Source organism: Bradyrhizobium diazoefficiens, assembly GCF_016616885.1.
GTDB lineage: Bacteria > Pseudomonadota > Alphaproteobacteria > Rhizobiales > Xanthobacteraceae > Bradyrhizobium > Bradyrhizobium diazoefficiens_F.
The window spans coordinates 3,807,306-3,862,305 of the sequence record NZ_CP067102.1 but is presented as its reverse complement, the minus strand read 5'-3'; the positions used below and the strand labels follow the sequence as shown (position 1 = coordinate 3,862,305).

The 55,000-nt window shown below is 64.4% G+C and carries 57 protein-coding genes (2 of these 57 only partly in view); 32 read left to right on the top strand and 25 right to left on the bottom strand.

Annotated elements, in window-relative coordinates:
* The 11 genes from JJC00_RS17815 to JJC00_RS17770 form a co-directional block, all read left to right on the top strand.
* Window positions 1–384, top strand: partial view of a DUF983 domain-containing protein gene (locus JJC00_RS17815; RefSeq protein WP_200473779.1) — the 3' portion only. It extends 57 nt beyond the left edge of the window; only the last 384 of its 441 coding nucleotides appear in the window; its start codon lies off the left edge, out of view; its stop codon occupies window positions 382–384.
* Window positions 385–416: 32 nt separating this feature from the next.
* Window positions 417–1,166, top strand: coding sequence for an NUDIX hydrolase (locus tag JJC00_RS17810; RefSeq protein ID WP_200473778.1), 750 nt, complete (start codon window positions 417–419; stop codon window positions 1,164–1,166).
* A gap of 159 nt (window positions 1,167–1,325) precedes the next feature.
* Entirely contained in the window at window positions 1,326–2,651 is a 1,326-nt protein-coding gene (locus JJC00_RS17805; protein WP_200473777.1) for an LLM class flavin-dependent oxidoreductase, read from the top strand.
* Between the two features lie 124 nt (window positions 2,652–2,775).
* Window positions 2,776–2,943: a 50S ribosomal protein L33 gene (rpmG, locus tag JJC00_RS17800; RefSeq protein WP_057756569.1), complete on the top strand. Its 168-nt coding sequence runs from the start codon at window positions 2,776–2,778 to the stop codon at window positions 2,941–2,943.
* Window positions 2,944–3,176: 233 nt separating this feature from the next.
* Entirely contained in the window at window positions 3,177–5,030 is a 1,854-nt protein-coding gene (locus JJC00_RS17795; protein WP_200473776.1) for a tetratricopeptide repeat protein, read from the top strand.
* A gap of 108 nt (window positions 5,031–5,138) precedes the next feature.
* Window positions 5,139–5,627, top strand: coding sequence for a hypothetical protein (locus JJC00_RS17790; RefSeq protein WP_200473775.1), 489 nt, complete (start codon window positions 5,139–5,141; stop codon window positions 5,625–5,627).
* Window positions 5,628–5,701: 74 nt separating this feature from the next.
* Window positions 5,702–6,109 (top strand): FixH family protein, encoded by a 408-nt coding sequence (locus JJC00_RS17785; RefSeq protein ID WP_200473774.1) that lies wholly within the window; start codon window positions 5,702–5,704, stop codon window positions 6,107–6,109.
* Window positions 6,106–7,539, top strand: a complete 1,434-nt coding sequence (locus JJC00_RS17780) for an efflux RND transporter periplasmic adaptor subunit (RefSeq protein WP_200473773.1) — start codon at window positions 6,106–6,108, stop codon at window positions 7,537–7,539. Before JJC00_RS17785 ends, JJC00_RS17780 begins: the two co-directional genes overlap by 4 nt.
* On the top strand, window positions 7,536–10,721 hold the full coding sequence (locus JJC00_RS17775; RefSeq protein ID WP_200473772.1) for an efflux RND transporter permease subunit: 3,186 nt from the start codon (window positions 7,536–7,538) through the stop codon (window positions 10,719–10,721). Before JJC00_RS17780 ends, JJC00_RS17775 begins: the two co-directional genes overlap by 4 nt.
* Window positions 10,722–10,729: 8 nt before the next feature.
* A complete protein-coding gene (locus tag JJC00_RS38605) occupies window positions 10,730–10,858 on the top strand; it encodes a hypothetical protein (protein WP_283816820.1) in 129 nt (42 codons plus the stop codon).
* Between the two features lie 2 nt (window positions 10,859–10,860).
* Complete coding sequence (locus JJC00_RS17770; RefSeq protein WP_200473771.1) at window positions 10,861–11,574, top strand: c-type cytochrome; 714 nt, start codon at window positions 10,861–10,863, stop codon at window positions 11,572–11,574.
* Window positions 11,575–11,708: 134 nt separating this feature from the next.
* Here JJC00_RS17770 and JJC00_RS17765 read toward each other — a convergent pair whose 3' ends face one another.
* Window positions 11,709–12,947: an MFS transporter gene (locus tag JJC00_RS17765; protein ID WP_200473770.1), complete on the bottom strand. Its 1,239-nt coding sequence runs from the start codon at window positions 12,945–12,947 to the stop codon at window positions 11,709–11,711.
* Window positions 12,948–13,077: 130 nt separating this feature from the next.
* Between JJC00_RS17765 and JJC00_RS17760 the strand changes: the two genes are divergently transcribed.
* Window positions 13,078–13,683: a TetR/AcrR family transcriptional regulator gene (locus JJC00_RS17760; RefSeq protein WP_200473769.1), complete on the top strand. Its 606-nt coding sequence runs from the start codon at window positions 13,078–13,080 to the stop codon at window positions 13,681–13,683.
* A gap of 197 nt (window positions 13,684–13,880) precedes the next feature.
* Here JJC00_RS17760 and JJC00_RS17755 read toward each other — a convergent pair whose 3' ends face one another.
* Window positions 13,881–15,254 carry a PleD family two-component system response regulator gene (locus JJC00_RS17755; RefSeq protein WP_200473768.1) on the bottom strand — a complete coding sequence of 458 codons (1,374 nt, stop codon included), beginning with the start codon at window positions 15,252–15,254 and terminating at the stop codon, window positions 13,881–13,883.
* A 14-nt stretch (window positions 15,255–15,268) separates the two neighbouring features.
* Complete coding sequence (locus tag JJC00_RS17750) at window positions 15,269–15,634, bottom strand: response regulator (protein WP_008566616.1); 366 nt, start codon at window positions 15,632–15,634, stop codon at window positions 15,269–15,271.
* Between the two features lie 251 nt (window positions 15,635–15,885).
* On the opposite strand from JJC00_RS17750, the gene JJC00_RS17745 reads away from it, so the two are divergent.
* The 3 genes from JJC00_RS17745 to JJC00_RS17735 are packed head-to-tail and all read left to right on the top strand — an operon-like array spanning window position 15,886 to window position 17,890.
* On the top strand, window positions 15,886–16,197 hold the full coding sequence (locus tag JJC00_RS17745) for a DUF3572 domain-containing protein (RefSeq protein WP_027530048.1): 312 nt from the start codon (window positions 15,886–15,888) through the stop codon (window positions 16,195–16,197).
* A gap of 59 nt (window positions 16,198–16,256) precedes the next feature.
* Complete coding sequence (locus JJC00_RS17740; RefSeq protein WP_433996511.1) at window positions 16,257–17,483, top strand: DNA polymerase IV; 1,227 nt, start codon at window positions 16,257–16,259, stop codon at window positions 17,481–17,483.
* Window positions 17,483–17,890, top strand: coding sequence for an ACT domain-containing protein (locus tag JJC00_RS17735; protein ID WP_200473766.1), 408 nt, complete (start codon window positions 17,483–17,485; stop codon window positions 17,888–17,890). Before JJC00_RS17740 ends, JJC00_RS17735 begins: the two co-directional genes overlap by 1 nt.
* An 8-nt stretch (window positions 17,891–17,898) precedes the next feature.
* Here JJC00_RS17735 and JJC00_RS17730 read toward each other — a convergent pair whose 3' ends face one another.
* Window positions 17,899–18,300, bottom strand: a complete 402-nt coding sequence (locus JJC00_RS17730; RefSeq protein ID WP_200473765.1) for a RidA family protein — start codon at window positions 18,298–18,300, stop codon at window positions 17,899–17,901.
* A gap of 71 nt (window positions 18,301–18,371) precedes the next feature.
* Window positions 18,372–19,217 (bottom strand): cell envelope integrity EipB family protein, encoded by an 846-nt coding sequence (locus JJC00_RS17725; protein WP_200473764.1) that lies wholly within the window; start codon window positions 19,215–19,217, stop codon window positions 18,372–18,374.
* A gap of 254 nt (window positions 19,218–19,471) precedes the next feature.
* On the opposite strand from JJC00_RS17725, the gene JJC00_RS17720 reads away from it, so the two are divergent.
* The 4 genes from JJC00_RS17720 (at window position 19,472) to JJC00_RS17705 (ending at window position 22,511) form a co-directional block, all read left to right on the top strand.
* Window positions 19,472–19,939, top strand: a complete 468-nt coding sequence (locus JJC00_RS17720; RefSeq protein WP_200473763.1) for a RidA family protein — start codon at window positions 19,472–19,474, stop codon at window positions 19,937–19,939.
* A gap of 9 nt (window positions 19,940–19,948) precedes the next feature.
* On the top strand, window positions 19,949–20,701 hold the full coding sequence (locus tag JJC00_RS17715; protein WP_200473762.1) for a glycerophosphodiester phosphodiesterase: 753 nt from the start codon (window positions 19,949–19,951) through the stop codon (window positions 20,699–20,701).
* A gap of 49 nt (window positions 20,702–20,750) precedes the next feature.
* Entirely contained in the window at window positions 20,751–22,016 is a 1,266-nt protein-coding gene (locus tag JJC00_RS17710) for a GNAT family N-acetyltransferase (protein ID WP_200473761.1), read from the top strand.
* Window positions 22,017–22,082: 66 nt separating this feature from the next.
* The gene (locus JJC00_RS17705) at window positions 22,083–22,511 is read left to right on the top strand and encodes an HIT family protein (RefSeq protein ID WP_200473760.1); all 429 of its coding nucleotides are present in this window, start codon (window positions 22,083–22,085) and stop codon (window positions 22,509–22,511) included.
* A 112-nt stretch (window positions 22,512–22,623) separates the two neighbouring features.
* On the opposite strand, the gene tsaA is transcribed toward JJC00_RS17705, so the two are convergent.
* The gene (tsaA, locus tag JJC00_RS17700) at window positions 22,624–23,115 is read right to left on the bottom strand and encodes a tRNA (N6-threonylcarbamoyladenosine(37)-N6)-methyltransferase TrmO (RefSeq protein ID WP_200473759.1); all 492 of its coding nucleotides are present in this window, start codon (window positions 23,113–23,115) and stop codon (window positions 22,624–22,626) included.
* A gap of 154 nt (window positions 23,116–23,269) precedes the next feature.
* Window positions 23,270–24,292 carry a lytic transglycosylase domain-containing protein gene (locus tag JJC00_RS17695; protein ID WP_246774248.1) on the bottom strand — a complete coding sequence of 341 codons (1,023 nt, stop codon included), beginning with the start codon at window positions 24,290–24,292 and terminating at the stop codon, window positions 23,270–23,272.
* A 39-nt stretch (window positions 24,293–24,331) separates the two neighbouring features.
* Between JJC00_RS17695 and JJC00_RS17690 the strand changes: the two genes are divergently transcribed.
* Together JJC00_RS17690 and JJC00_RS17685 are read left to right on the top strand one after the other, a co-directional pair.
* A complete protein-coding gene (locus JJC00_RS17690) occupies window positions 24,332–25,348 on the top strand; it encodes a TRAP transporter substrate-binding protein (RefSeq protein ID WP_200473758.1) in 1,017 nt (338 codons plus the stop codon).
* 72 nt (window positions 25,349–25,420) lie between these two features.
* Entirely contained in the window at window positions 25,421–26,059 is a 639-nt protein-coding gene (locus JJC00_RS17685) for an HAD family hydrolase (RefSeq protein WP_200473757.1), read from the top strand.
* Here the strand turns inward: JJC00_RS17685 and JJC00_RS17680 are convergent.
* Complete coding sequence (locus JJC00_RS17680) at window positions 26,056–27,096, bottom strand: phenylacetaldoxime dehydratase family protein (protein WP_200473756.1); 1,041 nt, start codon at window positions 27,094–27,096, stop codon at window positions 26,056–26,058. The genes JJC00_RS17685 and JJC00_RS17680 overlap by 4 nt on opposite strands.
* A 28-nt stretch (window positions 27,097–27,124) precedes the next feature.
* Window positions 27,125–28,141, bottom strand: a complete 1,017-nt coding sequence (locus JJC00_RS17675) for a carbon-nitrogen hydrolase family protein (protein WP_200473755.1) — start codon at window positions 28,139–28,141, stop codon at window positions 27,125–27,127.
* Window positions 28,142–28,339: 198 nt separating this feature from the next.
* Here JJC00_RS17675 and JJC00_RS17670 point away from each other — a divergent pair, with 198 nt between their 5' ends.
* The 4 genes from JJC00_RS17670 to JJC00_RS17655 all read left to right on the top strand — a co-directional run bounded on the left by JJC00_RS17670 (window position 28,340) and on the right by JJC00_RS17655 (window position 32,382).
* Window positions 28,340–29,296 (top strand): helix-turn-helix domain-containing protein, encoded by a 957-nt coding sequence (locus JJC00_RS17670; protein WP_200473754.1) that lies wholly within the window; start codon window positions 28,340–28,342, stop codon window positions 29,294–29,296.
* A gap of 50 nt (window positions 29,297–29,346) precedes the next feature.
* Complete coding sequence (locus JJC00_RS17665) at window positions 29,347–29,637, top strand: hypothetical protein (RefSeq protein ID WP_246774247.1); 291 nt, start codon at window positions 29,347–29,349, stop codon at window positions 29,635–29,637.
* 115 nt (window positions 29,638–29,752) lie between these two features.
* Window positions 29,753–30,778 carry an aldo/keto reductase gene (locus JJC00_RS17660; protein ID WP_200473753.1) on the top strand — a complete coding sequence of 342 codons (1,026 nt, stop codon included), beginning with the start codon at window positions 29,753–29,755 and terminating at the stop codon, window positions 30,776–30,778.
* 182 nt (window positions 30,779–30,960) lie between these two features.
* The gene (locus tag JJC00_RS17655; protein WP_200473752.1) at window positions 30,961–32,382 is read left to right on the top strand and encodes an MFS transporter; all 1,422 of its coding nucleotides are present in this window, start codon (window positions 30,961–30,963) and stop codon (window positions 32,380–32,382) included.
* A gap of 74 nt (window positions 32,383–32,456) precedes the next feature.
* Here JJC00_RS17655 and clpA read toward each other — a convergent pair whose 3' ends face one another.
* Both clpA and clpS read right to left on the bottom strand, forming a co-directional pair.
* Window positions 32,457–34,868, bottom strand: coding sequence for an ATP-dependent Clp protease ATP-binding subunit ClpA (gene clpA / locus JJC00_RS17650; RefSeq protein ID WP_200473751.1), 2,412 nt, complete (start codon window positions 34,866–34,868; stop codon window positions 32,457–32,459).
* Window positions 34,869–35,162: 294 nt separating this feature from the next.
* Window positions 35,163–35,495: an ATP-dependent Clp protease adapter ClpS gene (gene clpS / locus JJC00_RS17645; protein ID WP_200473750.1), complete on the bottom strand. Its 333-nt coding sequence runs from the start codon at window positions 35,493–35,495 to the stop codon at window positions 35,163–35,165.
* Between the two features lie 482 nt (window positions 35,496–35,977).
* Here clpS and JJC00_RS17640 point away from each other — a divergent pair, with 482 nt between their 5' ends.
* From JJC00_RS17640 to JJC00_RS17630, 3 genes are read left to right on the top strand one after another with little or no spacing between them, the layout of a single operon-like run.
* Window positions 35,978–37,384: a TadE/TadG family type IV pilus assembly protein gene (locus tag JJC00_RS17640; protein WP_200474146.1), complete on the top strand. Its 1,407-nt coding sequence runs from the start codon at window positions 35,978–35,980 to the stop codon at window positions 37,382–37,384.
* A gap of 9 nt (window positions 37,385–37,393) precedes the next feature.
* Window positions 37,394–37,954, top strand: a complete 561-nt coding sequence (locus JJC00_RS17635) for a TadE/TadG family type IV pilus assembly protein (protein WP_200473749.1) — start codon at window positions 37,394–37,396, stop codon at window positions 37,952–37,954.
* A complete protein-coding gene (locus tag JJC00_RS17630; RefSeq protein WP_200473748.1) occupies window positions 37,951–38,544 on the top strand; it encodes a TadE/TadG family type IV pilus assembly protein in 594 nt (197 codons plus the stop codon). Before JJC00_RS17635 ends, JJC00_RS17630 begins: the two co-directional genes overlap by 4 nt.
* 70 nt (window positions 38,545–38,614) lie before the next feature.
* Here the strand turns inward: JJC00_RS17630 and JJC00_RS17625 are convergent, their stop codons facing one another.
* Window positions 38,615–38,953 carry a phasin family protein gene (locus JJC00_RS17625; protein ID WP_148754857.1) on the bottom strand — a complete coding sequence of 113 codons (339 nt, stop codon included), beginning with the start codon at window positions 38,951–38,953 and terminating at the stop codon, window positions 38,615–38,617.
* A gap of 389 nt (window positions 38,954–39,342) precedes the next feature.
* Between JJC00_RS17625 and JJC00_RS17620 the strand changes: the two genes are divergently transcribed.
* Window positions 39,343–41,166 (top strand): D-alanyl-D-alanine carboxypeptidase, encoded by a 1,824-nt coding sequence (locus JJC00_RS17620; RefSeq protein WP_200473747.1) that lies wholly within the window; start codon window positions 39,343–39,345, stop codon window positions 41,164–41,166.
* A 221-nt stretch (window positions 41,167–41,387) separates the two neighbouring features.
* Here the strand turns inward: JJC00_RS17620 and JJC00_RS17615 are convergent, their stop codons facing one another.
* The 4 genes from JJC00_RS17615 to JJC00_RS17600 all read right to left on the bottom strand — a co-directional run bounded on the left by JJC00_RS17615 (window position 41,388) and on the right by JJC00_RS17600 (window position 45,227).
* Window positions 41,388–42,113: a DnaJ domain-containing protein gene (locus JJC00_RS17615; RefSeq protein WP_200473746.1), complete on the bottom strand. Its 726-nt coding sequence runs from the start codon at window positions 42,111–42,113 to the stop codon at window positions 41,388–41,390.
* Window positions 42,114–42,187: 74 nt separating this feature from the next.
* Window positions 42,188–42,943, bottom strand: coding sequence for a VWA domain-containing protein (locus tag JJC00_RS17610; RefSeq protein WP_200473745.1), 756 nt, complete (start codon window positions 42,941–42,943; stop codon window positions 42,188–42,190).
* A gap of 159 nt (window positions 42,944–43,102) precedes the next feature.
* The gene (locus tag JJC00_RS17605; RefSeq protein WP_200473744.1) at window positions 43,103–43,963 is read right to left on the bottom strand and encodes an alpha/beta fold hydrolase; all 861 of its coding nucleotides are present in this window, start codon (window positions 43,961–43,963) and stop codon (window positions 43,103–43,105) included.
* A 340-nt stretch (window positions 43,964–44,303) separates the two neighbouring features.
* Complete coding sequence (locus JJC00_RS17600; protein ID WP_200473743.1) at window positions 44,304–45,227, bottom strand: division plane positioning ATPase MipZ; 924 nt, start codon at window positions 45,225–45,227, stop codon at window positions 44,304–44,306.
* Between the two features lie 270 nt (window positions 45,228–45,497).
* Here JJC00_RS17600 and panC point away from each other — a divergent pair, with 270 nt between their 5' ends.
* The gene (gene panC, locus JJC00_RS17595) at window positions 45,498–46,349 is read left to right on the top strand and encodes a pantoate--beta-alanine ligase (RefSeq protein ID WP_200473742.1); all 852 of its coding nucleotides are present in this window, start codon (window positions 45,498–45,500) and stop codon (window positions 46,347–46,349) included.
* Here panC and JJC00_RS17590 read toward each other — a convergent pair.
* The 5 genes from JJC00_RS17590 to JJC00_RS17570 form a co-directional block, all read right to left on the bottom strand.
* Complete coding sequence (locus tag JJC00_RS17590) at window positions 46,346–46,786, bottom strand: DUF1489 family protein (RefSeq protein ID WP_200473741.1); 441 nt, start codon at window positions 46,784–46,786, stop codon at window positions 46,346–46,348. The genes panC and JJC00_RS17590 overlap by 4 nt on opposite strands.
* 42 nt (window positions 46,787–46,828) lie before the next feature.
* Window positions 46,829–47,812 carry a hypothetical protein gene (locus tag JJC00_RS17585; protein WP_200473740.1) on the bottom strand — a complete coding sequence of 328 codons (984 nt, stop codon included), beginning with the start codon at window positions 47,810–47,812 and terminating at the stop codon, window positions 46,829–46,831.
* Window positions 47,813–47,967: 155 nt separating this feature from the next.
* Window positions 47,968–48,171 carry a hypothetical protein gene (locus JJC00_RS17580; RefSeq protein ID WP_084292202.1) on the bottom strand — a complete coding sequence of 68 codons (204 nt, stop codon included), beginning with the start codon at window positions 48,169–48,171 and terminating at the stop codon, window positions 47,968–47,970.
* Window positions 48,172–48,355: 184 nt separating this feature from the next.
* Window positions 48,356–48,724, bottom strand: coding sequence for a YidB family protein (locus JJC00_RS17575; protein ID WP_027530082.1), 369 nt, complete (start codon window positions 48,722–48,724; stop codon window positions 48,356–48,358).
* An 87-nt stretch (window positions 48,725–48,811) separates the two neighbouring features.
* Window positions 48,812–49,474, bottom strand: coding sequence for a glutathione S-transferase family protein (locus JJC00_RS17570; RefSeq protein ID WP_200473739.1), 663 nt, complete (start codon window positions 49,472–49,474; stop codon window positions 48,812–48,814).
* Between the two features lie 124 nt (window positions 49,475–49,598).
* On the opposite strand from JJC00_RS17570, the gene JJC00_RS17565 reads away from it, so the two are divergent.
* The gene (locus tag JJC00_RS17565) at window positions 49,599–50,264 is read left to right on the top strand and encodes a DUF599 domain-containing protein (protein WP_200473738.1); all 666 of its coding nucleotides are present in this window, start codon (window positions 49,599–49,601) and stop codon (window positions 50,262–50,264) included.
* Between the two features lie 899 nt (window positions 50,265–51,163).
* Here JJC00_RS17565 and JJC00_RS17560 read toward each other — a convergent pair.
* The 4 genes from JJC00_RS17560 to mgtE all read right to left on the bottom strand — a co-directional run bounded on the left by JJC00_RS17560 (window position 51,164) and on the right by mgtE (window position 54,907).
* Window positions 51,164–52,099, bottom strand: a complete 936-nt coding sequence (locus JJC00_RS17560) for a hypothetical protein (protein WP_200473737.1) — start codon at window positions 52,097–52,099, stop codon at window positions 51,164–51,166.
* A 49-nt stretch (window positions 52,100–52,148) separates the two neighbouring features.
* On the bottom strand, window positions 52,149–52,967 hold the full coding sequence (locus tag JJC00_RS17555; RefSeq protein ID WP_200473736.1) for an aldo/keto reductase: 819 nt from the start codon (window positions 52,965–52,967) through the stop codon (window positions 52,149–52,151).
* A gap of 141 nt (window positions 52,968–53,108) precedes the next feature.
* Entirely contained in the window at window positions 53,109–53,420 is a 312-nt protein-coding gene (locus tag JJC00_RS17550) for a helix-turn-helix domain-containing protein (protein WP_200473735.1), read from the bottom strand.
* A gap of 65 nt (window positions 53,421–53,485) precedes the next feature.
* Window positions 53,486–54,907 (bottom strand): magnesium transporter, encoded by a 1,422-nt coding sequence (gene mgtE / locus JJC00_RS17545; RefSeq protein ID WP_200473734.1) that lies wholly within the window; start codon window positions 54,905–54,907, stop codon window positions 53,486–53,488.
* 76 nt (window positions 54,908–54,983) lie between these two features.
* Between mgtE and JJC00_RS17540 the strand changes: the two genes are divergently transcribed.
* Window positions 54,984–55,000 carry the 5' portion of a polysaccharide deacetylase family protein gene (locus JJC00_RS17540; RefSeq protein ID WP_200473733.1) on the top strand. 790 nt of this gene lie beyond the right edge of the window, so 17 of the gene's 807 nt are visible here — the first part of the coding sequence; its start codon is at window positions 54,984–54,986; its stop codon lies off the right edge, out of view.

Here is a 55,000-nt window from a genome sequence, read left to right as displayed (position 1 = left end):
AAGCGCGATGTCTGGGCGGCAATGAAGCGCGGCTTTCGCGGCCGCTGCCCGCGCTGCGGCCAGGGAAAACTGTTCCGCGCCTTCCTGAAGACGGCGGACAATTGCGCAAAATGCGGCCTCGATTTCACGCCGCATCGCGCCGACGATCTGCCTGCCTATCTCGTGATCGTCATCGTCGGCCACATCGTGGTGCCCACGATCCTCTGGATCGAAACCAACTACACCACGCCAGTCTGGTTCAGCTTTGCCACCTACCTGCCCTTCACCTTCTTCGCCTCGCTCGGGCTGTTGCAGCCGGTCAAGGGAGCTGTGGTCGGCCTGCAATGGGCTCTGCGCATGCACGGGTTTGACGAGAACCCGCCGGATGGTATTCCGCCTGTATAAGCAAAATAAGCAAGAACAGCTTGGGTGAGGATATGACGGATACGGCGCAGACGGCTGAGAAAGCCAAGGTGCACGAGGAGAAGGAAGCCGATCACCATCCCTACTTCCGTCCCCGGGATGCAGCCACACTGATCCTGGTCGATCGCAGCGGCGCCGTTCCAAAGGTCCTGGTCGGCAAGCGCCACGACAAGGTGGTGTTCATGCCCGGCAAGTTCGTCTTCCCCGGCGGCCGCGTCGACAAGGACGATTATCGCGTGCCGGTCGCGGCCCCCATCACGACTGAGCTAGAAGCTAATCTCGCCAAGGGCAGCCCGAAGACGCCGACCTCGCGCGCAAAATCGCTGGCGATTGCCGCGATCCGCGAGGCCTGCGAGGAGACCGGTCTTTGCCTCGGGCGCAAGAGCGAGGGCAAGGCCAGGCTCGAAGGCCCCTGGAAGCCATTCGCGGACGCAGGCCTCCTGCCCGATCCCTCCAGCCTGTACCTCATCGCCCGCGCGATCACGCCGCCCGGCCGCGTCAAGCGCTTCGATACGCGCTTCTTCACGGCGGATGCGTCCGCGATCACCCACCATGTCGAGGGCGTGATCCATGCGGATGCGGAGCTGGTCGAGCTGGTCTGGGTCGAGCTCGGTTCAAAACCGCTCGCCGATCTGCATCCCATGACACGGAATGTGCTCAACGAGCTCCACACCCGCCTTGCCACCGGCCCGCTGCGCCACGACGCGCCAGTGCCGTTCTTCCATTTCTACGGCGGCAAGATGCAGAAGGATATTTTGAGCTAAGGCGACATTCCGGGCTCGCGCGACGCGCGCCCCGGAATGACGAGATTGTGCTGAGCGGGCACCGAAAAACAAAAGAATCTTCCCGTCTGCCCCAATGGCGGAGTTCCCCGGCGTGCCTATGTCTTCCCCCAACGACACCAGAACGGGATTTTGGGCGCGATGGCACAACGGCAACTCAAGCTTGGCGCGTTCATGCGCCCGGTCAGCATCCACACCGGCGCCTGGCGCTATCCCGGGGCCTGGCCCGACGCCAATTTCAACTTTGGCCACATCAAGCAGCTGATCAGGAAGCTCGAGGCCGGCAAGTTCGACGCCTTCTTCATGGCCGATCATCTGGCCGTGCTGAACATGCCGGTCAACGCGCTCAAGCGCAGCCACACCGTGACCTCGTTCGAGCCGTTCACGCTGCTGTCGGCGCTCTCGGCCGTCACCGAGCGCATCGGCCTGATCGCCACGGGATCGACCACCTTCGACGAGCCCTATCATGTGGCGCGCCGCTTCGCCTCGCTCGACCATCTCAGCGGCGGGCGGGCGGGCTGGAACATCGTCACCACCTCGAACCCGGATGCCGCGCTGAATTTCGGCCTCGACGATCACATGGAGCATGCCGAGCGCTACAAGCGCGCCCGCGAATTCTACGACGTCGTCACGGGCTTGTGGGACTCCTTCGCCGATGACGCCTTCGTGCGCGACGTCGACAGCGGCCTTTTCTTCGATCCCTCGAAAATGCATGTGCTCGACCACAACGGCAAATATCTGAAGGTGCGCGGCCCCCTCAACATCGCCCGCCCCGTGCAGGGCTGGCCGGTGATCGTGCAGGCCGGCGCATCGGAAGACGGCAAGCAGCTCGCGGCCGAAACCGCGGAAGCCGTGTTCACCGGCGGCGGCAGCCTCGCCGACGGGCAAAAGCTCTATGCCGACATCAAGGGCCGCATGGAAAAGATCGGCCGCGATCCCGAGCACCTGAAAATCCTGCCCGGCGCCTTCGTCGTGGTCGGCGACAGCGTCGATGAGGCCAAGGAGAAGCGCGCTCTGCTCGACAGCCGCGTGCATTACGACAGCGCCATCGCCTCGCTCTCGGTCATCCTCGGCACCGATGCCTCCGGCTTCGATCCGGATGAGCAATTGCCTGATATCCCGGAGACCAACGCCAGCAAGAGCGGCCGCCAGCGCATGGTCGACCTCGCCAAGCGCGACAAGCTCACCGTGCGCCAGCTCGCCCAGCGCGTCGGCGGCTATGGCGGCCTGTCCTTCGTCGGCACCGCGAAAACCATCGCCGACCAGATGGAGGAATGGCTGGTCGGGCGCGGCTCCGACGGCTTCAACATCATGTTCCCATTCCTGCCGGCAGGCCTCGACGATTTCGTCGACAAGGTCGTCCCGGAGCTGCAGCGGCGCGGGATTTTCCGGAAAGAGTACGAAGGCGCTACTTTGAGGGAGAATCTGGGCCTCCCCCGGCCGAAAAACCGGTTCTTCGAGGCCTGATCGGGCCGATTTGAGTGGTTTTGGGCCGCTAAAACCTTGACATCAGGCGGTTTCTGGCTAGGTTGCCGGCCAACGCGGGCCGTTTGGCCGGCTCCAGATTCCCCAATATTCTGAGGTTCAGAACATGGCCAAAGCGGTCACCATCAAGGTCAAGCTCGTGTCCTCGGCTGACACCGGCTTCTACTACGTCGCCAAGAAGAATTCGCGCACCATGACCGACAAGCTGGTCAAGAAGAAGTACGATCCGGTCGCGCGCAAGCACGTCGAATTCAAGGAAGCCAAGATTAAGTAAGATCGGCGAAGCGTTAAAGCGTTTTACGGGGCCCTTTCGGGCCCCGTTCTATTTTGTGGTGCCCGTCTCGTCCGGGGCACGAGAGCGGGGTGACCCGCGGCGATTGGCGACGCGCCGCCAGCCTCGCGAAATCCTGGCATGGTTAGAAGGAGTAGCCTCGCTGCCTTGCGAGGCTGCAACGACTTCCACCGCTCCAAGTCATCAGCCCGGAGCGCGACAATTTCCAGCCGTTCATGAATCGCAGAGAGCGCCGGATCGCGGCCAAACAATCCGGACAAGTCACGCCGGCGGCGCTTTGTCAGGCGGGCTTCACGCATCTTCAATCGGGACGACTTGCCGAGGCCGAGCTGTGTTGCCAGCAAGCGCTGACGCTGGACGAGCAGCACCCGGATGCCCTCCATTTGCTGGGCGTGCTTTGTTTTCACGCGCAGCAGCCTGACGCGGCCGTGGAATGGATCGGGCGCGCGGTCCGCCAAGCCCCGAAGGCCGAATATCTCCTGAGCCTCGCCACGGTGCTGGAGCGGCAGGGCCGGCTCGAGGACGCACGGCAACACTACAGCCAGGCCCTGAGCCTTAGACCTGATGATGCGGGCCTCTGGAATCATCTCGGCAATCTGCTCTGGCAACTCGGGCGCAAGGACGAGGCTGTGCTGCATTTGCAGCAGGCCTTGAAGCTCAATCCGCGATATTGGGAGGCCGCGCACAATTGCGGCATGCTGCTGCTCGAACTCGGCCGGCACGCGGAAGCGGTAAAGTGCTTCGACGCCGCCGAGAAGCTGAACTCAAATTCCGCAGCCCTGTATCAAATGCGCGCCGTGTGCCTCTCGGCGGTGAGCCGCTTCGACGATGCGGAGGCCGACTACGAAAAGTCCATTGCGCTGGATCCGAGCCTCGCAGAGACGCACAACAACCTCGGCCTGCTGCATTGGCGGTTTGACCGACTGGAGCAGGCCTTTGCCTGCTTCGATCGGGCGCTCGCCCTTCGACCGGATTTTCATGCCGTGCTCAACAACAAGGCCGTGGTCTTGCTGCATCTGCAATTGCTGGATGAGGCGTTCGCGACCCTGCAGAGATCGCTGGCGGCCGCTCCCAACGATGCGCAGACGCTGTTCTATCTGGCGACGCTTCAACTTCTGACCGGCGACTTCGAGCGCGGCTGGCGCGCGCGCGAAGCGCGCTGGCAGCTTCCGTCTGTCGGTCTGGTCGATCGCGGCTTTTCGCAAGCCCTTTGGCGCGGTGACCAGCCGCTCGAAGGCAAGACCATCTTGCTGCACTCCGACGAGGGACTAGGCGATGCGATTCAGTTCGCCCGCTATGTGCCGATGGTGGCCGCGCTCGGAGCCAAGGTCATCCTGGAGGTCGAACCGCCGATCCAGCAGCTTCTGGGCGGCATCACCGGGGTCGCAGAGTGTGTCGGCCGATCGTCTCCGCCGGCATTCGACCTGCACTGCCCATTGGGAACGCTGCCATTGGCGTTCGGGACACGGCTCGATACGATCCCGTTCGCGCAAGGATACATCCCTGCGCCCCCCGCGGCGCGCATGAAGGCGTGGCAAGACCGACTTGAAGGCGGGCTTGGTCCTCACAATCGCTTCCGCGTCGGTCTTGTCTGGTCAGGCAATCCGGATCACAAGAACGATCACAATCGATCGATGTCCCTGCGCACGCTTGCGCCGCTGCTCGGTTGCGACGTCCAGTTCGTCTCCTTGCAAAAAGGCGTCCGGGATCAAGACCGGGCGTTCCTGAACGCGCGCTCAGACATCGTCGATCTGACGGAGCAACTGACGGATTTCAGCGAGACAGCGGCGCTGATGTCCTGCCTCGATCTGGTCATCTCCGTCGACACCAGCGTCGTTCACCTCGCCGGCGCGCTCGGCACTCCGGTCTGGACGATGGTGCCCTTCAACCCGGATTGGCGCTGGCTGCTCAATCGCAGCGACAGTCCATGGTATCAATCGATGCGGCTGTTCAGGCAGCCCAAGCGAGGCGACTGGGCAAGCGTGGTGGGCGACGTTCGCCGCGAGTTGGAAAGCCTGGTTGCAGCATGGCGGTCAAGGCAGGATCAGGCTTCACTCCTCCCTGCTTGATTTTTCGTTTTGGCTCCGCTCGCGCTACGCAGCCTTGAGTACCGGCGTGTCCTTCTGGAATTGTCGCGCCCGTCATGCGCGAAGACGACGTTGAGGCCGGGTCGCTCGATGTCGGCGATGGGCCCAAAAGGCCATCCACACCGGAGAATCTGGCGCGATCGTGATCATCAAACGATTTGCACGGTCGCTCTTGCCGTGGGAAAAGGCGTCATGGATCCGAGGAAGGTCTTCAACTGGCTGATTGCTCTCGCCGTGGCGGCGGCGCTCGTCGCGACGCCTTTGTCGGCACCGGCGATGGCGGCGTCGCAAATGGCGGCTGTCGACGGCGAGATGCAGGCGATGGCCGGCGACATGCCGTGCTGTCCCCAACAGGACCAGAAAGCCGGGGATTGCGGATCCTGTCCCTTCGTTGCCCTGTGCATGCTGACCATCACCATGCCTCCGCGCAATAGCGGCAGCGCGCTGGTCGATCGCATCGTCTCGCTTAACGCCTTCGCTCTGCCCGACGATCTGCTGATCGACGGGGCTGGGCGCGCACCCGCCGGACTACCCACCTCGAACGATCGTCTGACCGGCGTGCTGCCGCCGGAACGTTGACGCGCGCTGCGCAAGGGCGGGCGTCCTTTCGCATGCCGTTTTCGGCCAGATCAGACGTTTCGAGGACTACAATCATGAAGACCGCTATACGTGCGCGTGCCGCTGCGGCCGCGCTGATCGGACTCTCGCTGGTGGGAGCGCCGAGGTTCGCCTTCGCCGACATCAAGGACTACGAATTCCAGCTCATGGACCCCTCCGTCCAGGCCGGCGCCGACAAGATCGTCACCGTCAAGCTGATGAACAAGAAGACGGGCAAGCCGGTATCGGACGCCGTCATCTTCGCTTCCCGGCTCGACATGGCACCGGACGGTATGCAGGAGATGGTCACGAAGGTGACACCTCTGCCGGGGACGGAGCCCGGCACGTATCGGTTCAAGGCCAATTTCAGCATGGCGGGCCGCTGGCAGTTATCTCTCGGTGCCAAGGTGCAGGGCGAGACCGGTACCGTCGAAAGCAAGCTCGTCGTCACGGCGCAGAAATGAACCGCGCCCTCGCCCTGGGCGCGGCGGCTGCGATGATCGCAGCGGCCGGCGCCGCCTTTTCCGCAGGAGAGATTCTGCGCGTGAATCCACCCGCCGGCGCCACCACCTCAGTCGCTGCCGCCGAGGTCGGCGCCACGATCTATTTTCAGGATCCGGACGGAAGGCCGTTCTACTCGCTCGCGCCGAAGAAGACGCCGGATGGGCGCGACTGGCGCGGCGTGCCGGCGAGCGCCGACATCAGTTTCGATGCCCCCGAGGAGGCGCCGACCGAAGCAAAGCCGGCTGAGGCGAAGGCCGAACGCAAGATCAAATACTACCGCAATCCGATGGGGCTTCCGGATACCTCGCCGGCGCCGAAGAAGGATTCGATGGGGATGGACTACATCCCCGTCTACGAAGGCGAGGACACCGACGACGGCTCCGTGAAGCTCTCGCCGGGCAAGATTCAGCGTACCGGCGCAAAATCCGCGCCGGTGGTGCGGCAAGCGATCAGATCGATCATCCGGGCCCCCGGGGTCGTCAAGGAGGATGAGCGGCGCGTTTCTGTCGTCGCGCTGCGGTTCGAGGGATTCGTCGAGAGCGTCGCGAACGTGACGACCGGTGATCACGTCCACAAGGGACAAGCCCTCATGAACGTGTACAGCCCGGCGCTTTCCAGCGCCGCCGCCGAGTATCTCTCCGCGATCAACGCGGGCGCGACTGGAAAGGATCTGAAGGGCGCCCGGCGCCGGCTGAAGAATCTGGCAACGCCTGAAACGGCGATCAAGGAGCTTGAACGCACGCGCGAGATCTCGCTTTCGATTCCGTGGCTCTCACCGCAGGACGGCGAGATCCTCGAGCGCAACGCCGTGAACGGCATGCGGGCGGGACCCGGCGACGTGCTGTTCCGAATCGCGGATCATCAACTCGTCTGGGTGCTCATCGACGTGGCCGAGCGCGATCTGCCTCAGATCACAGTCGGAACGAAGGTGACGATCCGGCCGCGCGGCCTGGCCGGCCGGACCTTCACGGGTGACGTGTCGCTGATCTATCCGCATCTGATGACGCAGACCCGCACCGCCCGCATCCGCGTCGAACTGCCTAATCCCGACGAGGCGCTGCGGCCGGAAATGTACGTCGATGCGGAGATCGAAACCGGCACACCGGACCCGGTGCTCGCGGTGCCCGAAAGCGCCGTCCTCGACAGCGGCACACGCCAGGCGGTCCTGATCGACAAGGGCGACGGCCGCTTCGAACCGCGCGAGGTCAAGCTTGGCCGGCGCGGTGGCGGCTACGTCGAAGTCACGGACGGGGTCGCCGAAAGCGACGCGGTCGTGACTTCCGCTAATTTCCTGATCGACGCCGAGAGCAACCTGAAGGCCGCGCTCAAGGGCTTCACGGAGACCAGCAGTCAATCCAACCAGCCGTCAGGCAAGGAGGCGCGCCCATGATCGCCCGCATCATCGTCTGGTCGGCGCGCAACCTTCTGCTGGTCCTGTTCGGGACCGGCTTCGCCGCCGCGGCCGGCGTCTACGCGCTCGTCCATCTGCCGCTCGACGCCATACCTGACCTCTCCGATACCCAGGTGATCGTCTACACGGAATATCCGGGTCAGGCGCCTCAGGTGATCGAGGATCAGGTCACTTATCCGCTCGCCACCGCGATGTTGACGGTCCCGAAATCGAAGGTCGTGCGCGGCTTCTCCTTCTTCGGCGTCTCGTTCGTCTACGTGATCTTCGAGGACGGCACCGACATCTACTGGGCCCGCTCCCGGGTCCTCGAATTCCTGAACTCGGCGACCTCGAGGTTGCCGCCGGGAGTGGCGCCGACCATCGGCCCGGATGCGACCGGCGTAGGTTGGGTCTACCAGTACGCCGTGATGTCCAAAGAGCTCAATCTCGCCGACACGCGAACGATCCAGGATTGGAATCTCAAATTCGCTTTGGCAAAGGCCGAAGGCGTCGCCGAAGTCGCGGGCATCGGCGGATTCGTCAAGCAGTACAACGTGGTCCTCGACGCGCAGCGGATGCGCGATCTCGGCATCACCATGCAGAAGGTCCGTGACGCGATCCGCGCCAGCAACGCCGATGTCGGCGGACGTACTGTGGAGCTATCCGAGTTCGAGTACGTCATCCGAGGCAAGGGCTATCTCAAGAGCATCGATGATCTCGGCAACATCGTGCTCAAGAACGACGGTGGGACGCCCGTCCTGCTGCGGGACGTCTCCCGGGTCGAACTCGGTCCGGACGAGCGGCGAGGTATCGCGGAACTGAACGGCGAGGGAGAGGTCGCCGGCGGCATCGTGCTGCAGCGCTTCGGCATGAACGCGCTCGACGTCATCGAAAACGTCAAGAAGCGGTTCAAGGAGATCGCGACCAGCCTGCCCAAATCCGTCGAGATCGTGCCGGTCTACGACAGGTCGAACCTCATCTACGCGGCCGTCGACACGCTCAGGCATACGCTGTTCGAGGAAAGTCTCGTCGTCGCGCTCGTCTGCATCGTCTTCCTGCTGCATGTCCGCAGCGCGCTGGTCGCGATCCTGATGCTGCCGGTCGGTGTCCTTATGGCGTTCGGAGCGATGAAGCTGCTCGGAATCGGCTCCAACATCATGAGCCTGGGCGGCATCGCCATCGCCATCGGCGCCATGATCGACGCCGCAATCGTCATGATCGAAAACGCCCACAAGCACCTGGAGCGCGCCGAGCCCGGCAAGTCCCGCGTCGCGATCCTCGTCGAGGCCGCCTCCGAGGTGGGACCGGCGTTGTTCTTCAGCCTGTTGATCATCACCGTTTCGTTCCTGCCAATCTTCACGCTGGAATCGCAGGAAGGACGGCTGTTCAGCCCGCTTGCCTTCACCAAGACATTCTCGATGGCGGCGGCGGCGCTGCTGTCGATCACCCTGGTGCCGGCGCTGATGGTGATCTTCGTCCGCGGGCGCATCGTTCCGGAGCACAGAAATCCGATCAACCGCTTCCTGATCTGGATCTACCGCCCGGTCATCAAGGGCGTGCTGCAGGCGAAAACTCTCGTCGTCATGCTCGCGCTCGCGGCGCTCGCCGTCACGATCTGGCCGGCGCGCCAGCTCGGCACCGAGTTCATGCCCAACCTCAACGAAGGCACGCTGCTCTACATGCCGACCACGCTGCCCGGAATCTCGGTCACGAAGGCCGCCGAACTGATGCAGACTCAGGATCGAATTATCCGTTCCTTTCCCGAGGTCGCTTCGGTCTACGGCAAGGCCGGTCGCGCTTCGACGTCGACCGATCCGGCGCCGACCGAGATGTTCGAGACGATCGTCAATCTGAAGCCGAAGGAGCAGTGGCGCGCCGGCGTCACCATCGACGGACTGGTCGCCGAGATGGACAAGGCGCTGCAGTTCCCCGGCGTGTCGAATGCCTGGACCATGCCGATCAAGGCGCGCATCGACATGCTCTCGACCGGCATCCGGACGCCGGTCGGCGTCAAGGTTATGGGCACCGATCTCGTCGAGATCGACAAGCTCGCCAAGCAGATCGAGCAGGTGCTGAAGGCGGTGCAGGGCACGTCCTCGGCCTATGCCGAGCGCAGCCTCGGCGGCTACTACCTGGAGATCACGCCCGACCGGTCGGCGCTCGCGCGCTATGGCATCATGATTCAGGACGTCCAGGACACGATCGCAACCGCGCTTGGCGGGCAGGCGGTCACGACCACAGTCGAGGGCCGGCAGCGCTTCACGGTGAATATGCGCTATCCCCGCGATCTCCGCGACGACCCGAAGAAGATCTCAAGCGATATCCTCGTCCCAATGCCGGCCGGAGGGGCGGTGCCGCTGGGGGAAATCGCCAGCGTCCGACTCGCGCGCGGCCCGAGCTCGATCCGGACGGAGAACGCCCAACTCGCGACCTACATCTATGTCGACATCCGCGATCGCGACCTCGGCGGCTATGTCGCAGACGCGCAGCGCGCCGTCCAGGCGAGCGTTCAGTTTCCGCCGGGCTATTACGTGGTCTGGAGCGGACAGTACGAATACCTTGAACGGGCCACGGCTCGTCTGAAGATCGTCGTGCCGGCGACCCTGCTCATCATCTTCCTGCTGCTCTATTTGAATTTCAGGTCGGTCACCGAGACGATGATCGTCATGCTCTCGCTGCCGTTCGCACTGGTCGGCGGGCTGTGGCTGATGTGGTGGCTCGGGTTCAATCTGTCGGTCGCGGTCGCGGTCGGCTTCATCGCGCTTGCGGGCGTCGCCGCCGAGACCGGGGTCGTGATGCTGATCTACCTCAACCAGGCGCTCGCGGAGATCAGCGAGCGCCGTGTCGTCGAGGGACAGACGTTGAGCCGTAGCGATCTCCGCGATGCCATCATGGAGGGCGCGGTCGAGCGTGTCCGGCCGAAGATGATGACGGTGGTGGCCATCATGGCGGGACTGCTGCCGATCATGTGGAGTACCGGCACCGGCTCCGAGATCATGCAGCGGATCGCCGTGCCGATGATCGGAGGCACGATTTCCTCGACCCTGCTCACGCTGATCGTGATCCCGGCGATCTTCGGGCTGGTCAAGGGCTTCCGGTTGCCTCCCGCCGGCAAGCCGCAACCGCGGACCAAGCCGAAGGCCACCACAAGGAAAATACGGATCCCGGAGCCAGCTGAATGAGGTGAACCATGATGCACGACATGATGCCAGGAATGATGGGCGGCATGGGACTGATCGCAGTCCTGGTCGTCATCGTGCTCGCGCTGGGGGCGGCCGCCCTGATCAAATACCTGTTCTTCCCGAACAGAGGAGGTTGAACATGCGTCGCCCTCTCTTCGTCGCACTCGCGATTGCCATTGCCTCTTGGCCAGCTCGCGCGCAGCAGGACAGCGCCGCCCGCGGGGAGCGGGATTTTCGGGCCTGCGCGCCCTGTCACTTGCTCAGCCCGGATCGCAATATGACCGGACCGAGCTTGGCGAATCTCTGGGGACGGAAAGCAGGAAGTCTGCCGAGCTTCGATCGCTATTCAGATGCCCTGAAAGCTTCGGGGATCATCTGGGACGACCGCTCGCTCGACGCCTGGCTGACCGATCCGGAGCGCACGGTGCCCGACAACGAGATGCCCTTCGAAGGCATCAAGGACGCACGCGTCCGCGCGGATCTGTTGGCTTTTCTCAAGGAGGCCACCAAACCGGGGGCCGCGCCGGAGCGAACCGCCGAAAACCGCATGAACGGGATGGGCGGCATGATGGGTGGAATGATGGGCGGCACCGCCCCCAATCTGAAGAACCTGGCCCCCGCGCGGCACGTGACGGGAATCACCCACTGCCGGGACACCTATCGCGTCACCACGGGCGACGGCAAAACCCGCCACTTCTGGGACCGCAATCTGCGCCTGAAGACGGATTCCAGCGAAGACGGACCGCAGAGCGGTGCGCCCGCCATCGTGCCCGCCGGAATGCTGGGAGATCGCGCGGACGTGATTTTCGCCGCGCCCGAGGAGATCAGCAAGGCGATCGAGGCGCGATGCTGAGTACCGCTTCGGGCGCAGAGCGGATTGTCGAGCCACAGCGAGGTGAGCTAGGGCTCGCCAGCGGCCCATTACTACCGAGCAGCGCGGCATCCACTCAAATCTCGCTAGCTGACGATAGCGACCACATGCACCGCCTACGCCGTCCGCAACACCGGCGCCGGCGGCTGCGAGGGCCGGATCAGCGCGAATGCGACCTGGATGATGCCGCCGGCCAGCCCGAGCGCGACGCCGATGCGCCAGGCCATATTGTAGGAGCCGAGGGCGTCGTAGATCAGCCCTCCTCCGTAGGCACCGAGGAAGCTGCCGATCTGGTGGCTCATGAAGGCGAGGCCCTGGATAATGGCCTGCCAGCGCAGGCCGAACATCTCGGCGACGGCGCCCGCGACCAGCGGGCCGACGCCCATCCAGAGGAAGCCCATGATCGCGCCGAACAGCAGCGTCGAGGCCGGCGTCGCCGGCAGCATGAAGTACCAGGCAAGCGCGAGCGAGCGCAGGATGTAGATGCCGCCGAGCAGCGCCAGCTTGTTCCAGCGCTGGCCGGCCCAGCCAAAGAACAGCGAGCCCAGCACGTTGAAGCCGCCGATCATGCCGAGCGTCTGCGCGCTCAGCATCGGATCGAGGCCGCAGATCGCCAGATATGACGGCAGGTGTGTGGTCAGGAACACGAGCTGCATGCCGCATACAAGATAGGCGCAGGTCATCACCACGAAGGAGGCATTGCCGAACGCCGACTTCGCAACGGAGGCCGCCGTGGCATCGCCGATGTCGTCGGCAGCCGGCTTCGGCAGCGGGATGGCGTCGACACGGCCGGCATACCAGGCGGCGGGGATCATCAGCACCGACATGACGACGAAGCCGGCAAGCCCGATGCGCCAGCCAAAGCCCTCATTGAGCATCTGCCCGATCGGCGCCGACAGCAGCGCACCGAGCGAGCCCGCGCCGGAGACGATGCCGAGCACGGTCGAGCGCACCGTCGCCGGCACCGCGCGCGCCGCCACCGACATCGCGATCGCCGCCGCGGTGCACGCGAGCGAGGTGCCGATCAGCACGCCGGCGCCGATCATGATGCTGACGAGCCCGTTGGCGGTCGCCATCAGGATGAGGCCGACGATGTACATCAGCGCGCCCACGATCATGATGGAGCGAAAGCCATAGCGCACGGTCATCGCGCCGGCGAGCGGCTGGAGGAAGCCCCAGGCGAGGTTCTGCACCGCCAGCGCCAGCGTGAAGTCCGACACCGAGAGGTGGATGTCGTGCGTCAGCGGCTGCGTGAAGATGCCGAGCGACTGCCGCAGCCCCATGCTCAGCGTCAGCATGATCGAGGCGCCGATCAGGATGGGAAGCGTGGGACGCAGGACCTGCAACAGGGGCATTGTTGTTCTCCCTCGTGGGCACGGCACGCGTGCCGGCGCCTGCAATTGGCGCTGATTTTGGTTACACAGACCTGTGTAATTAGTCTATAGGTAGCGGGCGCTGTCAAGCGAAGAGGATGTTCGTCACCGCATGGCTCGCCCGCCCGCCCCACAGAGGATGAAAGAGCGGATTCTCGAGACCGCCGACAAGCTGTTCTATCTGCAAGGCATTCGCGCCATCGGCGTCGACACCATCGCAGCCGAGATCGGCATCTCCAAGCGCACGCTCTACAACCATTTCCCGTCCAAGGACGCGCTGATTGCCGCCTACCTGGAGCGCCGTTTCGTGGCTCAGCGCCCCTCCGACAAGCCGCCGGCCGAGCAGATTCTCGGCACCTTCGATTCGCTGGAGCGGCGCTTTGCGGCCAAGGATTTTCGCGGCTGCCCGTTCGTGAATGCGGTCGCCGAGCTCGGGCCGACGGACCGCGCGGTGAAGAAGATCGCCATCGCCTTCAAGGAAAGCCGCCGCGTCTGGTTTCGCGAACGGCTGACCGAGCTCGGTGTTGCGGATGCCGATGCGCTCGCAACGCAGCTGGTACTCCTGGTCGACGGCTCGATCGCGCAAGATTTGGTGCGTGACGACCCCGCGATGGCGCGCGCGGCCAAGGAAGCGGCGAAGGTGCTGTTGCGGAATGCAGGGGTGGATGTGGGTAGCGATGCGGCGAAGGCAGCGGTGAAGAGCAAGCGCACGCCGTAATAACCGTCGTCACCGTAAACTCACGGTGTCATCACCCGCGAAAGCGGGTGATCCCGTATCCCAGAGACTGTAGTGCTTGAGCCGAGCAGCCGCGGCGTACTGGATTCCCCGCCTTCGCGGGGATTGACAGCGGAGCTTGGAGGACCGCCGCCATCCTGCCAACGAGCCCGACGTGGCAAATGCGCGCGCCACCGGCCTTACGCCGCTTGCGATACCACGCGATTACGCCCGTCGTGTTTGGCGCGGTAAAGCGCGGTGTCGGCGCGCTTGAGGACGTCGGCGACCGCCTCGCCCTTCTGCTCCAGCGTGGTGAGCCCGATCGAGATCGTGACCTCGATGCGCTTGGTGCCCTTGTGGACGGCAAAGGGCTCGCCCGCGATCGAGCGGCGCAGACGCTCGGCGACCATGCCGGCGACGTGGAGATCGGTCTCCGGCATCACGATGACGAACTCCTCACCGCCATAGCGGCAGGCGAGATCGATGCCGCGGATCGATTTGCGGACACGCACGGCGAATTCGCGCAGCACATCGTCGCCGGCGTCGTGGCCGTAATTGTCGTTGATCGACTTGAAATAGTCGATGTCCAGGATCATCAGCGCCAGCGGCTTGCCGCGGGTCGAGGCCTGCTCCGCCAGCGTCGCCAGATGGCTCTCCATGTAGCGGCGATTGTGCAGGCCGGTGAGCGCATCGGTGATCGCCATTTCGATCGAGTTCTGGACGTTGTCGCGTAAGTGATCGGTGTAGCGGCGGCGACGGATCTGGGTACGGGCGCGCGCCAACAGCTCGGTCTTGTCGATCGGGCGCAGCAGATAATCGTTGACGCCGATCTCGAGGCCGCGGAGCAGCCGCGTGGCATTTTCCGCTTCCGCAATCGCCAGGATCGGCACGTGGCGCGTGCGCTCCAGCGAGCGGGCCTGGCTGCATAGCCGCAGGCCGTCGAAATTGTTCAGGTCGAGCGAGACGATCAAGAGATCGTAATTGCCCTCGGCGGCGTGGAACAGCGCTTCGGGCGGATTCGGCTCGACGTCGATGGTGTGCTCGGCGGCGAGGATCGTCGCCAGCCGCTCATAGGACGACTGCCGGTCGTCGACCAGCAGGATGCGGCCGCCCTTGCCTGCATCGGCGATGGCGCTGCGCTCGGGCGCCTGCATGCCTATCTCGAGCGAGGTGATGGCGCGCATGCGCAGCTCGTCCGTCATCATCTTCAGCCGCGTCAGCGAACGCACGCGCGCGATCAGCACGACGTCGGAGACGGGCTTTGTCAGAAAATCGTCGGCGCCGGCCTCGAGCCCGCGGTTGCGGTCGGACGGGCTGTCGAGCGCAGTGACCATCACGACGGGAATGTGGTGCGTGGCCGGATCGGTCTTGAGGCGGCGGCAGACTTCAAAGCCGTCCATGTCCGGCATCATCACGTCGAGCAGGATGATGTCGCATTCGGCGCGGCGGGCCAGCGCCAGCGCCTCGGTGCCGTTCGAGGCGGTCATCACGTCGAAATATTCGGCGGAGAGACGGGCCTCTAACAGCTTGACGTTGGCAGGAACGTCATCGACGACGAGGATACGCGCGGACACTTTGAACTCACTTCCTATCCGATAAAACGCCGGACCGTCTCAATGAATTTGCCGACCGAGATCGGCTTGGACAAATAGGCTTCGCAGCCGCCCTCGCGGATGCGCTCTTCGTCGCCCTTCATCGCGAAGGCCGTGACCGCGACGACGGGAATGGCGCGCAGCTCCGGATCGTCCTTGATCCAGCGCGTCACCTCGAGCCCCGAGACCTGCGGCAATTGGATATCCATCAGCACGAGGTCGGGCCGCATCTTGCGCACGAGGTCGAGCGCCTCGTAGCCGTTGCTGGTGCCCGAGGTCTGGTAGCCGTGCGCCTCCAACAGGTCGCGGAAGAGCTTCATGTTGAGCTCGTTGTCTTCCACGATCAGGACGGTCTTAGCCATCCTGCCCTCCTGTTTGGTCCCAAAGACCGATGCATGTGACGCCTCAGGCGCCGCTTTCCGGCGCTTCGAAAACTGGATTCAAACTAGCCTCAGATTCGCTTGAGTTTCGTTAAACCCGAGGGGCCACTTTCTGCGACGTGGTTTCCAGTTGCTTGTCCGGGCTCGCAAGACTCAAGGCCAAGACTCGTTCCCAAGACTCGGGCATATTCCAAAGTAGACACTGAAAGTTAACGGAAAGGCAAACCGGGCCCGTGAAAAAGCCTGTTCACAACCCTCGCGAAGTCGCTGAAATCGTTGCGATTCAGGCGCTGTCCTTTGTGGCCGGCGACCCTGAGCGGCTGGGCCTGTTCCTGGCCGAGACAGGGGTCGGCCCGGAGACGCTCCGGAACGCCGCCTCGGACCCCCATTTCCTGCTCAGCGTGCTCGATTTCGTGCTGCGCGATGACGACACCGTGAAGGCCTTTGCCAAGGCCTCGGAACTGCATCCGACCAACGTAGCCGCAGCGCGGCAGGTGCTTGGCGATGCGCTCGGCGACCGGACCTGGGAGCGCGACGTGCCGTGAGCAGCTCCGATCCGGCCGGGCCCCGCTGCTTCTGCCGGGATTGTCTGGCCGATTTGGATATGGCCGTGCGGCGCTGTTCCGCCTGCGGCTCCCCTCGCCTCATCCGGCACCGCGCGCTCGCGAACCTGACCATCGCCCATATCGACTGCGACGCCTTCTATGCCACGGTCGAGAAGCGCGACAATCCTGACATCGCCGACAAGCCCGTCGTCATCGGCGGTGGCAAGCGCGGCGTGGTGTCGGCCGCCTGCTATATCGCGCGCACCTATGGCGTGCGCTCGGCGATGCCGATGTATAGGGCGTTGGAAGCCTGTCCGCATGCGATCGTGATCCGGCCGGACATGGCGAAGTATGTCCGCATCGGCCGCGAAGTGCGTCAGGCCATGCAGGCGCTGACGCCGCTGGTCGAGCCGCTGTCGATCGACGAGGCCTTTCTCGATCTCTCCGGCACCGAGCGGGTGCACGGTATGATCCCGGCCAAGGTGCTGGCGCGCTTTGCCCGCGACGTCGAGCGCGACGTCGGCATCTCTGTCTCGGTCGGCCTGTCCTGCAACAAGTTCTTAGCCAAGATCGCCTCCGATCTCGACAAGCCGCGCGGCTTTGCCGCGCTCGATCAAGAGGAAGCGCGTTTGATGCTGGCTTCGAGGCCGGTCGGCTTCATTTTTGGCGTCGGACCTGCGACGCAGGAGCGCCTCGTGCAGCGCGGCTTCCGCAGCATCGCCGATCTCCAGAAGGCGGACGAGATCGAGCTAATGCGGCAATTTCCGAGCGACGGCCGCAGGCTGTGGCGGCTCGCGCGCGGCATCGACGACCGCCGCGTCGAGGCCGACCGCGGCGCCAAGACGATTTCGAGCGAAACCACGTTCGAAACCGACATCCGCGATTTCGCGTCGCTGGAGAAGATCCTGTGGCGGCTGTGCGAGAAGACGTCGTCGCGGCTCAAAAGCAGCGAGCTTGCCGGCTCGACTGTCACGCTGAAACTGAAGACCGCCGACTTCCGTCAACGCACGCGCTCGCAGTCCATCGCAGCGCCGACGCAGCTTGCTGCAAAGATGTTCTCGATCTGCCGCGAGATGCTGGCGAAAGAAATCGACGGCACCGCCTTCCGCCTAATGGGCGCCGGCGTCAGCGCGCTGCGCGACGGCTCCCCCGCCGACGACACCGACATGCTCGACCGCCGCGCCGCGCATGCCGAGCGGGCCGTCGACAGTCTGCGCAAGAAGTTCGGCAGCGCCGCCGTCATTCGGGGCATCGCGTATGACGGGCCGGAGAAGGCGCAGGAGTGATGGCAGCCGAACGCGATCTTGCTGCGCTGCTGAGACACATGAAGCCGGAGCTGCGGCCGGGCATCTTCGTGTTCTGCACCATCGCTCCAAACGAGCGCATTCCCGCAGCGCTCGATCCGCTGCTGATGTTCCGTGAGCGGGAAGGGACGACGCTGGTCATCCTGCGTGAGGAAGCCGAAGCGGCAGGATTACGCTACGCATTCGCCTCGCGCCTGATCACGCTGACGGTTCACTCCGCGCTCGATGCGGTCGGCTTCCTGGCTGCCATCACGGCCCGGCTCGCCGAAACCGGCATCTGCGTGAATGCGGTTTCGGCCTACCATCACGACCACCTCTTCGTGCCTGCTGACAGGGCCGACGAGGCGCTGATGCTCCTGGGCGACATGTCCGTAGCCAAGCGTCCGTAGCCCGGCCTTCAATCCGCGACCGCGATCGCCTCGATCTCTATCAGCCACTCCGGCGCGGCAAGCGCGGAGACTCCAACGAGCGTGCTGGCGGGCGGCTCCATGCCTTCGAAGAACGCCGAGCGGGCCTTGCCGATGATCGGGCGCAGCTCCGGCTTGTAGCCGACGACGAAAGTCGTGATCTTCACGATGTTCGAGTAGCTCGCGCCGGCTGCCTTCAATGCATGGCCGAGATTTTGCATCACCTGTGTGGTCTGCGCGGCGAGATCGCCTTCGCCGACGATCCGTCCCTCCTCGTCCACCGACACCTGGCCGGAGATGTAGATCGTGCGCGCGCCGGAGGCGGTGACAACGTGTGAATAAGCGGGATTGTGGTGCAGGCCGCTGGGGCGGAGATGGTCGAGCTTGGGCATGGAGCTGCTCCCGGAGGTTGTGATCGCGGGAGAGCGTAGCCGGAGACGGCGTTGAGGGCTAGCCTCACCCCTCAATTACAAGGCTTGCTGTCCTTGACGTCGAACTTGCCCATCGCACCGGAGATGACGAAGTCGTTGTAGTCGAGCACGAGCTGGCGGGAGACGCCGTTCTCATAGAGCTCGAACGACATCGCATAGACCGGCGTCTGCTCGCCTTCTTTCTGCTGGACGTCGCGGTCGAAGTAACTGACTGTCACCGGCCAGCGCTTCAGCGATTTCATGTGCTCGTCCGCCGTCGACGGATCGGGCGAAGCTGTGCGCTCGGCGGGGATCGGCTGACCGATCACGGTCAACGTGTTGTAGACCTTCTGGCCATCGTCGGAGCCGTCATAGACGGAGAGCTCCAGGAGCGATTTGCCGTCCTTGGCCGCCGCAATGATGTGCTGGATCTGCTCGGTCGGAAACACGATCTTGCCGTCGAGGGTGAAATTCTTCGGCGCCGGCAACTTGAGCTTGACGTTGATGTGGTCGCCGTCGCGCTCCGCCGAGCCGTCGACCAGGCCGGCCTCGGTCTCGTTCATCCGCGTCTCGATCTTGAAGCGGTAGCTTTTCCCTGCGGCGTCCTCCCAGGAATTGGAGCGGAGATCGCTGAGCGTGACCTTGCCCTCGCCGCTGTCGAGCTCGGAGACCTGGCGGAATTCGGACGTGTAGCCTTCGCAAGCACTGCCGGCGAAATTGTAGAGGATGCGGCCACGCGCGCTGTTGATGGAATTGGAGCGCGATTTGACCAGGCTCAGATCATAAAGCGCCTGGTGCGCGAGGAACGGACCGTTCGCGGCCTGGACGCCGCCACCGGCACCGACAGCGGCCGCCGCGAGCGCCATCACACCGAGTGAAGTCCGGAAAAGGTGCACCATGTCTGTTCCTTGGGGGACGCGCAGATTCGACACTTTAATGACCGTTCCATTGCGTCGCAACTGCGGCGGTTTCACGTAAAGTTGCGCCTCTTCGTTGAACCTCCTGACCGGCCTCGGAAAAATGCAGTCCACCCCAGCGTCCGACCGTCCGATCGGCTTACTTGCATGCGGCAGCATGATGGGCGAAACAGGGCACGCCCGGCGGTCACCAGACGCGCCGGAGCGGATGATTTTCCAGACATCGAGGTCGAGACATGGCGGGCACGGTCGAGCAGAAACTGGCGGAACAGGGCATCAAGCTGCACGACGCCCCCACCCCCGTCGCCAATTACGTGCCGTTCGTGCGCACCGGCAATCTGCTGTTCGTCTCCGGCCAGGTCTGCTTCGACCCCGCCGGCAAGCTGATCGCCAAGGGCAAGCTCGGCGCAGACGTCTCGATCGAGGAAGGTGCTGCGGCAGCGCGCGGCTGTGCCGTCAACCTGCTCGCACAGGTCAAGGCGGCGCTTGGCGACCTCGACAAGGTTGTGCGCGTGGTGCGCCTCGGCGGCTTCATCAACTCGGCACCGGATTTCCTGGACGGGCCGAAGGTTCTCAACGGCGCCTCCGACCTGATGGTCGCGGCCTTCGGTGACAAGGGCCGCCACGCCCGCACCACCGTCGGTGTCGCCTCGCTGCCCGCGGATGCCGCGGTCGAGGTCGATGCCGTGTTCGAGGTCGCCTGAGGCGGTATCGTGCGTGCTCCCGATTGGCTGACAGCGCGGCCGGTCGCCCATCGCGGCCTGCATGACATTACGCGCGGCATCGTCGAAAACATGCCGGGCGCGGTGCAGGCGGCAATCGCGGGCAATTTCTCGATCGAGGTCGACATCCAGCTCTCCGCCGACGGCGAGGCCATGGTGCACCACGACCATGCGCTCGGCCGTCTCACCGAGGCCACCGGCCCGGTGGTCGCAAAGACCGCAGCCGAGCTGAAGGCCATCAAGTTCAGGGATACGCCTGAGCGGATGATGTCGCTCAGCGACCTCTGCAGCATGGTCGCTGGCCGCGTGCCGCTGGTGATCGAGGTGAAGAGCCATTTTGACGGCGACCGCAAGCTGGTGAAGCGGATGGCCGAGGTGCTGGCGTCGTATCAGGGGCAAGCGGTCGGGATGTCCTTCGACCCCGACCAGGTGGTGGCGCTGCGCGAGTTGCTGCCCTCTCGCCCGCGCGGCATCGTCGCGCAGCGGAGCTATGAGGACAAGTACTGGGCCTATCTGACGCCGCAGCAGCGCGACAGCATGCTGTACCTGCGCCACGGGTTCCAGACCCAGCCGCATTTCGTCGCCTTCAAGGTCGACCACCTGCCGGCGCCGGCTCCCTGGATCGCCCGCAACGTCTTCGGCTGCGCCCTGCTCGGCTGGACCGTGCGCACGCCGGAGCAGCGGACGCGGGTTGGGCAATATGCCGATCAGATGATCTTTGAGGGGTTCGTGCCGCAGGCTTGATGTTCCCGCCCTCTTGAAGTCGCTGCTGCGATGCACGATCTTGGGCGCAATGGCATCATCCGACATCACGCTCGAGGCCGTACCGTCGATTGGCGAAGTGTCGCCGGAGGATTGGGACGCCTGCGCAAGTCCTGGCAGAGATCTTGGCAAGTATCCCGGCAAGGCCTGCAATGGGCATGGCGCGGGAACCTCATCCTGGCTCCCAGGTGATTCTCTCGACCTTTTAAGACCCGCCTATAACCCGTTCGTCTCGCACGCGTTTCTTTCCGCGCTTGAGAAATCGGGTTCAGCCACGATCCGCACCGGCTGGGGCCCGCGGCATCTGGTGGCCAAGATCGACGGCCGTGTCGCCGGTGTCGTGCCCTGCTATCTGAAATCGCACAGCCAGGGCGAGTACGTCTTCGACCGCGGCTGGGCCGACGCCTATGAGCGCGCCGGCGGTCGCTATTACCCGAAGCTGCAAGTCTCTGTTCCCTTCACGCCGGCGACGGGGCCGCGGCTCCTGGTCCGCGACGGCGTCGACCGCGAGCGGATCACCGAGGCACTGGCGAGCGGGCTGGTGGCGCTGTGCGGTGTCAGCAAGGCCTCCTCAGTCCACGTCACCTTCGCCCGCGAGGCCGAGTGGAAGCTGCTGGCCCAGCACGGCTTCCTCCAGCGCACCGACCAGCAGTTCCACTGGCGCAACGAGGGCTTTGGAAGCTTCGACGATTTTTTGGCGACCCTGAATTCGCGCCACCGCAAATCGATCAAGCGCGAGCGGCGCGATGCGCTCGGCGCCGGCATCACCATCCACTGGCTCACAGGCAAGGACATCACCGAGGACGCCTGGGACGCCTTCTTCGCGTTCTACATGGAGACCGGTTCGCGCAAATGGGGCCGGCCGTACCTCACGCGCGAATTCTTCTCGCTGATCGGCGAGACCATGAGCGATGACGTGCTGCTGGTGATGGCCCGCCGCAACGACCGCTGGATCGCGGGCGCGATCAACTTCATCGGCTCGGACACGCTGTTCGGCCGCAACTGGGGCGCGGTCGAGCATCATCCCTTTCTGCATTTCGAAGTCTGTTACTATCAGGCGATCGATTTCGCGATCAAACGTGGCCTCGCGAATGTCGAGGCCGGCGCGCAGGGCGAGCACAAGATCGCGCGCGGCTACCTGCCGCGGACCACCCACTCCGCCCATTTCATCGCGGACCCTGGCTTACGCCGCGCCATCGACGATTACCTCAAGCGCGAGCGCGCCTATGTCGCGGAGGCCGGACGCGAGCTGGCCGGGCTCGGCCCGTTCCGGAAAGGCATCGACGAGGCGCCTTGACGGTTTGCCGACGCTGGTGACAGTAAGCGCAAAACTCTAACTGTAAAGTTCTCGGGAGCCGCCGCCATGACCGCCTACGACCCCAACAACATCTTCGCAAAGATCCTGCGCGGCGAGTTTCCGTGCTACAAGATCTACGAGGACGAGCATGTCTTCGCCTTCCTCGACATCATGCCGCGGGTCACAGGCCACACGCTGGTGATCCCGAAGGCCCCCGCCCGCAACATCCTCGACGTCAACCCTGACGATTACGCCCACGTTGCCCGCGGCACGCACAGAATCGCGGCCGCCGCGATGAAGGCCTTCAACGCCGATGGCATCACCGTGCAGCAGTTCAATGAGCCGGCCGGCGGACAGGTGGTGTTTCATCTCCACATGCACGTGATGCCCCGCCACGACGGCGTCGCGATGCTGCCGCCCGCGAGCCGCAAGGAAGACGTCAAGGTGCTGGAGGAGAATGCCGCCAAGCTGATTGCCGCCTTGAAGGCGGGCTGAACTCTCTCTACCGTCATTGCGAGCGAAGCGAAGCAATCCAGACTATGTCCGCGGCAACAGTCTGGATTGCTTCGTCGCAATGGCTCCTCGCAATGACGAGGAGAGAATGTGTCTACTCCGTCTGAAAATCCCCCGGCTGCGGCGCAGCCAACGGGGTGAACTCGCAACGATCCGGCTTGATATCGATCAGCGGTGTGTTGTCGATGCAATCAAGCCCGCGCACCAGGATGGCGTTTCCCTCGATGCCGACGAGCTTCACGATCGAGGTGCCGATCGGATTGGGCCGCACCGGTGAGCGCAGCGAAAATGCGCCGCGGGTCTTTTCGTTGCTCTTCGGGCTCTGCAGCACAATGTCGCGGCGCGACTTGTCGAGCCAGTAGAGCACTTCGAGATTGCTGTAGAAATCGACGCCCTTGATCGCGGGCAAAAAGGGCTCGAAGATCTCGAGCCGACACACCGGGCCATCGGCGCGCCCCTGCCGCGGCGTCTCCAGCCGCGAGGTCCAGGGCGTTCGGATGCGGCCGATGAAGACGAGGCCGGCATCCTCCGTCGACGGCAGCTCGATGGCGACCTCGCCCTCGCGGAGTTCGTTTTCGCGAACCATATTTCCTCTTCCTTGGCTGTTCGCGGACGTTTTAGCTCAACCACCACTGGCCGGCCAGCATGAAGACTGCGCCCGTCGCCACGCCTGCAAAACTCGAGTGAGGGATCGGCGGAACCACCATTAGAGCCGCGGGGTGACCGGCGTGAGATGCGCCCTACCCGCTTACGCCCCGGTTCTTCAGCACGAAGCAGGCGCCGCCCGCTTTGCGGATACGATTGCAGAGATCGTCCGCCTCGGGGCGCGTGTCGGTGCCGATGCGCACCTGGTAGAAAGCGTGCGAACCGCGGCTGCGCACCACCGAACTCAACAGGCTGGGATCGCGCTCGCCGATCACGGCGCTAAGGCGCGTGACGGCGCGGGAGTACATCGCCAGCGCCTTGTTGCGGTCGAAGCCGGCGGCAAGTTGAACGCCCCAGATCTTGGCGGCGGCGAGCTCGACATGCTGTTCGAGCTCGGCGACGAACGGGTTCGGCGCGCGCTTCAACAGCGCCATCAGGTCGCGGCAGCTCGTCGGTGGCGAACTCGGCGGCCCCTTGCCGGTGCTGCCGGCCTTGGCCCATGCGTCAACCGTCGCGCCGGTGATGGCATAGACGTAATTGCGGGTCTGCTCCGGCATGCCGCCGGTGCCGGCGAGCCATTCCTGCACCCGTCGCGGGCCGGCATTGTAGGCGGCCGCGGCGAGGCCCAGATTGCCGAACTGGTTGCGCAGTTCATTCAAGAACTCGGCCGATTTCGGCAGGGCCTGCACCGGATTGAAGGGATTGAGAAGCCCGCGCTCGCTCGCGGTGCCCGGCATGAACTGCGCGATCCCCTGCGCATGCTCGCCGCTACGCGTCATCGGGCCCACCGCATCGGCCTGAAAGCGGCTCTCCTGCCAGATCACGCGGGCGAAGAATTCCAGCGGCAGCTTGGCATCGCGTGCCGCCGCCTCAACGATCAGGCAGATCGATTCCCGCGTATCGCTTTCGCGCGCATCCGCCGGCTTCTCCGGCGGCATCGCAAGCTCTTCGACGCTGGGGACGGCGACATTGGTCTTTGCCGGCGAACTGTCCCAGGCCGCCACCTCTGTCGCCGAGACCAGCGACGCGGCAACGATGAGTGATGCAATTCGCGTCAACCGTACCCAAGCATCGCGGTGGCGCGCGCCGGCGCGGCGTGCAACAAGATGATCTGCCATATCGTGGCATCGTGCCATTGTTCGTCGAGTTGCCAGTCTATGCTGTCTGACCTGCTTTTCCCAATGCGTTTCCCCGCCCAACGGATCCGTACGATCCTCGTCCTCGCCACGCTCATCCTGTCTGCCGCGCCTGCCATGGCGCAAGTCAGCTGGCGGATGACCACCGAATATCCGGAAAACAATATTTCCGGCATCGGGCTCACAACGTTCGCCGGTCGCGTGGCCGCGCGCACCAACGGTTTCGTGACCGTAACCAATGCCTTCGACAATCAGCTGAAGATCAGCTCGGGCGAGATGCCGCGCGCGGCGCTGGAGGGCCGGATCGCCGGCGGCGATGCGTTTGCGGGCGCACTTTCGGGCCTCGATCCCGTGCTCGGTTTTTCGACCCTGCCCTTCCTGGTGCAATCGGTCGATATCGCCCGCGCCGCCAATGCGCGCGCACGGCCGCTCTACGAAAAGGCGCTCGCCGCGCACGGCCTCAAGCTGCTCTATCTGACGATCTGGCCGGCCACGGGCGTGTGGTCGGACCGACCGCTCGCAGGTGCCGACGACCTGCCGAAACTCAACCTGCGAGCTTACGATGCCAATTCCAGCGAGGTGATGAAGGCGGCCGGAGCCAATGCGCAGTTCCTGCCGATGGACAAAGCGCTTGCCGGCCTGAAGGAGCATCAACTGAACGCGTTCCTCACCTCCGGCGATGGCGGCGCAGGACGCAAGCTGTGGGACTTCCTGCCCTATTTCACGGCCATCAACTACGCGATGCCGGTCTCGATCGCCTTCGCCCGCACCGAGGCATTTGCCGCGCTACCAGAGCCGATGCAGCGCGAGGTGCTGGCCGCCGCAGCCGAGACCGAGCAAAGCCAGCTCGCGCTGCTGGCCCACCGCGCGACCGAGAATTACGCGCGCATGCGCGACAACGGCGTCAAGATCGCCGAGCCCGCGCCGCCATCCCTCGTCGCGGCGCTCCGAACGGCTGCAACGGGTACGATCACCGCCTGGGAGGCCCAGGCCGGCGCAGATGCCGCCGCGATCGTCGAATGGGCGAAGCGGCAATGATGCAACGGGTCTTGACTCGAGACCCGATCCGGCTAGCAACGGACCAGCAGTTTCAACGCGAGCCGGCTCCTGATGGCGACTATTTTTTTCGATCTCGACGGCACGCTAACCAATCCGAAACCCGGGATCACCCGCTCGATCCAGTACGCGCTGGAGCGGCTGAGCCTCGCGGTGCCGAGTGAGGACGAGCTGACCTGGTGCATCGGGCCGCCGCTGCATGCGAGCCTGAAGAAGCTCACCGGAACCGATGCGCTGGCCGACCAGGCACTGCTGCTCTATCGCGAGCGCTTTAGCGACATCGGCCTGTTCGAGAACGAGGCCTATGCCGGTATTGTCGACACGCTGACGACGATTGCCGCGACCGACCAGCGCATGTTCGTTGCGACCAGCAAGCCCGCCGTCTACGCCAGCCGCATCGTCGATCATTTCGGCCTAAAGCCCTATTTCGAGCGCGTGTTCGGCTCCGAGCTCGACGGCACGCGCGTCGACAAGCGCGAGCTGCTCCGCTACGCGCTCGATGAGACCAGGGTCGATGCGGGCAGCGCCATCATGATCGGCGACCGCAGCCATGACGTGGTCGGCGCCCGAACCAACGGCATGACGGCGATCGGCGTGCTCTATGGCTATGGCAGCGAGGCCGAGCTGCGGCACGCCGGCGCGCATCACATCTGCGCCGCACATCCGGAGCTGCTCGGCCACTGCGCCGCTTAGGCGGCAACAGTTTCGACCGCCGCAAGCATCCCCGTCTTCGGATGGCAGCTCAGATATTCGAAGAACTGCTCGTCGGCGGCGGCCACCGTGACCTCGTGATAAAGCCGCAGCTTTGCTGACGGCCCCAGCGTCGAGAGATATTTCATCGCCGCACCGAAGATCTTTACGTGGGTCGGATGCGATTCCGCCCAGCGCTCCAGTGCGGCGAGACTTTTCCACCAGCTCTGACCGTAGGACTTTTCGCTCACCCGACCGTCGGCTGAAAGCACCTGCATGTAGCGGTTGGCATAGCAGCCGATACTGAGCCCGTCGTCGCGCAGAAAATCCATGCCCTCGCGGAGCACCGGCTCGACGTCGTCGAGATAGAGCTTGCGCTCGGACGCCTCGGTATCGCTCCAGTCCTGCCCGGAGCGGATCAGGCAGAGATTGTCATGCGCGTTCACGCGCAGCCGTGCGCCGTCGCGGATCAGCTCGGGATTGCCGCCCGGCGACATCGGATCGGTCTGCGACAACGGAATGCGGTCGCGCATGCCACCCCAATAAGCATGCTCCTGCACTTCGCCGCTCATGCCGTCGGCGATCACCGCGACACCTTCGGGCCTGCCGAGCGAGGAGAACAGTGTCTCGTGCCGCGCCACAGTGGGACGCAGCACCTCGATGAAGGTGCCGATCCCGTCGCGGTGCTTTCCGGTCCACGCCTCGCGTGTCGGCGCGAACCAGCCGTCGAAGCGCGCGATGTCGTCCCAATAAGCGACCGAGACAATGTTCGCATAACCGGCCTGGTCAACATAGTGCGCACGGTCCCAATGCGAGGGACCACCCTCGCCGGCGAACAGCCCGGCGATCTCGGTGAGCGCTTCCGTCGCAGATGGCGGCGTCGGCCCATGATACTGCACACCGAAATAGGCCATCACGACACGGCCGACCACGGGCTTATAGCGCGCCACGAAGGACGGATATGGCGGCTGGTAGTCGTCCGGCACGCGCTTGTGGCGCGTGCGCTGGGCTTCGAGATGTAGCGGAATTGCGGATTCCATGATCGTGCGCTCCCCTTGATTTCAGCTATCAGCTCGCCGCTGCCCCGACCTCCGTGGGCTCGACAGTGTCGACCGGAAGCGCAAACTGCTCGACGCGCTGGTATCGCTTCTTGTTGAGCAGCAGCCGCGTGACGTCGGGCCGCGAATAGTGCCCGGCGGGATCGGCCGCGTTCTTGGCGACACCGATGGCGCCGAGGTCGATCTCGGCGATCAGCAGCCCCTCCTGGTCCGGCGCCAGCTTGTCGCCGATCTGGCTGCCGTCTGGCCCGTAGATCGCGGCAAAGCCGCCGCCGACATGCAGCAGCGCGTTCTTGTCCGGCCGGTCGCAGAGCTCGTCGATCATCGCCTGCGAGACCGTCGCACAAGGTGCGAGCACGAAGCAGGAGCCCTCGACCGCATAGACCCGCGAAGCGGCGTTATTGACCTCGGCGCCGAGCGCCGGCGCAAAGGGGTCGTACAGCGAAAAGCTCGGCCAGGCCGCAACGTGCACCTGCTCGTTCTGGGCGTACATGGCGTATTTCGACAGAGGCTGGAGATGCTCCCAGCAGCACAGCGCGCCGATACGGCCGATGTCGGGGCGGGCATGGACCGCAAGATCGCTGCCGTCGCCCTCGCCATAGACGGTGCGCTCGGCATGGGTCGGCCGCAACTTGCGGCGCTTGGCGATGGTCTCGCCGTCCGGCCCGATCAGCCATTGCGCCAGATAAAGGCTGCCGCCGTCGCGCTCGGACAGGCCGATCACGGCGGTGAGCTTCGCCTTGCGGACGGCGTCGCGCAGCCGCTCGGCCTGCGGGCTGTCATAGGACAGCGAATTGTCGAAATAGCGCTGCACGAAGCCGCGGCCGATCGCCCAGGCCGGCGAGTCCATCCAGATATGCCAGGGGTAACCGGGGATGAAGGCCTCCGGAAAGGCGATCAGCTTGGCGCCTTTCTCCGCGGCGTCCCTGATCAGCGCGATCGACTTGTCGATCGAGGCGTCGAGGTCGAGCCAGGCGGGCGCCGCCTGCACCACCGCGACCTTGTATTTCGGATGTTCGATGCCCATTGCCGCCTCCATTGCCGGTTGATCGGAGACCACGTCCGATGCAGTCTATTGGGCCAAGCCGGGCGGCCGCGCGCTCGACCGCGGCGGAACAAAAACTCGACTGGAAGGAATCCCCGCCCCGGTACGGAACTTGCCTGCGGCCAGGCTGGATCTGCGCCACCATGCGGTTTTGCTGGATGTGAAAGGGAGGCCTGTGAGATGCCAATCCAGTTCACGACAGACGGCAGCCCCGGCTACCGCCGGCTCGCCCTCTGGCAGGACATCGTCTGCGACGTCTTCGTCGGGCTCGACTGCAAGTCGGACCTCGGCAGTGCTTTTCACGGCTCGGTCACGCAAGTCGCGCTCGGCAAGGCCGTTTGCTCCGAGGTCTGCTCGGACCGTCAGCACGTTTTCCGCACGCCCTCGCGCATCGCGCGCTCGGATCAGGATTATGTTCTCGTTGCGCTCGGCCATCGCGGCGACGGCGGCGTAGTGCAGGATGGTCGAGAGACCGTGATCCATCCCGGCGAGTTCGCGCTCTACGACACCACGCGTCCCTATGAGCTGAAGTTCAGGGACACGTTCTCCCAGACCATCTTCAAAGTGCCCCGCGAGATGTTGCAGCGCCGGCTCGGCGGCACCGAAACACTCACCGCGATCACATTCGCGGCCGATGTGCCGCTCGAGCGGCTCGCCTATGATTTCATCTTCCGCCTCTGCCAGAGCGCGGACCGGCTCGCGCCCAATAGCGCCGCTGCCCTGTCCGAGCAAGCCGTCGACCTGCTCGCCATGGCGCTGAGCGAACGGCTCGGTGCGACGTCGCTGCCGTCCTCGACCCATCGCTCCGCTCTGCTCTACCGGCTCAAGGCGCATATCCGCACACGCCTCGCCGACCCCGACCTTTCGCTCGCCGAGACCGCCGCCGCGCTCGGCATCTCCTCGCGCTACGTCAACGATCTCCTCGCCGACGAGGACACCTCGTTCCAGCGCCATGTGCTCGCCGAGCGGCTCGCCCAGTGCAAACGCGACCTCGCCTCGCCCGTGCTCAGCCGCCGCCATATCAGTGAGATTGCGTTTGCCTGGGGCTTCAACGACCTCTCGCATTTCGGCCGCGTCTTCCGCGAGCATTTCGGCATGTCACCGCGTGACTTCCGGCAGAGTCAGCTGCGGCACTGAGATCCGTTCCGGTCAGCCATCATTGCGAGCCTTCGTCTCGGGCGAAGGCAATGCTCGCCAATTCCAGATTGCCAGGCCTTGCGGCCTGGATCAGGCTGGCGTGCATGAGGACTCGTGCGACGATAAGCGGCCCGGAGCTGCTGCTGGGCGTGATCGCGATTCGGCTCGCGGCGCTGGTCCTGGTGGGCTGGGGCTTGACGCTCCTGCCGCGGCAGGCGCGTGACAGCGAACCTGCCTGCGTCCCCTCGTCCGCCACGAGGATCGAAGCGCAACATGCTGCAACGATGGTCGGTGCGCGCGTCGCAAATGCAGCATTCGATGACATGCGTCTGCACGACTAGGCCATTTTCCAAGCAAGGCGGGTATGCCGGTGCACGATAGGACAACGCGCCTGCTTGCATTACGATCTACTTCCAAGGCCGCGCCGATCAATCAGCGGTCGCGAGGAGCAGTTCGATGGAATACCGACGCTTGGGCCGGTCCGGCCTCATGGTGCCTGCTTTGAGCCTTGGCACGGGCACGTTCGGCGGCGTCGGCCGCCTCGCAGCTTGGGGAACGACCGACGCCACGGAAGCGCGGCGCCTTCTGGACATTTGTCTCGAGGCCGGCGTGTCGATGTTCGACACCGCCGATGTCTATTCGCTCGGTGAATCCGAACGGGTCCTCGGCGAGGCCATCAAGGGCCGCCGCGACAAGGTGCTGGTCTCCACCAAGGCCACGTTCCGCTTCGGCGACGGTCACAACGACATCGGCTCGTCACGGCAGCATCTGCTCACCGCCATCGACGCCTCACTGAGCCGGCTCGGCACCGACTATATCGATCTGTTCCAGCTCCACGGCTTCGATGCCTTCACCCCGCCGGAAGAGGTGCTGAGCACCCTCGACGTGCTCGTGCGCGCCGGCAAGATCCGTTATGTCGGCGTCTCGAATTTCTCGGGCTGGCATCTGATGAAGTCGCTTGGCGTTGCCGACAAGCACGGTTTCCCCCGCTACGTCGCCAACCAGACCTACTATTCGCTGGTCGGGCGCGACTATGAGTGGGAGCTGATGCCGCTCGGTCTCGATCAGGGGCTCGGCGCCGTGGTCTGGTCGCCGCTCGGATGGGGCCGCCTCACCGGAAAGATCCGCCGTGGCCAGCCGAAGCCTGAAGTGAGCCGCTTGCCCCAGACTGCAGATTTCGGGCCGCCGGTGCCGGACGAGCATGTCTATCGCGTCGTCGAGGCCATCGACGAGGTCGCAAAGGAGACCGGCAAGAGCGTCTCCCAGATCGCGCTGAACTGGCTGCTGGAGCGTCCGACTGTCTCGACGCTGATCATCGGCGCCCGCAACGAAACGCAGCTGCGCGAAAACCTCAGCGCGGTCGGATGGTCGTTGACCAAAGACCAGATCGCAAAGCTCAATGCCGCAAGCAACGTGACGCTGCCCTACCCATACTGGCACCAGCGGGGGACCTTCTCCGACCGCAACCCGCCGCCGGTGTAAGAAAGCGAACGTTGAGCGCGGCCCGGCCTGGATTGCATCAAGCGGGGCCGCGCTACTCATGTCCGTGACGCCGGGAGACCTGCATCCGGCACAGGAACCGTCCGTGTCCTGCCGGGTTGCGATGCATCGCGCAATTTCCTAATCCGGAGATCATCACGGCTCGAATCAAGCACGCCTCCACCATGTCGTCCGTTCCGATCGAGCATTCCGACGGCCTGCCCCAGCCCGAGCGCAATCAGGCGATCCTGACCATTGCGCTCGGCATCCTCATGGCCGTCGTCGACAGCGCGATCGCCAATGTCGCGCTGCCGACGATCGCAACCGACCTGAACGCAAGCCCGGCCTTCTCGATCTGGATCGTCAACGGCTACCAGCTCGCGATCACCATCTCGCTGTTGCCGCTGGCCTCGCTCGGCGAGATCGTCGGATATCGCCGCGTCTATCTGGTCGGGCTCGCGCTGTTCACGCTCGCATCCGCATTCTGCGCACTGGCGCATACGCTGCCGTTGCTCACGACCGCGCGCATCATCCAGGGGTTTGGCGCAGCCGGCATCATGAGCGTCAACTCGGCGCTGGTTCGCTTCACCTATCCTCGCAACCTGCTCGGCCGCGGCATCGGGCTCAACGCGCTCGTCGTCGCCTTCTCCGCCGCGGTCGGACCGACGCTCGCCGCCGGCATCCTCGCAGTCGGCAGCTGGCCCTGGCTGTTCGCCATCAACGTTCCGCTCGGCGTGGTCACGCTCGTGCTCGGCCTGCGCAGCCTGCCGCATACGACGCCGGCGAGCCATTCCTTCGACTGGCAGAGCGCGGGACTCTCGGCGATCACCTTCGGCGTCGGCATCGCCGCGATCGACAGCGTCGGTCACGGCGAGGCGACAATCACCTGCCTTGTCCAGTTCGCCGTCGCAATCGTCGCTGGCGCATTGCTCATCTATCGCGAAACGCACATGAAGTCGCCGCTGCTGCCGGTCGACCTGTTGCGCATCCCGGTATTCGGGCTGTCGATTGCGACCTCGATTGCCTCGTTCTGCGGGCAGATGCTGGCCTTCGTTGCGATCCCCTTCTACCTGCAGAGCCGCTTCGGTTATTCGGCCGTGCATATGGGCCTCTTGATCACGCCGTGGCCGATCGCAGTGGCGTTCGCAGCCCCCCTCGCCGGCCGCCTGGTCGAGCACTATCCGGCCGGCCTGCTCGGCGGCATCGGGCTGACGCTGTTCGCCTGTGGCCTCGCCGCGCTCGCCTTCCTGCCCGTAAGCCCGACGCCGCTCGACGTGGTCTGGCGGATGGCGCTGGCGGGCGCCGGCTTCGGCCTGTTCCAGACGCCCAACAACCGCACCATGATCGCGGCCGCCCCGCGCGAGCGCTCCGGCGGCGCTAGCGGCATGCTCGGCACGGCGCGCCTTCTGGGCCAGACCACCGGAGCTGCGCTGGTCGCGCTGTTCCTCGGCCGCTATCCGGTCGAGGGAACCCGGATCGCGCTTCTCACCGGCGTCGGATTTGCCATGTGCGGCGCGATGCTGAGCATGCTGCGGCTATCGCCCACGGGTGCGCGCGGCGCTGAACACGTTCGGGTGCAGGACGACCAGCGCCTGCGCGGTGAATAATCTCCGAGACGCACGATGCAGGTAAATAAAAAGGCCGGTTTTTCAGCCGGCCTTTTCGATTCATGATGCGCCGATCAAGCCTTGACCAGCGGGCCCTTCGAGGTCGGCCCCTTGGAGCCGCCGGGGCCGCCCGGCTTGTTGGGCTTGCCTGGCGGGCGCTTGCGAGCGCCGGGCAGCTTTTCCTGCTTCGGCGTGACCGGGCCCTCGACGAACTCGAAACCGATCTTCTCCTTGGTCTCGTCGGCCTCGTCCTTGACCAGGACGACGCGGACGTGGCCGCCACCCTTGAGCTTGCCGAACAGCACCTCGTCAGCCAGCGGCTTCTTGATGTGCTCCTGGATGACGCGGGCCATCGGCCGCGCACCCATCTGCTCGTCATAGCCGTGCTGGACCAGCCAGGTCTTGGCAGGCTCGGACAGCTCGATGGTGACGTCGCGGTCGCCGAGCTGCGCTTCGAGCTGAAGCACGAACTTCTCGACCACCGTGCCGATCACCTCGACGCTGAGATGGCTGAACGAGACGATGGCATCGAGACGGTTGCGGAATTCCGGCGCGAACTGCCGGTTGATTGCCTCGTGGTCGTCGCCTTCCCGCTTGGAGCGCGTGAAGCCGAACGCCTGCTTGGCGAGATCCGAAGCACCTGCATTCGTGGTCATGATCAGGATCACGTTGCGGAAGTTGACCTGCTTGCCGTTGTGGTCGGTGAGCCGGCCGTGATCCATGATCTGCAAGAGCACGTTGTAGAGGTCGGGATGCGCCTTCTCGATTTCATCGAGCAGCACCACGCAATGCGGGTGCTGGTCGACGCCGTCGGTCAGGAGGCCGCCCTGGTCGAAGCCGACATAGCCGGGAGGCGCGCCGATCAGGCGCGACACGGTGTGCCGCTCCATGTATTCGGACATGTCGAAACGCAGCAGCTCGACGCCGAGCGACGCCGCCAGCTGCTTTGCGACTTCGGTCTTGCCGACGCCGGTCGGACCCGAGAACAAATAGCAGCCGATCGGCTTCTCCGGCTCGCGCAGACCCGCGCGTGCGAGCTTGATCGAAGCGGCAAGCGACTCGATTGCCTTGTCCTGGCCGAACACGGTGCGCTTCAGGGTCTGCTCGAGATGCTTGAGCACCTCGGCGTCGTCCTTCGACACGCTCTTCGGCGGAATCCGCGCCATCGAGGCGATCGTGGTTTCGATCTCCTTGATGCCGATGGTCTTCTTGCGCTTGTTCTCGGCGACCAGCATCTGCGCCGCGCCGGACTCGTCGATCACGTCGATCGCCTTGTCGGGCAGCTTGCGGTCGTGAATGTAGCGCGAGGAGAGCTGCACCGCCGCCTCGATCGCCTCATTGGTGTACTTCAGCCGGTGATAGTCCTCGAAGTACGGCTTGAGGCCCTTGAGGATGGCGATGGCATCCTCGACCGTCGGCTCGTTGATGTCGATCTTCTGGAAGCGCCGCACCAGCGCGCGGTCCTTCTCGAAGTGCTGACGGTATTCCTTGTAGGTGGTCGAGCCCATGCAGCGGATCGTGCCCGAGGCGAGCGCAGGCTTGAGCAGGTTCGATGCGTCCATTGCGCCGCCCGACGTCGCGCCGGCACCGATCACGGTGTGGATCTCGTCGATGAACAGGATGGCGTTGGGATGCGCCTCGAGCTCCTTCAGCACCTGCTTGAGGCGTTCCTCGAAGTCGCCGCGATAGCGCGTGCCCGCGAGCAGCGTGCCCATGTCGAGCGAGAACACGGTCGCAGCCGCCAGCACCTCCGGCACCTCGCTGTCGACGATGCGCTTGGCCAGCCCCTCCGCGATCGCGGTCTTGCCGACGCCGGCCTCGCCCACGAACAGCGGATTGTTCTTCTGGCGGCGGCACAGCACCTGGATCGCGCGGTTGATCTCGGAATTGCGCCCGATCACCGGATCGATCTTGCCGTCACGCGCCTTCTTGTTGAGGTTGACGCAATAGGTCTCGAGCGCCTCGCCCTTCTTCTTGGCGTCCTCGGCACCCTTGGTCTCGGTCTCCTCGTCGACGCCGCGCACCGGCCGCGCCTCGGAGACGCCCGGCCGCTTGGCAATGCCGTGGCTGATGTAGTTGACGGCATCGTAGCGCGTCATGTCCTGCTCCTGCAGGAAGTACGCGGCATGACTCTCGCGCTCGGCAAAGATCGCGATCAGCACGTTCGCGCCGGTCACCTCTTCGCGGCCGGACGATTGCACGTGGATCACCGCGCGCTGGATCACGCGCTGGAAACCGGCGGTCGGCTTGGCGTCGTCGGCACCATCCGTCACCAGATTTTCGAATTCAGTCTCAAGATAATTGACGAGGCTCGTGCGGAGCTTGTCGAGATCGACGCTGCAGGCACGCATGACGGCGGCTGCATCGGAGTCATCGATCAAGGAGAGCAGGAGATGCTCGAGCGTCGCGTATTGGTGATGACGCTCATTGGCGATCGCCAGCGCACGATGCAGGGATTGTTCAAGGCTTTGGGAAAAAGTCGGCATTCGCGTCCTCTATGGCCCCCACCATCATGATCGCCATCGCCCGGTCAGGCAACAACAACCTTTGTCACATATAGTTATACAAGACCGCGGCAAAAGACCGGTTCCGCGACTCGATGAGCATTACGCGCCCACCGCATTCTCGATGCAAAACCCGTTCCGATTTGGGCAAAACTGCCCATTTGGGCAGGATTGGCGTCGGCGCTGATTTTCGCCCGATCGTGCAGCGGTATCCGCTGACGTCACACACCGCACGAACAGAACCGATCTGAAGACCTCGGGGATTCGAACGCGCGGTTACTTCTTTTCCATCACGCATTGCAGCGGGTGCTGGTGCTTGCGGGCAAAATCCATCACCTGCGTCACCTTGGTCTCGGCAATCTCGTAGGTGAACACGCCGCACTCACCGATCCCGTGATGATGGACATGCAGCATGATCTTGGTCGCGGCCTCGACGTCCTTCTGGAAGAACTTCTCCAGCACATGGACGACGAACTCCATCGGCGTGTAGTCGTCGTTGAGGATCAGCACGCGATAGAGGTTGGGCCGCTTGGTCTTTGGTTTGGCCTTGGTGATGACGGATGTGTTCGGACCCGCCGGGCCGCCGGAACGGTTCTCATCGTTGCTCATCCGGGGAGCGTGGGCGGCGGCGGCCGCGGTCAGGTCTAGTCTGGAAGACAGTTGCGGCATGGCTCAGGCGTTCAAGTTCCCCACGGAAGCGTATGACGGTTTGCGGCGCGGCCCCGCAGTCGGGAGCCTGGCGCTGGCGCACCGCCTTGTCGGATCGCCGCTTCCAACCGGTCCGGTCGGAGCCGGATCGATTGCCGGGAATATGGGCCCGCCCCCGGCTCGCCGCAAGCATGCAAAGGCCAGCCGATGCGGCCGCGACGGTCCCGATTCCCGGTCCGGGCGATCCGGGCCAAGGTTAACCAATCCGGACCGATTTGCCAAAATAATCCGTCCTCGGTTTCACCGACGTTAACCAGAAACCGTTTCGGCGGCGGCGGCGCGACCATTTGCGCGCAATCGGCCCCGGTTTTGTACGGGCGAGTTTACCTGATGTTCAACCGCGCGGCCTGAAATCAGGCAAACCAGAGATTTCGAGGAACGTCATGTTTCGCCTGCCCGCCGCCCGGTGCACTCGTCGACCCCTGGCTCGTTTTGCCGCGGCCGAGCAAGGCAACGTCGCCGTCATCTTCGCGATCATGCTGTTCCCGACCATCTATTTGTTGGGCATGACGCTCGATTACACCCAGGCCCAACGCCGCCAATCGCAGCTGGACGCCGCGGCCGATGCCGCCGCAATCGCGGCCGTGACGCCGTCGATGATGGCCCAAAGCACGACAGTCGCACAGACGACCGCCACGAATATCTTCAATGCGACGGCGAACGCGATCGCCGGCGGCCTGACAGGGAATCCCGTCCTGACGGTCAACGTCGGCAACCTCGGCCTGGTGCGCACTGCGACCGTCAGCTACACCGCGAACTCCAGCAACGCCTTCCCGACGTTGCTCGGTGCCCCCGTGTGGCCGATCAGGGGCGCAGCGACGGCCAGCGCCTCCGGCGCGCCGAACATCAACTTCTACCTGCTGCTTGACGACTCGCCATCAATGGGAATTGCAGCGACATCGGACGATATCACTAAATTGACTACGGCCACAGCGAGCCAGCCCTCCGGCTCGAAGAACTGCGCGTTCGCCTGTCACGAAGCGCATCCCAATCTCGACAGCGGCGCAAACTCCTCGACCAAGGACAACCTCAGCATCGCGCGCAGCAACAACGTCACGCTGCGCATCGACCTCGTGGCGCAGGCGACCGCAAGTCTCATGAGCACCGCGAAAACCGTGCAGGCGACGCAGAACAACACCTACAAGGCCGCGATCTACACGTTCGACTACGGGTTCAACACCGTCTATGCGCCGTCGGGGCTGCCATCCGCCGACCTGACCAGTGCCGCGACCTCGGCCGCCAACAACATTTCGCTTGTCACCGTCGACCATCAGAACTGCGTGCTCTCGGGATGCAGCATCACCACCGACTACGGCACCGACATCGAGAACGCGCTCTCAAGCGTCAACGCCCTCATGCCCTTGCCCGGCGGAGGGTCAAATCAGACCGGGGATACGCCTCAGGAAGTGGTGTTCCTCGTTACCGACGGGGTTGACGACAAGATGGTGTCGCTGAGCTCGTCCTGCAGCGGAACGCCGCTTGCCAACGGCTCCAAGTATCGGTGTCAGCAACCGATCAATACGTCGATATGTAAGACGATCAGGGACCGGGGAATTCGCATCGCGGTGCTTTATACCGAGTACCTGCCGCTCACAGGCAACAATTGGTACACCTCCTACATCGCGCCATTCAACAATCCCTCGTCGTCGACCGGACAGATCGCGCAAAATGCGAAATCCTGCGCGTCGCCCGGCTTGTTCTACGACGTACAATCGGGCGGCGACATCACCGACGCACTCAAGAAACTGTTCCTGTTGGTCGTGGAAACGGCCCCTCACCTGACCAACTGAGTCAACCTCATGCCCAAGCTGCGAGCAGCATCCGGAAAGCGACGCCTTCGCGAGCTGTTCGCAACTTTCCGCAAAGACGAAGACGGCGCGAACGCAGTCGAGTTCGCCCTCGTTGCACCGATATTCATCGCGCTGCTGGTCGGAATCATCCAGATCTTCCTGGTATTCTTCGGCCAGCAGCTGCTTCAGCAGGTCGTGCAGCAGTCGGCGCGCCAGGTCATGACCGGCCAGGTACAGGCGGCCGGCATGACGCAGACCCAATTTTCGACGTTGGTCTGCTCGCAGGTCCGTATCATCTTCAACTGCAACAATCTGATGATCAGCGTTCAGTCCGGGAGCAGCTGGGCGGCGTTGAGCGCGGCTGCGCCGACATTGACTTTCAAAGCCGACGGCAGTGTCGCCAACAACTGGCCCTACAACCCGGGCGGTCCTTCCGACAAGGTCATCGTGGCGGTGATCTACCAATGGCCGGTCTTCATGGGACCGCTCGGCTTTACCCTTGCGAACCTGCCCAACGGCAATCGCCAGATCACAGCATCCGCCGCTTTCCAAAACGAGCCCTATCAATGACCCGCTTGCCCATGCGCCTGAGGGAATTCCGAGCCGACGAAAATGGCGTGGCAGCCATCGAGCTTGCTATCGTGCTGCCGTTCATGCTGCTGCTTTGCATAGGCGGAGTCGAACTCGGCAACGCGCTGTCGATCAACGTCAAGGTCACGGCTACGGTGCATACCATCGCCGATATTCTGTCACAGAATAAGTGCGTGACCACGACCGACGTCACCGGCATTCTCGACGCCTCGTCGAAAGTCCTTTCACCCTATGACATCACCAAGGCCGTGGTGACCGTCTCGGAGGTGCAGCCGACCGGCGACAACGTCACGGCCAAGGTGGTCTGGAGTCAGTCGCTTAACGGCACGGCAAGAACGACCGGAACAACCGTCAACCTGCCGACATCCCTGACGGGGGTGCCGACGACAGCTGGGCTTATCCTCGGTGAGGCGACGTACTTCTATACGCCTAACCTCGGCTACACGATCAGCGGGACAGTTGCGCTCAGCGACAGCTACTATCTGTACCCTCGCCAAACGAGCTTTGTGCCGACCATCACTAGCGGGACGACGCCGCCCGTCCCGGGTACCTCGTGTCCAACGTCTTGACTGTCGCCGCTCGCAAAAAAGCCCGGCTGAACCAGCCGGGCTTTTTCGATTCCAGCAGGTTTCGAAAGGGTTACTGGGCGGCCGGGGTGAACTTCGACACGACCGTCTCGACCGGCTTGAACGCCTGCTTGGCGAGGTCGCTGTAGAGGCCGGCGATCTTCTGCGATTCCGCGACGAAGGTCTCGTAGGCGGAACGGGCGAAATCGGTCTGGGCTTCCATCGCCTTGTCCAGCGACTTCACGCCGGAAAGCTTCTCGACGAAGGACTTGGTGTCTTCAAAAGACTTCTTGGTGTAGTCGCCATAAGCGCTGGCGATCGCCTGGAGACCGTGCTGCACCGAAGTCGCGGAAGCAACGCACGTCTCGAAATGCTCTTTCCCGTAGTTCTGAAAGTCTTCAACCTTGAACATCTTGGAATCCTTTTCCCTGGCTCGCGTCCGGAAGCCCCGGCCCCTGACCTCTGCACACAATTAGTGCAACGCACAAAAAAGTCAAGAATCTTGTGCGGCGCACAAAAATAGATGCAAGTTACGGAGATTCCGGGGCTTTCCCGCAAGGGTTCCTTAAGCTTTTGGAAACCGCGGGCCCCTACCCTGATTCCCTGGACGTGTTCACCTTCTGCAAGCGGTCAAAAGCCGTGTGAGAACATCACCTTAGCCAGAATAGCGGCTCAGGCCCAACGTCTCCCGTGGCGAGCACCAGCGGAGGGACAGCCTGAGCAGGTAATGATCCCGGGTCCGCAGGGCACAATTTCGCCTCACGAGCCGGTGATCAAGTCACAAAACGGGGACGGGGTTCCATGCTTCGTAACAACTGGTCTTCCTCGCGCTTGGCGCGGGTTGGCGTTTTCGGGCTTCTCACGGTCACCACAGCCGTGATCTTCACCACCGATGCCGCCGACGCGCGGCGCCATCGGCGCCACTACGCGCACCACCGGGTGCATCATCGCGACGTTTCCGAAAGCTACAGCCCGCAATTCTCGTCGATCATCGTCGACGGCAATTCCGGCGCGGTGCTCCAGTCGACCAGCCCCGACGGGCTTCGCCATCCCGCCTCGCTCACCAAGATCATGACGCTCTACTTGCTGTTCGAGCGTCTCGAATCCGGCAAGATGAAGCTCGACACCGAGATGCCGGTGTCGCAGCACGCCGCTGATCAGGATCCGACCAAGCTCAATCTGCGTGCCGGCCAAACCATCCGCGTCGAGGATGCGATCAAGGGTCTCGTCACCCGCTCCGCCAATGACGCCGCTGTTGTGATCGCCGAAGCGATCGGCGGCGACGAGGACGATTTCGCAGCGATGATGACGCGCAAGGCGCGCGCGCTCGGCATGTCCAAGACGGTCTACCGCAATGCGAACGGCCTTCCCAACGACGAGCAGGTGACGACCGCACGCGACCAGGCCACGCTCGGCCGCGCCATCCAGGAGCGCTTCCCGCGCTACTATCGCTATTTCTCAACCACCTCGTTCACCTGGCGCGGCGAGCAGATCCGCAACCACAATCACCTGCTCGGCAGCGTCGAGGGCGTGGACGGCATCAAGACCGGCTACACCCGCGCCTCCGGCTTCAACCTCGTGACCTCGATGCGCCGCGGCAACCGCCATCTGATCGGCGTGGTGCTCGGCGGCCGCAGCGGCGGCTCGCGCGACGCCATCATGCGCAATCTGCTCGCGGAAAATCTCGATAAGGGCGCGACCGCCCACACTGTCGTGGCGGTGAGCGAGCGCAACAGCGCCGACACCGGCACCGACGTCGCCGATGCTTCGGATACCCCGGCCCGTCCCGCTGCGCCGGTTCAGGTCGCGTCCGCTCCTGCGCCCGAGGCACCCGCGGCGCGTCCCGCCTCGCGCCTGTCGGCCCTTGCAGCTGCGACCGCCGCGATGCCGCCGGCCCAGCCCAAGCCCGAAGCCAAGCCGATGGAGTCCAAGATCGAGCCCGCGCCGCTCACCAATGGCGTGATCTCGAGCCAGCCGCTCTCCCTCATTCCGGGTTCGTCCGAGCCGATGAAGCCGGTCCGGGTCAAGACGGTTCAGGTCAAGGCCGGCGCGGTCAAGGTCGCGTCCGCCGCCCCGACCCCGGTCGCGCCGCAAGTCACCAACACGATTTCGCCCCGCAGCGACGTCGCCGAGACCTCCGGCGCTGTCGTCGCCAGGGCCGACATCATCAACAAGCCGGAGCCCGCCCGGGCCGAGGTCGCCCGGACCGAGATGCCGCAGCAGCCGGCGGGCTTCGGCACCGGCAATGGCATTCTCGGCGTGCTGCCGGCGTCCGCCGCCGCTGCCCCGGCGCCCGCCCCGGTCGCCAAGCTTGCCTCCGCCGATCCGGCACCGCAGCCGATCCAGATGAGCGCCACCACCAAGCCGGTCGCCACCCATAGCGGCTGGATCGTCCAGGTCGGCGCGCTCGAGAGCGAGACCGAGGCCCAGCAGCGAATTGAAGCCGCCCGCAGCTCAGCCCGCGGCCTGCTCAGCAAGGCCGATCCGTTCACCGAGCCTGTCGTCGCCAGGGACAATCGCAAGCTCTACCGCGCCCGCTTTGCCGGGCTCGAGCGGGACCAGGCCGAAGCGGTGTGCAAGGCGCTGAAGCGCGCCGACATCTCCTGCATGACCGTCCGCAACTGATCTTTCCTACCCCTCCGGCGAAATGCCCGCGCCCTGCGCGGGCATTTTTGTTTTTGGGGGCGGTGGCGCGGGAGGCTGTTCCGCGACAACCTCTCGTCAAGGATTTACAGTTAAAACTTTACTCAAGGGATCGACCACGCCGACAATGGCGGGCATCGGGCGACGGCAGACAGAGCAAGCGGAGATCACGCGGTACGGGCGTTTGTAGCGTGGTGCCGGAGTTAGCCGTTATGCGTACGAAGCAGAGTATCCTTGGCCTCGTTTACACGGGCAGCGAGGTACGTCGAGCCCCCCTGGTCGGGATGCAGTTTCTTCATGAGGGACTTGTGCGCCCGGCTGATGTCGTCGCGCCCCGCCCCCGGCTGCAAGCCAAGGATCTGATAGGCCTCCTCCGCCGTCATTTTGCCGCTCGACGCCGTGCGGCGCTGCCCCCCTGCCGCGTTGCCCTGCGCGTTCTGACGCCAAGCGGGAAACCGGCGGTCCAGATAGCTTTCAAGTAAGGCCACGCTCTCGGCGTCGAACGCCGGGACCATCGCCAGCAGGCTTGCAAGATCGAACTCGTCGAGACCGTGCCCGGCGTGAGGCCCGGCGACGATCTGGCCCGAGAGCTGGCCGGACTCGTGATCGAGCCGCATGTCCAGGAATTGCGAACGCACGCGCGAGCTCTGGTTGGGCGAGCGTGCCGCGCCACCGCCGAACAAGCCTCCGATATTGCCGAAGCCCGCATTCGCCAACGGTGTCCAGCCGAGCAGTCCGGCACCGAATAGTCCGAGCGGGATCGCAACCGCCAGTTCGCCCTTCATGCCCGTGAAGGCGGCTACCGCGAGCGCGACGACGCCGCCCCCGACCTTGATGGCGCGCGCCAGTACCGCCGGATTGGCGGCGCGGAACATCTGGAGCAACAGGTAGAGCGTGATAACGGCGACAAGGCCGGCGATCAGAGTCATGGCGTGAATATAGTCGCCCTTCCGGCAGAATGCATTGGCTCCACTTCGGCCGAGGGCCGCGCCGGCTTGACCTGCTACTTCATCTGTCCAATCAGCTGCGCCGCGCCATTCGCGGTCTTCGCCAATCTCAGCAGCGCCTCACGGCCACCAGCAGCATAGGCCGCAGCGGCTCGCAACAGCTCGCGCAGCTGCGCTGCCGCGCCCGGATCGAACCGGCACCACGCGCCGCCGGTCAGGCGCGCGATCTCGCGAAACGCCCGTTCGGCGACCGCATCATGGCCTTCCTGAAACAGGAACACCGGCACCTTCAGCATGCCGAGCTCGCCGGCCTTGGCGCAAAGCGCGTCGACTTTCTCCTCCATGGCGTCGCCGACGAAGACCACGGCACGCACGCCCGATGCGACCGCCTCACGCCGGGCGTCGGTCAGCACCCTGCCGATCTGGGTGTCGCCGCCGCGGCAATCGATCTTGCTCATCAGCGTCGCAAGCTTGCCGCTGTCCGAAATCCACCCGGTGGCACGGCATTCGTTGAAGCCGCGATAGTAGACCAGCCGGATGTCGAGGCTGCCAAGTGCCGCCGCTTCGCGAAACATGTCCGCCTGAAGCGCGCAGGCCATGTCCCAGGTCGGCTGCCGGCTCATGGTCGCATCCAGCGCGAAAATCAAGCGGCCCTTCGCGCCGGGCGCATGCGGCGACAGCGCACGCGCCTTGGCGACGAAGGCGGCGACGTCCTCCGAGGTCGAGGTCTTTGCCTGCGGCAACGCATCGTCACTTTCGGCTCTCGCCGAGATGGCATCGCTATTGCGCGGCTTGATGGGGTCGCCGGACATCTGAGGTCACACTTGGTCTCATGCCACCAATGTGGATTGCGTGCCCCGCCCGGTCAATGTGCAAAGCCTCCGCAGGCGGAAGCCGACGGAGGCTTTGAGACGTGTTTCCAGCTATGCTGAATGGATCAGCTCTTGTTTCAGATCAGCTCTTGTTTCAGATCAGCTTTTGGCGGGTGCCATCAGAGCGACCGGGCCGGGCTCGAGCACCTTCGGCGGCGACGACGTGGTGTCGACCGGCGCGATCGCGCTGTCAGTGTCGCTCAGGAATTTATCAAGCATGCCCTGGATCGAATTCTTGGCACCATCCGGGCCGGTGTCACGCATGTCGTTGTGCTGGAAGTCGGTCTTCACGACCTGAATACCGGCCTTCTCGCACTCTTCGTCAGTCGGGATCACGCCCGGATCGGTCTTGAACTGCGGATCCTTGGAACGGAACGACAGGATCTTAAACTTGCCGGCGGTGACGAAGGGAACGCGGAGATTGTCCAGCGTCACGACCTTTTTGACCTCATCCGGGTACTGCTTGGCGAAATACATCGTGATGTCGCCGCCCATGGAATGGCCGACCATCGTCACCCGCGAATAGTCAGCGTTGGGCTGAACCTTCTTCATCTCCTGCAGCGCCAGATGGATGTTGGCAACGCCGCGCAGGATCTGCGGCAGGCGGCCGACATAGAGCTCGCCGGGCTTGGTCACCATCGGCGGATCGGTCGGCAAATCATGCTGCGGGCTGAGGACGAGATAGCCGCGCGCCGCAAAGACGTTGGCAAGGAAGCCGTACTCGGTGTTCTTGACGGTGTTGCCGTGATTGACCACTGCGACCGGCATGGTGATCATGCCGGCATTGGCCTGCATTTCCTTGTCGCGGCGGATCGCGATGTCGACAGGCACGGGACGGTTGTCGCGCGAAGGATCGTAGAAGGTGATGGTCTCGTGCTTGATGGCCCACTTGCTCGCCGTGACATAGGCGACGCCGCAGAGCGCACTGACAAAAACCAGAACGGCAATTCCACGCTTCATTTTCGTCCTCAGCCTCAGGCTCTTGCGGCCTGATCCCTGTTGAAAATCGTGTTGTTCGAGGAGCTCTTCGGCCCCTTCGCGCCTATTCCCTAATATATGTCACAGCCGCGTGACAGGAAGGCTAAATTTTGTGATCCGGCAGCCCTTTCATTGTGCGGCGCACACAAATGGTGGGCACCTCGTTCCGATACCGCTACGTCCGGATGTAGATGTCCATCCGACGCAACCCGTCTCGATCGGGTTCAATTTCGCGATTAACATTGAATGAAACGGCTTTGAGCGCGCTCAGTTCCCGCGGGAACCGGCTACGATGATCGCCCGGAAGTAGCGGCGTACCGTCCTAGGCGCCGAGGATGTCGTGAACCTCGAGCGGCTTGTCGACCTGACTGAACCACTCGGCGCGATTTGCCGCACGGCGGCGGCCGCGCTCGTCGAGCGGCAGCTTGAGCTGGCGGAGCAGGCTCGTCACCTCTTCCCGCGCGGTGAGATGGCCGAGATTGGGCCGCATGCCGAGCGTGGCCTCGTCGATCTCGTCGAGCGCCGTCAGGCCGCGCGGAAAAAACTCGCGATAGACGACGCGCTCGGCGAAGCCGTCGACGTAGCGGAAGCCGAGCCGCAGCGACAGATCCTTCAGTCCGTCGGCGACGAGTTGCTTGTTGCGGGAGCCGAGCATCGACAGGCGATTGCGCACCACGATCCAGTCGGTCGTCGAGCCGTCAAGCTGGCGGCGCTTGCGCCTGACGTCGCGGACCATCTCCGCGTAATGGCTTTCCCCTGTCACCGCGTAATTGGCGGGATCGACGGTGCCGAGCACGTCGAAATCGAGGAAGCTGTCGTTGATCGGCGTGACCAGCGTATCGGCCATCGAATGGGCAAGCCGCATCAGATAGCTGTCGGTGCCGGGCGTATCGATGACGATGAAGTCGAAATTGCTCTCGACCGCCGAGACCGCCTCCATGAATTGAAGGAACTCGGAATTCTCGTTCTCGGCGACCTGCATGGTCTCGCCGAGCTTGATGCAGCGATGCGTCGGCAGCTCGAGATCGAGCTTGGTCCGGCGCGCCCAGGCAGAACGGTTGTTGACGTAGCGCGTGAAGCTTTGCTGGCGGCAGTCGAGGTCAATGGTGGCGACGCGCTGGCCGGCCTTCAGGAGCGCAACTGCGATGTGCAGGGCGGTGGTCGATTTGCCGGATCCGCCCTTTTCATTGCCGAGCACGACGACGTGCGCCGAGCCGGATTGGCTTTGGCTAGCCTGCACAAGCATGGCGATCCTCAACACCCCTAAACAATATCTTCGAGTTGGCCGCGTCTGCGGTCAAGTGAAATGCGTGACAGGATGACGAAATCGCAGTGCGCTGGTCTTCATCATGAATCGTGTCGCGGTGTTGCGTCTGTGATCCAGCCCGCAAGGGCGCGACACGCTCGTTGCGGAGGATGCTGTGCCGCATGTCGATGCATGGCGTCCACGACCGCCGCTTGTTAAGGTTAGCCGGACGCGCAGCAGGCGCCCACCCCCAACGATCTCCGAGTCCTGATGTCACGAAGCCCCTTGATCACCCGCACGGTGCCCGCCCTGCGACGCGCCATCGACAATCTTCGCAAGCGAAAGGCCACGGTCGCGCTGGTTCCGACGATGGGGGCACTCCATGACGGGCATGTGTCGCTGGTGCTCCTGGCGAAGCGACGTGCGAGCCGCGTCGTTGTGTCGATCTTCGTCAATCCAACCCAGTTCGCCCCGACCGAAGATTTCGGTGCGTACCCGCGAACCTGGAAGGCCGACATCGCCAAGCTTGCGGCCGAGGATGTCGACATCGTCTGGCACCCCGGAGTCGAGGCGATGTATCCGGAGGACTTTGCGACGCGAATCGTTCCGGAGGGACCGGCACTGGCCGGCCTCGAGGACCGCTTCCGCCCACATTTCTTCGGCGGCGTCGCCACCGTCGTTGGCAAGCTGTTCACGCAATGCCGGCCGGACGTCGCGATCTTCGGCGAGAAGGACTTTCAGCAGCTGCGAGTCGTAACGCAGATGGCCCGCGACCTCGACCTCGGCGTGAAGGTGATCGGCTCCCGCACGGTGCGCGAGCGCGACGGGCTCGCGATGTCCTCGCGCAACGTCTACCTCTCGCCCGAGGAGCGCCAGACCGCCACCGTCCTCTACCGCGCCATGAAGGGCAGCGCCGGGCGGATCCAAGCCGGCGAAGCCATCACGACCGCGATGGCGCGCGGCGCCGAGATGATCAAGGCAGCCGGCCTTGCGCTCGACTATTTCGAGCTCCGTCATGCCGAGACGCTGGCGCCGGTCAGCTCGCGCAAGGACGGTCCGCTGCGGATCCTGGTCGCAGCCAAGCTCGGCGCGACGCGGCTGATCGACAATATTGCGGTTTAGAGCAGCCCGAGATCGCGCAGCTCACGCCGCATTGGCTCCGGCATCGCCGCGATGGAGCCTGCTGCGGACTTGCCGAGATCGGGCGGCACGGAATCATCGGCGAGATAGCGCCAGCCCTGGAACGGGCGCATCGGCCGCGGCGACACCGAGACCACCTTCGGCTGCATCACGATGCGGCAGCGCCCGATGCCGTCCTTGTCGCGGAACGGCTCTATGCCGATGATCTTCTCGCGCGCGGCAATCTCGCCCTTGATGACCCAATAGAGCGATCCGCCCGCCAGAATCTCGGCGTCGCGCTTGGGCACCATGCGGGTGATGTGGATGTGGTGTTGCGGCAGGCCTTTTTTCTTGGCCGTCTGCATCCGCTCGGCGATCCACCCCTTCAATTCCTTGACGGAGTCGCAGCCGACGGCAAGCTTGATCAGATGAAGTGGCATGGCCCAGCATTAGCGGGCCAGCCACGGGTTTTCAAAGCCGAACTAGTTGTTATCCGCAGCCGCGGGAGCCGAGCCCGGCGGCGGCGCGAGTGGAACCGGCGCGGCGGCGGCCGGCGCACGCGCAGCCTTCGGCGCCGGCGGTTTCTTCGCAGCAGGTGCCGCAGGCGCGGCGGCCTGTGCCGAGGTCGCAGCCGGGGCGCGTGGCGCCGGCGCTGCAGCGTTGGCGGCCGGTGCCTGGCGCGTGGACGGCTCCGGATTCATGATGCTCACCGGCGGCGTCGACGAGGCGCTCGGGAACTCGGCATTGGTCGGCTTGCCCGTCGGCATCGACGCCGGCAGTCCCGCAAGCGCCGCCGAGGCTGGCATCGCCGGCGCAGCAGCGGGCACGTTCCAGGTCGGCGCATAGCGTGCCACCAGCATATCGTAGAGATGGGCATCCATATTGGCAGCGACCCGCTGCTGATCGGTCAACGAGCGGAAGGCGGCGCAATCGAACTGGGTGCAGCCGTTGCGCGCGACCAGCACTTGCGCGACGAGCCCGTAGCGATCGCGCTCCAGCGACTTGCGCAGCACCCTCATGTCCAAGCTCAGACTGTTGTTGGCGGTCGCGGCATCGCCGAGCTCGGTCAGTCGGTCGATCCTGGCCGCGGTGTAGGCGACGGCGGCAGCCACAGCGTCGGGCGCCCCGAACAGCGCCTTCTCGCAGCCAATGGCCACGGCATCACCGGCGAGATCGTCGAGGCAGGACAGCGCCGGCAGGCTCGCAACTACCGCAGCTTGCGCGCGGGCCTCGGCTGGAGCGGCCTCTCCCGCCGGACCATAAACGCGAACGGTGGCGGCCACCGCGATGGCAATGGCGAGCAGCGTGATGACGGTCAGCGCACCGTTGGCCACCGATCTCTCGGCGCGCAGCAGCGTAATCATCAGGATCAGTCCGAAGAAGCCGGCAGCCGCCAGCGTCATCCACATCGGTAAGGCCGGCGAGCGCCAGATTTCGTCGAGCGACGAAGCCCATGCCCAGTTCATGCGCGATGTCCCCTCACGCGAGCAAAGAGCGAATGGTCAAGCGAGCACCGCTATTCGGCAACTGCCCCCGGCCCACCTTGTCGGGCCGAAACGGGCCTTTTGACGGCGGAGGAAGCAGATTCGTCCGCGACACCAATGCGCAGCGCCGTCATCCGTCAGGATTGCGCGAGCTGGCTTTCCTTGGCGACCCGTTCGAAGGCTTCGGTCGAGCTCTTGATCCGGTATTGGCAGTCGTCACCGTCCGTCGGCAGCAGGCGGATGATCTCATACGAGCCACTGGCAGCCGGACGCGCGACGTTGCTGGCCGTGAACAATACGCGCGTTCCAATCGGGAATTTGTGCTTCAACACCCTCTCCATCACTCAAACAACGCCTGCCTCGCCCGTGGTCCCACTGCGAGGCCGGCTGGAAACCCAGCCGCTGTATAGCACGCATGCGGCGTTTTTGGCCAGCCTCATGCGAGCATGCAACCTACCAATTTTGAAGTCTTTTCAGGACGATAATGGGAACACAGCCGAGCTGGACTACCGCTGGAACCAGGCCTCAGGCGCCATGAGGCAGATGGCCCTGCGGGCTTGCCTGATCCACGGCCTTGGGCAGCTCCTGGGCCAGGATCTCGCCCAGCTGGTCGACCGGGATGTTGTAGCGCGCCGCAAGCTGGCGGACGGTGTCGTTGCCGAGCACGGCGCGGAGCTGGTCGGCCGAGATCGGCAGGTTCTGGCCGTTACCGAGCCAGGATTTGACCTGGTCGCCAAAGCCCGCCTGCTGGAGCTTTGCGACAATCGCACCCAAGCCGCCCTGGTTGTTGCTGCCGAGCACCTCGTTCATCACGGCCGGCAGGACGGCGGCGCCGAGCTGGCCAAGCGCGCTGCGCAATGCGGGATTGTTCTCCAGCGAGTCCAGAATTCCCATATCCGTCCCCTCTTCTTGCCGATCGTTTCACCAGATTGAGCGCCGCAAGCCTGCATGCCGTCAAGCGGCGCTCAATCACAATCCCGACTACACGTTCTCGAACTTTTCGATGACAAGCGTTTCGGCGAGGCCATCGCGTGTCCATTCCTGGAACGCCGGCATCGCCATCATCGTGTCCATGTAGGCCTTGGTCTCCGGCGTAACCTCGATGGCGTAGGTCCGGAAGCGATGCACGACCGGCGCGTACATCGCATCGGCCGCGCCGAAGCGGCCGAACAGGAACGGCCCGCCGGCACCGTAGCGGGTCCGGCACGCGCGCCAGATCTCTTGCACGCGCGCGACATTGGCCTTGGCGTCCGCCGACAGCGTCACGGGACGCACGGGACGGTGCAGGTTCATGCCGCATTCGTTGCGCAAGGCCGTGAAGCCGGAATGCATCTCGGCGCATACCGAACGGGCAAAGGCGCGGGCCGCGACGTCATCGGGCCACAGCTTCACTTCCGGATAACGCTCGGCGATATATTCGATGATGGCGAGCGAATCCCACACCGTGATGTCGCCGTCGACCAGCACCGGCACCTTGCCGGCGCGGCTGAAGGACAGGATCTGCTCCTTGTCCGCGGGATTGTCGGTGTAGAGCGGGATCACCGTCTCCACGAACGGGATGTCGTTGGCGCGCAGCGCAAGCCAGGGCCGCATCGACCATGACGAGTAGTTCTTGTTGCCGGTCGCGAGCTTGAGAGCTGCCATGTCACTGGTCCTTCCGTGCGTCCACTGGATGCGGCTGCTTTTAACGCCATCACCTGCCGCCAATCAATCGTTGCCGCAACTCAACCCGCGTGGCAATCGTTGCGATCCTCGCGAGGAGAGAGACATGAGCAGGCATTGGGTCGACATCACCGCCGTCGGCTTCTTCATCATCGAATGGCTGGTCTATGCCGCCACGCTCGAGCATTCCGCCTATGGCCGCGACAGCCTGTCGGCGCGGATGAACCGCTATCGCGAGGTCTGGGTCCGCCGCCTGCTCGACCGCGACGCGCGCATGGTCGACATGCAGATCATGGCCTCGCTGCAGAACGGCACCGCCTTCTTCGCCTCCACCAGCCTGTTCGCGCTCGGCGGCGCGCTGGCGCTGCTGCACGCGACCAACGACGCCATCACCATTCTGGGCAACCTGGTGCTGATCTGCGTCTACGCCTTCTTCAAATTCGCCTGGGCCTATCGCCTGTTCAACTATGTCGCGATCCTCTACGGCGGCATGCCGCCGGCTGCGCAACGCGACACGCCGGAGGCCGAGGCCCATGTCATCCGCACCACGCGCGTGTTCGAATCCGCCGGCCGCCACTTCAACCGCGGCCAGCGCGCCTTCTTCTTCGCGCTCGGCTATCTCGGCTGGTTCGTCAGCCCCTGGGTGCTGTTCGTGACCACGGCCGCCGTGGTGATCGTGACCTGGCGACGGCAGTTTGCATCGAGCGCATGGTCGGCGATGGCGCCGGATGTGGTCGTGGACGAGGCGCCGAAGCGCGGTCATCAGGGATGAAATTGGTAGCGCGTGCTTCTCTTCATCCGTCATCCTGAGGCGCGAGGCCTGCGATGCGAATGCATCGCAGGCGGAGCCTCGAAGGATGAACGGCCCGGATGCACCCTGGCCGTCGCCCTTCGAGGCTTGCTCCGCGGCGCGGTTGCGCCGCAGAGCGCGCACCTCAGGGTGACGGTCGTAGAGTTTTGTGCGTTTCCTCGAGTTCTGCATTTTCTGGCTCCAGACACACCTTCGCATTCTCGCGGCGCAATCCGCCCGAGCTTTGCTTGACCACGCGACCCTCATCTCCAAGAGGGCGCAGGGAAGGCCGGGTGCTGACCTCGCACCCGCGGTCCACTGCGCGAAAAGCACACGCAGGAAGAACCGCACAGCAGCATACAGGTGGTGCCAATCACTCGGCCTTCCCTGCGCGATGGGTTGACGGCTTATGCCGTGCTCTCCCGGGAGCCGAGTTCCTTCTGGCCTCCCTCGCCCCGCGAATTGACGATGCGGTTGACCCGGTTGGGCGCTCCACACCTCCGCGACAGGCTTGACCGTAGCAACGACGGCCAGGACCACACGGTTTTGCCGTACGCGCGTTCGTCTGTTGCCACAGGGTTCGATGGCATCGTGCACGTAGCCATCGAAATGTTGGCGAGACGAACTGAACAGCGCCGCTCATCCGCACGCGGTTGCGGGCTCACAGGGACTACCCGCCCTGCCCGCACCTCTCGCGCCGACGCTGCCGCGTCCACCGCAAGCCCGCCTCGCAATTCGTGACGACGTACGATCGCCCCTCAAGGATGAGCCGGGATGCCGCAAGACATACGTCATTTCCTAATTTCGGTAAAGCGGAATATTTTTACGAGACGGGATTGACAGCATTCGCGGTGTTTTGCTCGACAGGCAATTTGCACCGGCTAAGACCCGAAATCCCCCGGCGTGAACGACAGGTCCATCACCTTCCATTCGTCGTACTTGTCGACAGGCAACATCTTGTAGGGCTGGCAATCCTGCAGCGCGCTCATCGCGGACTTCACGATGGCCACGCCCTTCGCAGACGGCGGGGCCTCGATCAGGATCGGCGGGCGCGCCAGCGTGCCGTCGGTGGCGAGCACCGCACGCAGCTTGATGTGCACGGCATCGGTCGGTGCGACCCCGGCCGGAAGTTTCGAACAGCTCCTCAGGCGCCGGCGAAGCTCGGCAATGACCTCGGGCGGCAACTTGGCGCCGATCGAATCCTTGGCATCGCCGCCGTCATCCTTGAGCCCGTCTTTGGGCGCGTCCTTCGGCCCGAGCGGCAATTCGGGCGGCAGGCCCAGCATCACGCCGTATTTGACGGTGACATCAGGCTCCGGCGCCCGATAAGCCGGCGGCGCGGCCTGCGGCTGCGGCATCGCCGGAGGTGGCGGCTGCGCCGCCTGAAGCTGAGGCGGCGGCTGTTGCGGTGGCGCCTGCGATGGCTGTGGCGGCGGCTGCTTCTGCTGCGGCTCGTGCGAGGCCTGCTTCTGTGGCGATGATTGCGGCGCCTTTTCCTTGGCCGGCGCAGGCTTCAGGGCAGGGTCCGGCTTGTCGTTGAGATCCAGCTTCGGCAGCCTCAGCTCGGGGGGCGGCTCCGGCGGCTTCTCCTTCGCCTCGTCTTTGGCCTTCTCTTCGGCCTTTTCCTCTGCCTTTTCCTCTGCCTTGGCCTCCTCCTGCTTCACCTGCTCCGGCGTGACGATATCGACCGCGACAGTCTCGGGCGGTGCGGAATGAAACGGATGGACCTCGCTGATCACGATGATCAGCGCCACCAGCGTCAGATGCGCGATGGCTGACGCCGCAATGTCCGTCCGTATGATCTTCCGCAGTTCCATCGCCCGATCTTGGGTTGCCGGCCTGCTCGTAGCATACAGCAGGTTCCCCTCAATCCCATTTCGGCGCGAAGCCAAAATCGGTCAGGCGGCCCTTGGGGCTGGCGAGCGCGGCGACATCAGCCATCTCGTCATCCGAGAGCTCGAAATCGAAGATCTCGATATTTTCCGACAGACGCTCGACACGCGAAGTTCTGGGAATCGCGGACACATTCTGTTGCACCAGCCAGCGCAGGCAGATCTGTGCCGGTGTCTTGTGATGGGCGCGGCCGATACCGGCAAGCGTCTGGTCGGCCTTGATGCGGCCCCTGGCGATCGGGCTGTAGGCAACGAGCGCCATGCCATGCCGGTCGCAGGCCGCTCTCACCTTCGCCTGATCCAGATAAGGGTGATATTCGACCTGGTTGCAGACGAGCGGCTCGGGTGACAGCGCGACCGCCTGCTCGATCAGCGCCACCGTGAAATTGGAGACGCCGATGTGGCGTGTCAGGCCCATCCGCTTGGCATGCGCCAGCGCGCCGAGCGTCTCCTCCAGCGGCACATGAGAATTGGGCCAGTGCAGCAGCACCAGGTCGACGGCGGGAAGCCGCAGCCGCACCAGGCTCTCCTTGACCGACCGTTCGAGATCGTGAGGTGCGAAATGGTTGGTCCAGACTTTTGTGGTGACGAAGACGTCGTCGCGGCGAACGCCGGAGGCGCGCAATCCGTCGCCGACCTCGCGTTCATTGTCATAGACCTGGGCGGTGTCGATGTGGCGGTAGCCGAGCCGCAGCGCCTGCTCGACCACGCGCGCGCAGGTCCGGCCGCTCAGCTCCCAGGTGCCGAGCCCGATCGCCGGGACTCTTGCGCCATTGGCCTCGACGAACAGCATGAGGAATTCTCTCTGTTGCGGCAGCCCCAAATGTCATCACTGGCATCATTATGGGCCCGGTCCGCCAGAGTGCAACGGCGGACGCCAACCTCGGAGCCGGATCTTAAGCCGCAATGCTAACGGGAGGTTCGCGTCAGGCGTTCAGGCTTTGGCAAGCGCCTGGAACACCGTGTCGGGCGCATGCGCGATCACGGCCAGCAGTGCGCGAGCGGGTCCGCGCGGGGCGCGCTTGCCCTGCTCCCAGTTGCGGATGGTCTCGACCGGCACGCCGAGCTTGGCGGCGAACTCCATCTGGGTGAGACAGGCGCGTCGACGCAAATCGCGCACCACGAGCGAACCGGCCTCCGCCGGCGAAGTCTCGGCCGCAGACGTGACCGGCTGGACGGGAAACTCTTGCCCGTCCCGCAATTCAACGACCCGCCCGTCCGCCTTCAGCCGCAACCGCATGCTCATTCTCCCAAGCGGAAGGGATCATGCGGCAGCACGCTTAAGGTGGGATTAAAGATGGTCTCGTGCCCCTACTTCAACCCGAACCACAGCGTGGCGATGCCGAGGAAGGAGAAGAAGCCGACGACGTCCGTCACCGTCGTCACGAACGTGCCCGACGCCACCGCCGGATCGGCCCTGACGCGTTCGAGCGCCATCGGAATCAGGATGCCGCCGAGGGCGCCGGCGATCAGGTTGCAGATCATCGCGAGCCCGATGACGATGCCGAGGCCCGGGATCTTGAACCAGGCCACCGCGGCGATACCGGTGATGACGGCGAAGCCGACGCCGTTGATGAGACCGACCAGCGCCTCGCGGACGACCACGCGCCAGGCGTTGGAGGAGCCGAGCTCGCGGGTCGCGAGCGCCCTCACCGCGACCGTCATGGTCTGGGTCGCGGCATTGCCGCCCTGGCTCGCGACGATCGGCGCGAGCACGGCGAGCGCGACCATCTGTTCGAGCTGGCCCTCGAACAGGCCGAGCACGGAAGACGCCAGGAACGCCGTGGCGAGGTTGATCAGCAGCCAGTTGAAGCGGCCGCGCGCGATGGTGAGAAACGTGTCCGACAGCTCTTCGTCGCTGGTGACACCGCCGAGCGCCTTGAGGTCCTCGTCCGCCTCTTCCTCGATGACGTCGACGACGTCGTCGACGGTGATGACGCCGACCAGACGGTCCTGGGTGTCGAGCACCGGCGCTGCGACGAGGTTGTACTTGCCGAACATGCGCGCCACCTCCTCCTGGTCCTCCAGGACGGAGACGCGGCGGCGATCCTCGTCGGTCAGCTCGGCCAGCGGCACCGGGCGGCGCGCGCGCAGCAGCACATCCAGCGGAACCGCGCCCTGCCAGTGCTGGTCCTTGTCGACGACGTAGATCTCGTAGAAGCGGTCCGGCAGATCGGGCGTATCGCGCATGTAGTCGATCGCCTGCCCGACCGTGAAATCCTGCGGCACGGCGATGAACTCGGTCTGCATGCGCCTTCCGGCCGAGTTTTCCGGATACAGCAGGCTGCGCTCGAGCGCGACGCGCTCCCGCAGCGGCAGCTTCTCGAGGATCTCCTCCTGCTCGTCCTGGTCGAGGGTTTCGAGCAGCTCGACCGCATCGTCGGATTCCAGTTCGCGGACGCCCTCGGCGACCGTCTCGGGCAGCAGCTCGTCGAGGATCTCTTCGCGGACGGCCTCGTCAACCTCGTTCAGTGCGGAAAAATCGAAGTCGCGGCCCGTCAGCTCGACCAGGCGGACACGATCGTCGGGTGCGAGCGCCCCGATGAGATCGCCGAGATCGGCCTCGTGCAGATCGGCGACGCAGGCGCGCAGCGCAGCACTGTCGGCGGCCTCGATCGCATGGGCAATTTCCTCGACGAATTCGTGCCGAATTTCGCCGTCTTCATTGCGCATCGGGACGTGGTCGAGTACCAAGGCCTCGGGGGAAGCGGCGTCATCCATATGTTCATCCATGGTACGCCTCGCCGTTTGACAGGTTGATAATTTGGGCTGACGGTCAGGCAATACCCACAAGGCAATCGCGAGCGCAATGGCAAAGATGCATCG

Coding starts and splice junctions, on each gene's coding strand:
- JJC00_RS17810 (WP_200473778.1), top strand. CDS start 417: ATGACGGATACGGCGCAGACGGCTGAGAAAGCCAAGGTGCACGAGGAG.
- JJC00_RS17805 (WP_200473777.1), top strand. CDS start 1,326: ATGGCACAACGGCAACTCAAGCTTGGCGCGTTCATGCGCCCGGTCAGC.
- rpmG (WP_057756569.1), top strand. CDS start 2,776: ATGGCCAAAGCGGTCACCATCAAGGTCAAGCTCGTGTCCTCGGCTGAC.
- JJC00_RS17795 (WP_200473776.1), top strand. CDS start 3,177: ATGAATCGCAGAGAGCGCCGGATCGCGGCCAAACAATCCGGACAAGTC.
- JJC00_RS17790 (WP_200473775.1), top strand. CDS start 5,139: ATGTCGGCGATGGGCCCAAAAGGCCATCCACACCGGAGAATCTGGCGC.
- JJC00_RS17785 (WP_200473774.1), top strand. CDS start 5,702: ATGAAGACCGCTATACGTGCGCGTGCCGCTGCGGCCGCGCTGATCGGA.
- JJC00_RS17780 (WP_200473773.1), top strand. CDS start 6,106: ATGAACCGCGCCCTCGCCCTGGGCGCGGCGGCTGCGATGATCGCAGCG.
- JJC00_RS17775 (WP_200473772.1), top strand. CDS start 7,536: ATGATCGCCCGCATCATCGTCTGGTCGGCGCGCAACCTTCTGCTGGTC.
- JJC00_RS38605 (WP_283816820.1), top strand. CDS start 10,730: ATGATGCACGACATGATGCCAGGAATGATGGGCGGCATGGGACTGATC.
- JJC00_RS17770 (WP_200473771.1), top strand. CDS start 10,861: ATGCGTCGCCCTCTCTTCGTCGCACTCGCGATTGCCATTGCCTCTTGG.
- JJC00_RS17765 (WP_200473770.1), bottom strand. CDS start 12,947: ATGCCCCTGTTGCAGGTCCTGCGTCCCACGCTTCCCATCCTGATCGGC.
- JJC00_RS17760 (WP_200473769.1), top strand. CDS start 13,078: ATGGCTCGCCCGCCCGCCCCACAGAGGATGAAAGAGCGGATTCTCGAG.
- JJC00_RS17750 (WP_008566616.1), bottom strand. CDS start 15,634: ATGGCTAAGACCGTCCTGATCGTGGAAGACAACGAGCTCAACATGAAG.
- JJC00_RS17740 (WP_433996511.1), top strand. CDS start 16,257: ATGGCCGTGCGGCGCTGTTCCGCCTGCGGCTCCCCTCGCCTCATCCGG.
- JJC00_RS17735 (WP_200473766.1), top strand. CDS start 17,483: ATGGCAGCCGAACGCGATCTTGCTGCGCTGCTGAGACACATGAAGCCG.
- JJC00_RS17730 (WP_200473765.1), bottom strand. CDS start 18,300: ATGCCCAAGCTCGACCATCTCCGCCCCAGCGGCCTGCACCACAATCCC.
- JJC00_RS17725 (WP_200473764.1), bottom strand. CDS start 19,217: ATGGTGCACCTTTTCCGGACTTCACTCGGTGTGATGGCGCTCGCGGCG.
- JJC00_RS17720 (WP_200473763.1), top strand. CDS start 19,472: ATGGCGGGCACGGTCGAGCAGAAACTGGCGGAACAGGGCATCAAGCTG.
- JJC00_RS17710 (WP_200473761.1), top strand. CDS start 20,751: ATGGCATCATCCGACATCACGCTCGAGGCCGTACCGTCGATTGGCGAA.
- JJC00_RS17705 (WP_200473760.1), top strand. CDS start 22,083: ATGACCGCCTACGACCCCAACAACATCTTCGCAAAGATCCTGCGCGGC.
- tsaA (WP_200473759.1), bottom strand. CDS start 23,115: ATGGTTCGCGAAAACGAACTCCGCGAGGGCGAGGTCGCCATCGAGCTG.
- JJC00_RS17695 (WP_246774248.1), bottom strand. CDS start 24,292: ATGGCAGATCATCTTGTTGCACGCCGCGCCGGCGCGCGCCACCGCGAT.
- JJC00_RS17690 (WP_200473758.1), top strand. CDS start 24,332: ATGCTGTCTGACCTGCTTTTCCCAATGCGTTTCCCCGCCCAACGGATC.
- JJC00_RS17685 (WP_200473757.1), top strand. CDS start 25,421: ATGGCGACTATTTTTTTCGATCTCGACGGCACGCTAACCAATCCGAAA.
- JJC00_RS17680 (WP_200473756.1), bottom strand. CDS start 27,096: ATGGAATCCGCAATTCCGCTACATCTCGAAGCCCAGCGCACGCGCCAC.
- JJC00_RS17675 (WP_200473755.1), bottom strand. CDS start 28,141: ATGGGCATCGAACATCCGAAATACAAGGTCGCGGTGGTGCAGGCGGCG.
- JJC00_RS17670 (WP_200473754.1), top strand. CDS start 28,340: ATGCCAATCCAGTTCACGACAGACGGCAGCCCCGGCTACCGCCGGCTC.
- JJC00_RS17665 (WP_246774247.1), top strand. CDS start 29,347: ATGCTCGCCAATTCCAGATTGCCAGGCCTTGCGGCCTGGATCAGGCTG.
- JJC00_RS17660 (WP_200473753.1), top strand. CDS start 29,753: ATGGAATACCGACGCTTGGGCCGGTCCGGCCTCATGGTGCCTGCTTTG.
- JJC00_RS17655 (WP_200473752.1), top strand. CDS start 30,961: ATGTCGTCCGTTCCGATCGAGCATTCCGACGGCCTGCCCCAGCCCGAG.
- clpA (WP_200473751.1), bottom strand. CDS start 34,868: ATGCCGACTTTTTCCCAAAGCCTTGAACAATCCCTGCATCGTGCGCTG.
- clpS (WP_200473750.1), bottom strand. CDS start 35,495: ATGAGCAACGATGAGAACCGTTCCGGCGGCCCGGCGGGTCCGAACACA.
- JJC00_RS17640 (WP_200474146.1), top strand. CDS start 35,978: ATGTTTCGCCTGCCCGCCGCCCGGTGCACTCGTCGACCCCTGGCTCGT.
- JJC00_RS17635 (WP_200473749.1), top strand. CDS start 37,394: ATGCCCAAGCTGCGAGCAGCATCCGGAAAGCGACGCCTTCGCGAGCTG.
- JJC00_RS17630 (WP_200473748.1), top strand. CDS start 37,951: ATGACCCGCTTGCCCATGCGCCTGAGGGAATTCCGAGCCGACGAAAAT.
- JJC00_RS17625 (WP_148754857.1), bottom strand. CDS start 38,953: ATGTTCAAGGTTGAAGACTTTCAGAACTACGGGAAAGAGCATTTCGAG.
- JJC00_RS17620 (WP_200473747.1), top strand. CDS start 39,343: ATGCTTCGTAACAACTGGTCTTCCTCGCGCTTGGCGCGGGTTGGCGTT.
- JJC00_RS17615 (WP_200473746.1), bottom strand. CDS start 42,113: ATGACTCTGATCGCCGGCCTTGTCGCCGTTATCACGCTCTACCTGTTG.
- JJC00_RS17610 (WP_200473745.1), bottom strand. CDS start 42,943: ATGTCCGGCGACCCCATCAAGCCGCGCAATAGCGATGCCATCTCGGCG.
- JJC00_RS17605 (WP_200473744.1), bottom strand. CDS start 43,963: ATGAAGCGTGGAATTGCCGTTCTGGTTTTTGTCAGTGCGCTCTGCGGC.
- JJC00_RS17600 (WP_200473743.1), bottom strand. CDS start 45,227: ATGCTTGTGCAGGCTAGCCAAAGCCAATCCGGCTCGGCGCACGTCGTC.
- panC (WP_200473742.1), top strand. CDS start 45,498: ATGTCACGAAGCCCCTTGATCACCCGCACGGTGCCCGCCCTGCGACGC.
- JJC00_RS17590 (WP_200473741.1), bottom strand. CDS start 46,786: ATGCCACTTCATCTGATCAAGCTTGCCGTCGGCTGCGACTCCGTCAAG.
- JJC00_RS17585 (WP_200473740.1), bottom strand. CDS start 47,812: ATGAACTGGGCATGGGCTTCGTCGCTCGACGAAATCTGGCGCTCGCCG.
- JJC00_RS17580 (WP_084292202.1), bottom strand. CDS start 48,171: ATGGAGAGGGTGTTGAAGCACAAATTCCCGATTGGAACGCGCGTATTG.
- JJC00_RS17575 (WP_027530082.1), bottom strand. CDS start 48,724: ATGGGAATTCTGGACTCGCTGGAGAACAATCCCGCATTGCGCAGCGCG.
- JJC00_RS17570 (WP_200473739.1), bottom strand. CDS start 49,474: ATGGCAGCTCTCAAGCTCGCGACCGGCAACAAGAACTACTCGTCATGG.
- JJC00_RS17565 (WP_200473738.1), top strand. CDS start 49,599: ATGAGCAGGCATTGGGTCGACATCACCGCCGTCGGCTTCTTCATCATC.
- JJC00_RS17560 (WP_200473737.1), bottom strand. CDS start 52,099: ATGGAACTGCGGAAGATCATACGGACGGACATTGCGGCGTCAGCCATC.
- JJC00_RS17555 (WP_200473736.1), bottom strand. CDS start 52,967: ATGCTGTTCGTCGAGGCCAATGGCGCAAGAGTCCCGGCGATCGGGCTC.
- JJC00_RS17550 (WP_200473735.1), bottom strand. CDS start 53,420: ATGAGCATGCGGTTGCGGCTGAAGGCGGACGGGCGGGTCGTTGAATTG.
- mgtE (WP_200473734.1), bottom strand. CDS start 54,907: ATGGATGAACATATGGATGACGCCGCTTCCCCCGAGGCCTTGGTACTC.